Consider the following 56,611-nt stretch of genomic DNA (forward strand, 5'->3'; position numbering starts at 1 on the left):
AGAGATGGTGCATCCGGGAGGATTCGAACCTCCGACCGCTCGGTTCGTAGCCGAGTACTCTATCCAGCTGAGCTACGGATGCATCGGGAAACTTACTTTACTGCAGATTTTGATACCGCGGGAAAGCCGTATCAAGTAAGAGATGGTGCATCCGGGAGGATTCGAACCTCCGACCGCTCGGTTCGTAGCCGAGTACTCTATCCAGCTGAGCTACGGATGCAAATGGCGGTGAGGCGGGGATTCGAACCCCGGATGCAGCTTTTGACCGCATACTCCCTTAGCAGGGGAGCGCCTTCAGCCTCTCGGCCACCTCACCACACGCCTCTTACGAGTGCTTCGAAGAACTTGTTCTGCTCATCGTCGCTGCGTGGCGCACATATTACTTTCTGGGACTTATAAGTCAAACAATTTTTCCAGAGCTTTTATCGTTTGCACACTTCACGCTCAATTAGTCTGTAAAAAAGCCAAAAAGAGTGTTTTATCAACAGATAATTTGATGACACGCTGGCCGCCAAAAGCGCACCATATCAACAATGAGGTTGAAAAAAGTCATGAAGGGACAACGCGGGCGAGCGAGAAGAGAGGCTGCGTCTCACCCGAAAAGTGAGACGCGAAAACCTTAGTAACTGGACTGCTGGGATTTTTCAGCCTGGATACGCTGGTAGATCTCTTCACGATGGACAGAAACTTCTTTCGGGGCGTTCACGCCAATACGCACCTGGTTGCCCTTCACCCCTAAAACTGTCACGGTGACCTCATCGCCAATCATGAGGGTCTCACCAACTCGACGAGTCAGAATCAGCATTCTTTGCTCCTTGAAAGATTAAAAGAGTCGGGTCTCTCTGTATCCCGGCATTATCCATCATATAACGCCAAAAAGTAAGCGATGACAAACACCTTAGGTGTAAGCAGTCATGGCATTACATTCTGTTAAACCTAAGTTTAGCCGATATACAAAACTTCAACCTGACTTTATCGTTGTCGATAGCGTTGACGTAAACGCCGCAGCACGGGCTGCGGCGCCAACGAACGCTTATAATTATTGCAATTTTGCGCTGACCCAGCCTTGTACACTGGCTAACGCTGCAGGCAGAGCTGCCGCATCCGTACCACCGGCTTGCGCCATGTCCGGACGACCGCCACCCTTACCGCCCACCTGCTGAGCGACCATACCAATCAATTCCCCTGCTTTAACCCGGTCAGTCACATCCTTCGACACGCCCGCAATCAGAGAAACCTTACCTTCAACAACCGTTGCCAGTACGATAACGGTAGACCCCAGTTGATTTTTCAGATCATCAACCATGGTTCGCAGCATTTTCGGCTCAATACCAGCAAGCTCGCTAACCAGGAGCTTCACGCCGTTGAGATCGACCGCTTTACTGGAAAGATTTGCACTCTCCTGCGCTGCGGCCTGGTCCTTCAACTGCTGCAACTCTTTTTCCAGCTGACGTGTACGTTCCAGCACGGCACGCACTTTGTCGCCCAGATTCTGGCTGTCGCCCTTCAGCAGATGCGCAATATCGTTTAAGCGATCGCTTTGCGCATGAACGGTGGCCATAGCGCCTTCACCGGTTACCGCCTCAATACGACGAATGCCCGCTGCGGTGCCGGACTCAGAGATAATACGGAACAGACCGATATCACCGGTACGACTGGCGTGAGTACCGCCGCACAGTTCGGTAGAAAAATCGCCCATGCTCAGAACGCGTACACGTTCGTCGTATTTCTCGCCAAACAGCGCCATAGCCCCTTTCGCCTTCGCCGCTTCGAGATCCATGATGTTCGTTTCAATCGGCAGGTTGCGACGGATTTGCGCATTCACCAAATCTTCAACCTGACGAATCTCCGACGGCTTCATCGCTTCATTGTGCGAGAAGTCGAAGCGCAGCACTTTATCGCTAACCAGCGAACCTTTCTGCGCAACGTGTGTCCCAAGCACCTGGCGCAACGCCGCGTGCATCAGGTGCGTGGCGGAGTGGTTCAGACGGATACGTGCACGGCGCGCTTCATCTACGTCAGCCTGTACCGCATCGCCCACTTTCAGAGCGCCCGCAGACAATTTGCCGAGGTGACCAATCGCCTGACCATATTTTTGCGTGTCGTCCACAGCGAAAGTAAATCCAGCGCCTTTCAGCTCGCCTTTATCGCCAACCTGACCGCCTGATTCCGCATAGAATGGGGTCTGATCCAGCACGACAACTGCTTCCTGTCCCGCGTTAATCGCTTCAACCGCTTTACCATCGACAAACAGCGCGGTCACTTTGCCGTTCAGTTCCAGATGGTCATAACCTTTAAATTCAGAAGCGCTATCAACGCGGATCATCGCGTTGTAGTCCGCGCCAAAACCGCTAGCTTCGCGCGCGCGACGGCGTTGCTCTTCCATAGCGGCTTCAAAACCGGCTTCATCGACTTTGATGTTGCGCTCACGGCAGACGTCCGCCGTTAGATCGACCGGGAAACCATAAGTATCATACAGACGGAAAGCGGTTTCGCCGTCCAGGGTGTCGCCCTGCAATTTCGCCAGTTCTTCATCCAGCAGCGCCAGACCGCGCTCCAGCGTACGGGCGAACTGCTCTTCTTCCGTTTTCAGAACCTGCTCGACCTGCGCCTGCTGACGTTTCAACTCTTCGCCTGCGGAGCCCATTACCTCAATCAGCGGCCCAACCAGCTTGTAGAAGAAGGTCTCTTTCGCGCCCAGCATGTTGCCGTGACGCACCGCGCGACGAATAATGCGACGCAGCACATAGCCACGGTTTTCATTCGACGGCAGCACGCCATCGGCAACCAGGAATGCGCAAGAACGGATGTGGTCGGCGATAACGCGCAGCGATTTATTACCCAGATCGGTGGCGCCGGTGACTTTCGCTACCGCTTCAATCAACGTGCGGAACAGGTCGATGTCATAGTTAGAGTTAACGTGTTGCAGTACCGCGGCAATACGCTCCAGCCCCATACCGGTATCTACAGACGGCTTCGGCAATGGTTCCATAGCCCCGTCAGCCTGACGGTTGAACTGCATAAAGACGATGTTCCAGATCTCAATATAGCGATCGCCGTCTTCTTCCGGGCTTCCCGGAGGGCCGCCCCAGATGTGGTCGCCATGATCATAGAAGATTTCGGTGCACGGACCGCAGGGACCGGTATCGCCCATCTGCCAGAAGTTATCCGATGCGTATGGCGCGCCTTTATTGTCGCCGATACGGATGATACGCTCGCGCGGGATGCCGACTTCTTTTTCCCAGATCTCATAGGCTTCGTCGTCGGTTTCATAAACGGTGACCCATAAACGCTCTTTTGGCAGAGCAAACCAGTTTTCACCGGTCAGTAATTCCCATGCGAACTGAATGGCGTCGTGTTTGAAGTAATCGCCGAAGCTGAAGTTGCCCAGCATTTCGAAGAAAGTATGGTGACGTGCAGTGTATCCGACGTTTTCCAGATCGTTGTGTTTCCCCCCCGCGCGTACGCAACGCTGGGAAGTGGTTGCACGGGAATAATTACGTTTATCGAGCCCAAGGAAAACATCCTTGAACTGGTTCATCCCGGCATTGGTAAACAACAGAGTGGGGTCATTGTTAGGCACCAGGGAACTGCTGGCAACTACCTGATGCCCTTTACTATGGAAAAAGTCGAGAAACGCCTGACGGATCTCAGCGGTGCTCTTGCTCATAATTATCCTGAAATCAAGCTACACTTCATCCTTCAGGCCGCCTCTGCGTTGGCTGCGAGTTTCCCGGTCACGCGTTCCCGAGGCTCACTTGCCGCTTTGATGCGGCTTGAATGATTTTGTGTATTTAAGGAATATTCGTCGCAGACGCTGTTCGCCGTTAAGCAACCCGCGTCCAGACGGAAAAAGTGGGAATAAGATAAGTTTTCTTTACCGGGAAGTAAAATCCCGTATGCGCTCAATCTGCAAAATTTCGCCATATTTGCTGGATATCGTCCATCAGATACCCGCGATAGAGCAAAAAGCGCTGTACCTTAACCTTTTCTGAAAAGTTTGAAGGAAGCGGCTCGCCATATTTGCGAACGGCCTGTTCACGTGCCATTTCACTCCAGTCAATTTCACATTCTCGCATCGCTTTTTCAGTCGATTCACGGGAAATGCCTTTCTGATTCAACTCCTGGCGAATACGCGCCGGGCCATAGCCTTTGCGGCTACGACTGGCGATAAAGCGCATCACGAAGCGCTCGTCATCAAGATAGTGATGTTCGTGGCACCAGGCGATCACGCGTTCATAATCGTCTGCCGTCGCATCAATCTCTTCCGGCCCATTTTTGCCCATCACCGGCGCGGAGAGTTTACGCCGTAATTCCTGCTCGCTGTGATCGCGGACAGCAAGAATACGTACCGCACGATCAAGGAGACGAGCATAAGCGGGACGGCGCGATGTGGGTTCACTCATAAAAAACCTTAACAGGGAGAAATGCCAAAAGGGCCGCATAAATGCAGCCCTTGATGGTAATTTAACGTTTTGCTGAATGGCGGCTTCGTTTTGTCCGACCCACCATCACCTGATGATTAAAAATCTTCGTTGGTTTCTGCAACGCCTTCGCTATCGTCAACGGCGAAATCAGGCGTGGTATTCTGATTACTCAACAGTAATTCACGTACCCTTTTCTCGATCTCTTTCGCTGTCGCCGGGTTCTCTTTCAGCCAGGTAGTCGCGTTCGCTTTACCCTGGCCAATCTTCTCGCCGTTGTAGCTGTACCATGCGCCCGCTTTCTCGATCAGCTTCTCTTTCACGCCCAGGTCAACCAGTTCGCCATAGAAGTTGATGCCTTCACCGTAGAGGATCTGGAACTCGGCCTGCTTAAACGGCGCGGCGATTTTGTTTTTCACCACTTTCACACGCGTTTCGCTACCCACGACATTATCGCCCTCTTTCACCGCGCCAATACGACGGATATCAAGACGAACAGAGGCGTAGAATTTCAGCGCGTTACCGCCGGTGGTGGTTTCCGGGTTACCGAACATCACGCCAATCTTCATACGGATCTGGTTGATGAAAATCAACAGCGTGTTGGACTGTTTCAGGTTCCCCGCCAGCTTACGCATCGCCTGGCTCATCATACGCGCCGCGAGGCCCATGTGAGAGTCGCCGATTTCGCCTTCGATTTCCGCTTTCGGCGTTAGCGCCGCTACGGAGTCGACCACAATGACGTCCACCGCGCCTGAACGCGCCAGCGCGTCACAGATTTCCAGCGCCTGCTCGCCGGTATCCGGCTGAGAACAGAGCAGGTTATCGATATCGACGCCCAGCTTGCGTGCGTAAACGGGGTCAAGCGCGTGTTCCGCATCGATAAACGCACAGGTTTTACCTTCACGCTGCGCAGCGGCAATCACCTGCAGCGTCAGGGTCGTTTTACCGGAAGATTCCGGCCCGTAAATTTCGACGATACGCCCCATCGGCAGACCGCCCGCACCGAGTGCGATGTCCAGTGAAAGCGAACCGGTGGAGATAGTTTCCACATCCATAGAACGGTCTTCACCCAGACGCATGATGGAGCCTTTACCAAATTGCTTTTCAATTTGGCCCAGTGCTGCCGCCAACGCTTTCTGTTTGTTTTCGTCGATAGCCATTATTACTCCTGTCATGCAACTTGGTATTGAACCGGATAGTGAATTCGTACTGTTGAAGCAATTATACTGTATGCTCATACAGTATCAAGTGTTTTGTAGAAATTGTTGCCACAGGGTTTGTAGCGCGTACGTCGTCGCCTGTCGACGCACCGATTTACGGTCGCCGCTGAAGCATTCCCGACGCGTAATCCCTTCTCCGCTGACGCTGGCGAAAGCAAACCACACCGTACCAACCGGCTTTTCTTCACTGCCGCCATCCGGCCCGGCAATCCCGCTAATAGCGACAGCAAAATCGGCGCGAGCGGCCTTCAGCGCCCCGATCGCCATTTCGACCACTACGGGTTCGCTGACCGCGCCATGCTGCGCCAGAGTCTCTTCACGCACGCCAATCATCTGCGCTTTGGCTTCATTACTATAGGTGACAAAGCCGCGTTCAAACCAGGCGGAGCTTCCGGCGATGTCGGTAATGGCTTTCGCCAGCCAGCCGCCGGTACAGGACTCTGCTGTCGTTACGGTCGCCCCGCGCGCTTTTAACGCCAGCCCGACCTGCTCGCTAAGCCGCATCAGTTCACTGTCAGTCATCATGACCTCTGTCAGTTAGAAATCCTGCCGCACAAGATAGCACTTTCTCACCAGAGATGGGGACGAGCAGTCGATTTTACGAGTCGGATTCCGAAAAAATGCCAGCAGGTTATTTATGCAGAATGAAATGAGGTAGCACATGACTAAATAGCAGTACCATGTCGCTAAATTTACACGCACGGAGAGAAAGCAAGGATGTCACTCAAAAAAACGGAAAGCACACAGCACAAACTGAAACAAACCTGTCAACTACGGCTGTGGTTAATTGTGGGTGGAGTATGTTCATTAGGAATGGGAGTACTGAATATATTGTCGTCAGGCTATTTTGAACCGTATGATGGCGGTCAAATTATCTTAGGCCTGGGATGTCTGGGATATAGTCTGGCACTATCAAAGAAGATATCCCACTTGCAGGCAGAGAATCAGCCCAAAAAGCCATAATAATAGCGGAGGGGGTGCTCCCCTCCCTAAGCGTAAATTAGCGCACCCGCGCCAGCGCTACCGCCTGGCCCAGTTGCCAAACCGCCATCGCATAATGCGTGCTGTGGTTATATCGGGTAATGGTGTAGAAGTTCGGCAGGCCGTACCAGTACTGGTAGCCCGTACCGATATCCAGACGAAGCAGGCTGGCTTCCTGATGATTGCCCAACGATTGCTGCGGCGTTAAGCCTGCGGCGGCAAGCTGAGAGAGGCTATATTTTGTTTTGAAACCATTCGCCAGCCCAGGCGCCTGACCATTCGCTGGCACCGCAACCGTATCGCCTTTCACCCAACCATGCGCCTTGAAGTAGTTCGCCACACAGCCGATGGCATCTACCGGATCCCACAAGTTAATGTGCTCATCGCCATTGAAATCGACCGCATATTCTTTATAGGAAGATGGCATAAACTGGCCGTAGCCCATCGCGCCGGCAAAGGAACCTTTCAGATTGAGCGGATCGTCTTGCTCATCGCGCGCCATGAGCAGGAAGGTTTCCAGCTCGCCGGAGAAATATTCCGCCCGGCGCGGATAGTTAAATGACAGCGTCGCCAGCGCGTCCAGAATCCGCGTTTTCCCCATGATACGTCCCCAGCGGGTTTCCACGCCGATAATCCCCACGATGATTTCCGGCGGTACGCCGTATACCTGCCAGGCGCGGTTCAGCGCGTCTTCATACTGATTCCAGAACGCGACGCCGTTTTGCACGTTATCCGGCGTAATAAATTGTTTGCGGTAGCGCAGCCAGGCGCCATTTGGTCCGGCGGGCGGCTGAGTGGTCGGCGCTTGTCTGTCCATCAGACGCAGGACGTAATCCAGTCTTTTAGACTGCGAGAGGATCTCCTGCAGCTGCTGACGGTCGAAACCGTGTTTACTGACCATTTTATCAATGAACTGCTGCGCATTAGGGTTGTTGGCGAAGTCGCCGCCCATTTGCATGACGTTATGCTGCGGCTCAAGCAGGAAGCCGCCGGAAGACGTGCCCGTCGTCGCTTGAGTCTCGGAAGATTTTGGCGTGCTGCTACAGGCAGCAAGCAATACGCAAAGTGGAAGTAACGCTACATAACGACGCTTGAACATGAGAGATCCATTAAACAAATTCAGCCAGGGAGAAGTATGGTAAAGCATCCCCCGCCGCACAAGGAAGCGGCACAAGAGAATAAATCACCTTTCTCCTCTTTTCAGTTTGTATCCGCTCCCCCACCCCGCAATCTTTCAACTTAAAATATTTTTCTTTTATTTTGCGATCACAATAACACTTTTGAATCTTTCAACATGATTACAATGAACAGGAAATTAGCAAGAAAACTAAAAACCCTACAGGAGAGAACAATGATCGAAACCATTACACATGGTGCGGAGTGGTTCATCGGGTTATTCCAGAAAGGCGGAGAGGTGTTTACCGGTATGGTGACAGGTATTCTTCCGCTACTGATAAGCCTGCTGGTTATCATGAATGCGCTCATCAATTTTATCGGCCAGCAGCGTATTGAGCGTTTTGCCCAACGTTGTGCCGGAAATCCGCTATCTCGTTACCTGCTTTTACCGTGTATCGGGACATTTGTTTTTTGTAATCCGATGACCCTGAGTTTGGGACGCTTTATGCCGGAGAAGTACAAGCCGAGCTATTACGCGGCGGCCTCCTATAGCTGTCACTCCATGAACGGTCTGTTTCCGCATATCAATCCCGGCGAACTGTTTGTTTATCTGGGTATCGCCAGCGGACTCACCACGTTAGGGCTTCCTCTCGGCCCGCTTGCGGTGAGCTATCTGCTGGTAGGTCTGGTGACGAACTTCTTCCGCGGTTGGGTCACCGATCTCACCACCGCTATTTTTGAGAAAAAAATGGGGATTCAACTTGAGCAGAAAGTTCATCTGACAGGAGCGGTATCATGACACGGGTTCGTATTGAGAAAGGCGCCGGCGGCTGGGGCGGCCCGCTTGAACTGGACGTTACGCCAGGCAAAAAGATCGTCTATATCACAGCCGGTACGCGCCCGGCGATCGTCGACAAACTGGCGCAACTAACAGGCTGGCAAGCGGTGGACGGCTTTAAAGAAGGCGAACCGCCGGAAGCGGAAATCGGCGCGGCCATTATCGACTGCGGCGGTACGCTGCGCTGCGGTATCTATCCGAAACGCCGGATTCCAACCATTAATATTCACTCGACGGGTAAGTCCGGCCCACTGGCGCAGTATATTGTTGAGGATATTTATGTCTCCGGCGTAAAAGAAGAAAACATTACTCTTGTCGGCGAAACGCCTGCCAGTCCCCAGCCTGCCAAAACGACATTAGGACGTGACTACGACACCAGCAAAAAAATCACCGAGCAGAGCGACGGGCTGCTGGCAAAAGTCGGTATGGGAATGGGCTCCGCCGTGGCGGTACTGTTCCAGTCCGGTCGCGACACCATTGATACGGTCCTGAAAACAATCCTGCCGTTTATGGCGTTCGTTTCGGCGCTGATCGGCATCATTATGGCCTCAGGTCTTGGCGACTGGATCGCCCACGGCCTGGCGCCATTAGCCAGCCATCCCCTGGGGCTGGTGACGCTGGCATTGATCTGCTCTTTCCCGCTGCTGTCGCCCTTTCTCGGCCCTGGCGCGGTTATCGCTCAGGTCATTGGCGTCCTGATCGGCGTTCAAATAGGCCTGGGCAATATCCCCCCGCATCTGGCGCTTCCCGCCCTGTTCGCGATTAACGCGCAGGCGGCCTGCGACTTTATCCCGGTCGGCCTGTCACTGGCGGAAGCGAAACAAGACACCGTTCGCGTCGGCGTACCTTCTGTGCTGGTCGGACGCTTCCTGACTGGCGCGCCCACGGTACTTATCGCCTGGTTTGTTTCCGGCTTTATCTATCAATAAGAGGTTCAGACATGAGCGTGATTTATCAAACCACCATCACCCGTATCGGCCAGAGCGCGAAGGAGGCGCTCGGCGAACAGATGCTGATTACGTTTCGGGAAGGCGCGCCGGCGGATATCGAAGAATTTTGCTTCATCCATTGTCATGGCGAACTGACCGGCGCGCTGCAGCCTGGCGCGCGGTGTGAATTGGGCCAACATTGCTATCCGGTCACGGCGGTCGGCAGCGTAGCCGAGCAAAACCTGCGTGAACTGGGGCATATCACTTTGCGCTTCGATGGTCTGCGCGAAGCAGAATTTCCCGGCACCGTACACGTTGCGGGGCCTGTACCGGACGATATCGCGCCGGGCTGTATTTTGACGTTTGTCGCTTAAGGAGAAAAAACATGAATCAAGTTGCCGTTGTCATTGGCGGAGGCCAGACCCTGGGGGCATTCCTTTGCCGTGGGCTTGCAGAAGAAGGATACCGCGTGGCGGTCGTTGATATTCAAAGCGATAAAGCCGCGAATGTCGCCCAGGAAATTAACGCCGATTTTGGCGAAGGTATGGCGTACGGTTTTGGCGCCGACGCTACCAGCGAGCAGAGCGTGCTGGCGCTGTCCCGCGGCGTAGACGAGATTTTCGGGCGCGTCGATCTGCTGGTTTACAGCGCGGGTATCGCCAAAGCGGCGTTTATCAGCGATTTCCAGTTGGGCGATTTTGACCGCTCGCTACAGGTGAATCTGGTGGGCTATTTCCTCTGCGCCCGTGAGTTTTCCCGCCTGATGATCCGCGACGGCATTCAGGGGCGCATTATTCAGATTAACTCTAAATCCGGCAAAGTGGGCAGTAAACACAACTCCGGCTACAGCGCGGCGAAATTCGGCGGCGTGGGGTTAACCCAGTCTCTGGCGCTGGATCTGGCGGAATACGGCATTACCGTACACTCGTTGATGCTCGGCAACCTGTTGAAATCGCCAATGTTCCAGTCACTGCTGCCGCAATACGCCACTAAACTGGGCATTAAGCCCGATGAGGTGGAACAGTATTACATTGATAAAGTACCGCTCAAACGCGGGTGTGATTATCAGGATGTGCTGAACATGCTGTTATTTTATGCCAGCCCGAAAGCGTCTTATTGCACCGGGCAGTCGATCAACGTAACCGGCGGTCAAGTGATGTTCTGACCGTGAATTGCCGGATGGCGCCGTAGGCCGGATAAGACGGTTACGCCGCCATCAGGCAAAACAACAGGAGCACATTATGGTTTCCACTCTGATTACCGTCGCCGTTATCGCCTGGTGTGCGCAACTAGCGCTGGGCGGCTGGCAGATTTCCCGCTTTAATCGGGCTTTCGATAAACTTAGCCAACAGGGGCGGGTCGGCGTCGGGCGCTCCGGCGGGCGTTTTAAGCCCCGGGTGGTGGTTGCCGTGGCGCTGGATGAACAGCAGCGGGTGACGGACACTTTATTGATGAAAGGCCTTACGGTATTCGCCAGACCGGTTAAAATTGCCGCAATGCAAGGAAAACATTTGCATGAATTACAGCCTGATGTGATCTTTCCCCATGATTCGCTCGCGCAGAATGCACTATCATTGGCGCTTAAACTGAAACATGGGTAATTTCGTTGTGAATGCGTATAGCTTGCGAAATTATCATTTTGCAACCAATACCCTAAATAATTCGAGTTGCAGGAAGGCGGCGACGCAGCGAATCCCAGGAGCGTACATCAGTATGTGACCGGGGTGAGCGAGGAAAGCCAACGCACATGCAGCGTGAAGTATGACGGGTAAATACATAAGTCAGGGTAATCACGCCTATGAAACCTCGTCAGCGTCAGGCCGCGATTCTGGAGCACCTGCAAAAACAGGGAAAATGCTCGGTTGAAGAACTGGCCCAGTACTTTGACACGACAGGCACCACTATCCGTAAAGATCTGGTCATTCTGGAAAATGCCGGAACCGTCATCCGCACCTATGGCGGCGTGGTGTTGAATAAAGAAGAGTCCGATCCGCCTATTGATCACAAAACGCTTATCAACACCCACAAAAAAGCGCTGATAGCCGCAGCCGCTGTGAAATATATCCATGATGGCGATTCCATTATTCTGGACGCCGGAAGTACCGTGTTACAGATGGTGCCGTTGCTTTCGCGTTTTAGCAACATCACAGTGATGACCAACAGCCTCCATATTGTTAACGCGCTATCGGAACTGGACAACGAACAAACTATCCTGATGCCCGGCGGCACCTTCCGTAAAAAATCGGCGTCGTTTCACGGTCAACTGGCGGAAAACGCCTTTGAGCAATTCAGCTTTGATAAACTATTCATGGGAACTGACGGTATTGACCTGAATGTCGGTGTGACCACGTTCAATGAGGTTTACACCGTCAGTAACGCAATGTGCAATGCAGCACGCGAGGTGATTCTGATGGCGGACTCCTCAAAATTTGGTCGTAAAAGCCCCAATGTGGTGTGCAGTCTGGAAACCGTCGACAAACTGATCACGGACGCGGGGATCGATCCGGCATTTCGTCAGGCGCTGGAAGCAAAAGGAATTGAAGTAATCATAACCGGAGAAAGCAATGAGTGATGCACTACTAAACGCGGGCCGTCAGACCTTAATGCTGGAGCTACAGGAAGCCAGCCGTCTGCCGGAGCGTCTGGGCGATGATTTTGTCCGCGCCGCCAATATCATTATTCACTGTGAAGGCAAAGTGATCGTTTCCGGCATTGGCAAGTCAGGTCATATTGGTAAAAAAATCGCCGCGACGCTTGCCAGTACCGGTACTCCCGCTTTTTTTGTTCATCCGGCGGAAGCACTGCATGGCGATCTGGGGATGATTGAAAGCCGCGACGTGATGTTATTTATCTCCTATTCCGGCGGCGCAAAAGAACTCGACCTCATCATCCCGCGTCTGGAAGATAAATCCGTCGCGCTGCTGGCGATGACCAGTAAACCTCACTCTCCGCTGGGGCGAGCGGCAAAAGCCGTTCTGGATATTTCCGTCGAGCGTGAAGCCTGTCCGATGCATCTGGCGCCGACATCCAGTACCGTCAATACGCTGATGATGGGCGATGCGCTGGCGATGGCGGTCATGCAGGCGCGCGGTTTTAACGAAGAAGATTTCGCCCGTTCGCATCCGGCTGGCGCACTGGGCGCGCGTTTGCTCAATAATGTGCATCACCTGATGCGCCAGGGCGATGCAATACCGCAGGTAATGCTCGCCACCAGCGTGATGGATGCCATGCTGGAACTTAGCCGTACCGGGCTGGGGCTGGTGGCGGTTTGCGATGAGCAACATGTTGTGAAAGGCGTCTTTACCGACGGCGACCTGCGTCGCTGGCTGGTGGGCGGCGGCGCGCTCACCACGCCGGTAAGCGAAGCCATGACGCCCAACGGTATTACGCTCCAGGCGCAAAGCCGCGCCATTGACGCCAAAGAGCTCCTGATGAAACGCAAAATTACCGCCGCGCCGGTGGTCGATGAAAACGGCAAACTCACCGGCGCCATTAACCTGCAGGATTTCTACCAGGCGGGGATTATCTAATCCTTCAGTCCCAGACGCTTCGCCAGCCGATGCAGGTTGGCGACGTCGGTTTCCAGCGCCCGCGCACTGGCCGCCCAGTTGTGATTATTTTGCGCCAGCGCCTGGCGAATCATCTCTCGCTGGAAGTTCTCCGTCGATTCGCGCAAATTGCGGCAGGCCGGCAGCGCCAGAAAGCTTTCCGCAGACGGCGCGGGTAAAACGTCCTCTGACAAGGCAAAATGCTGCTCCTCCAGTACCACCTCATCCCCTGCCCGGGTCGCTCTCGCCAGTACAACCGCACGGTGAATGGCATGTTCCAGCTCCCGGACGTTGCCCGGCCAGCCATAGTTGAGCAAATGGCGGCGCGCGCCGGGACTCAGTACCACGCGGGACAGCCCCAGCCGCAGTCGGCACTGCTCGCAAAAATAGCCCGCCAGCAACACCACATCATCGCCGCGCTCGCGCAGCGGCGGCACAAAGAGCGGGAAAACGCTCAGGCGATGGAACAGGTCGGCGCGAAAACGCCCCGCCAGCACCTCTTCACGCAGGTCACGGTTGGTCGCCGCCAACACCCGCACATCCACGCGCAGGCTACGATCGTCGCCGACGCGCTGAATATCGCCATACTGCAACACGCGAAGTAGCTTGGCCTGTAGCGCCAGCGACAGTTCGCCAATCTCATCCAGAAACAGCGTACCGTTGTCGGCCATTTCAAACTTACCGCTACGATTACTGATAGCCCCGGTAAAAGCCCCTTTTACATGACCAAACAACTCGCTCTCCGCCACGTTTTCCGGCAGCGCGGCACAGTTGAGATAGACCAGCGGATTGACCGCTCTGGGGGATCCCTGGTGAATGGCTTTCGCCACCAGCTCTTTACCAGTCCCCGTTTCACCGCCGATCAGCACGTTAAGATCGGAGCCCGCCACAATCTCGATCTCTTTTTTCAACTGCGTCATCGCCGGCGACAGGCCGATCATGTGCGTCTCTTTTATCGGTTCAAACACGCCTGACGACCCCGGCAGCATGTTCTGGCTTTCCAGTTGTTCAATTAACAGCGCATTGCTCAATGCCCCGGCGGCCAGCGCGGCGACAAGCCGCAACTCTTCATCGCTAAATACCTCGAACTGCTCCGGCGTCATAGCATCAAGGGTCAGCGCACCGATGAGGTTCTGCCCGGCAAACAGCGGCAGACCAACACAAGCGTGGACTTTCAGGCTTTCCTGTCCGGGAATTAACCCGTCATACGGATCGGGTAAATCGCTATCAGCCGGAAAACGCACCACGTCCCCCGCGCGGGCGATGGCTTCCAGGCGCGGATGCCCTTCCAGGGTAAAACGTCTGCCGAGAACGTCCTGCGCCAGGCCATCAATCGCCAGTGGAATAAATTGTCGTGATTCATAGCGCAGCAGCGCCGAGGCGTCGCACGCCAGCACCTGACGCAGCGTAGTAATCAGCCGCTGAAAACGATCCTGATGCCCAATGCCGCGTTGTAACTCAATGGCGATGCCCGCCAATACCTCCACGGAAAAACTCATGGTTACCTCATTGTCATTTTGACAACCTATAGTGTCATATTGACAGCATCATTTATAGTCTTTTTGACTATATCAAAAATACAAAATTATTATAATTTCATATAAATCAATCAGATGAAAAGTTGGCACACTACCTGCAATAAGCAAAACAACTTTTTGTAAACGTTGAATGAATTGAGGTGGTTATGTCTATTCTGGTTAAAGATAATATTCATTGGGTTGGCCAGCGCGACTGGGAAGTACGTGATTTTCACGGCACTGAATACAAAACGCTGCGCGGCAGCAGCTATAACAGCTATCTCATTCGTGAAGAAAAGAATGTGCTGATCGATACCGTCGATCATAAGTTTAGCCGTGAGTTTGTGCAAAACCTGCGCAGTGAAATCGACCTCGCGGATATCGACTACATCATCATTAACCATGCCGAGGAAGACCATGCAGGCGCGCTGACCGAACTGATGGCGCAGATCCCGGACACGCCTATCTACTGTACCGCCAACGCCATTGACTCTATCAACGGCCATCACCATCACCCGGAATGGAATTTTAAGGTGGTGAAAACCGGCGATACGCTGGATATCGGCAACGGCAAGCAGTTGATCTTCGTGGAAACGCCGATGCTGCACTGGCCGGACAGCATGATGACCTATATGACCGGCGACGCGGTGTTATTCAGCAACGACGCCTTTGGTCAGCACTACTGCGACGAGCGCCTGTTCAATGATGAAGTGGACCAAACTGAACTGTTTGAACAATGCCAGCGCTACTACGCCAATATCCTGACGCCGTTCAGCCGTCTGGTAACGCCAAAAATTACCGAAATCCTCGGCTTCAACCTGCCGGTGGATATGATTGCCACCTCACACGGCGTGGTATGGCGCGACAACCCAACGCAAATCGTGGAACTGTATCTGAAATGGGCGGCAGATTATCAGGAAGACCGTATCACTATTTTCTACGATACCATGTCGAACAATACTCGCATGATGGCGGATGCCATCGCGCAGGGTATCAACGAAGTGGACCCCAACGTGGCGGTCAAAATCTTTAACGTCGCCCGCAGCGATAAAAATGAAATATTGACCAACGTCTTCCGTTCGAAAGGCGTGCTGGTCGGCACTTCTACCATGAACAACGTGATGATGCCGAAAATCGCTGGTCTGGTGGAAGAGATGACCGGCCTGCGCTTTCGCAACAAACGCGCCAGCGCCTTCGGTTCTCATGGCTGGAGCGGCGGCGCGGTGGATCGACTGTCCACGCGCTTACAGGATGCCGGTTTTGAAATGTCCCTGAGTCTGAAAGCGAAATGGCGTCCGGATCTGGATGCGCTGGAGCTGTGCCGTCAGCACGGTCGCGACATCGCGCGTCAGTGGGCGCTTGCTCCGCTGCCGGAAACCACACAGAAAACCGCGCCAGCCGAAGAAATCACAACCTGCGCCGCCGCAGACCTCGGCCCCAAAATGCAATGCAGCGTATGCCAGTGGATTTACGACCCTGCGCTGGGCGAGCCGTTGCAGGATGTCGCGCCGGGTACGCCGTGGAGCGACGTGCCGGATAACTTCCTGTGCCCGGAATGTTCATTAGGTAAAGACGTGTTCGACGTACTGGCGACGGAGGCAAAATGAGTCGGGGGATCATCATTATTGGGTCGGGCTTCGCCGCCCGCCAGCTCGTCAAAAATATCCGTAAACAAGATGCGCATGTGCCGTTAACTCTGATTGCGGCGGACAGCATGGATGAGTACAACAAGCCCGATCTCAGCCACGTTATCAGCCAGTCGCAGCGCGCCGATGATCTCACCCGCCAGTTAGCGGGGGAATTTGCTGAACAGTTTAATCTGCGACTGTTCCCGCATACCTGGGTTGCTGACATTGATGCCGATGCCCATGTGGTGAAAAGTCAGGATAAGCAGTGGCAGTACGACAAGCTGGTACTGGCGACCGGGGCGACAGCCTTTGTACCGCCGATTACAGGACGTGAGTTAATGCTTACTTTGAATAGCCAGCAGGAGTACCGCGCCTGTGAGACACAACTGCGCGACGCGCAGCGAGTGCTGATTGTCGGCGGCGGTCTCATTGGCAGTGAATTAGCGATGGATTTCTGCCGCGCCGGGAAAACGGTAACGCTGATGGATAACGCCGCCAGCCTTCTCGCCTCACTGATGCCACCGGAAGTGAGCAGTCGCTTACAGCATCACCTGACCGATATGGGGGTGCATCTGCTGCTGAAATCGCAGTTGCAAAAACTGGAGAAAACCGAAGCCGGTATCCGCGCTACGCTGGTAAGCCAGCATAGTATTGAGGTCGATGCGGTGATTGCCGCCACCGGCTTACGCCCGGAAACCGCTCTGGCGCGCCGCGCCGGGGTAGTCGTCAACCGCGGCGTCTGCGTGGATAGCTATCTACAGACCAGTCACCCGGATATTTATGCGATCGGCGACTGCGCGGAGATCAATGGTCAGGTACTGCCCTTCCTGCAACCGATCCAGTTAAGCGCGATGTACCTGGCGAAAAATCTGCTTGGCGGCAACGCGCCGCTGAAGCTACCGGCGATGCTGGTCAAAGTCAAAACGCCGGAACTGCCGCTGCATCTGGCGGGAGAAACTCAGCGCCGTGATTTAAGCTGGCAGATTACCGCAGAATCTAACGGTATGATTGCCAAAGGCATGAGCGGAGAAGGCCAACTACGCGCCTTTGTGGTGAGTGAAGACCGCATGAAAGAGGCCTTTGCACTGCTGAAAACGTTGTCCGTATAAGCCTGTGATGCCGGATGGCGCCGCTTCGCGTCTTATCCGGCCTACGAGTGAGCATCTGGGCCGGATAAGGCGCAGCCGCCATCCGGCGCCCTACACTTCACTTAACGCTCGCGCTGCGGCAATCACGCCCTGTCCAAACGACAGCCCGCCGTCGCCCGCTGGTAACCGCTGCGGAAATAACAATTTAAAATCAGAAAGATAAAAGGCAAGACGCGCGCGAAGTAAGCGGTTGTGTATCACCCCGCCGCTGAAGACCAGAGTGATTATCCCCCGCGCCGTAGCCTGCTGGCGCATTAGCGTGGCAAACCCGCACGCCAGCGCATCATGAAAAGCCCAGGCGCGTTGCGCGGGCGTGGCCTGCCAGTTCAACCATTGCCGCCAGAAAACAGCGACGTCCAGTTGAGCGCCGTTAAGCGGCATCGTTACCGGATGCTCAACGTTAGCGCATTGAGAGGCCAGCGCCTCCAGCGCGCAGGCGGCCTCGCCCTCATAGCTAAGCGATGCTGGCGCGCAGCGAAGCGCGGCAGCCACCGCGTCAAACAACCGCCCGCAGGAAGAGGCCAACGGGGAATTGACGCCGCGCTCAATGGCACGCGCCAGGACATTCCAGTTTTGCTGTTGCAGCCCCGCTGTCTCCGGATAATCCTGCCAGTCCGGCACAAAGCGCAGGCACTGCGCCAACAGATTACGCCACGGATGTTTGGCAGCCAGATCGCCTCCCGGCAGCGCCACGGCGGGTAAACCGCCTAAATGTTCGCACTCGCGATAATTGACCCGCAGACATTCTCCGCCCCATAGCGCGCCATTCTCACCCATGCCGATACCGTCTACCGTCAGGGCAATCACCTCTCCGCCGTCCAGCGGCCAACCATGCTCGGCCAGGCAAGCCGCCGCATGGGCATGATGGTGTAACACCGTCTCTGTCGGCAGACGCATCTCACTGGCCCACTGACTGGAAACATAGCCCGGATGCGCATCACAGACGATACGCTCTGGGGTAAAATCGTAGATTGACTGGATCAAACGCAATGCCTCGCGCCACTGCGCCTGGATACCGTCATCGCTGAGATCGCCCAAATGCTGGCTGACAACCGCCTGTTCGCCGCGTACCAGACAGAACGTGTTTTTCAGATCCGCGCCCAGACAAAGTATCGGTGGCACATCGCGAAATCCGGGCGGCAACGCAATCGCGTCCGGCACGTATCCCCGCGAACGACGCAGCATTTCGCCGCTGTCGCGTATGACAGAGTCGTCCATGCGCTGAACAATGTCGCGATTGTGCAACAGAAAACCATCGGCAATATCGTGTAAATCGTCCAGCGCCTGTTCGTTGGTGATGGCGGGCGGTTTGCCGCTCAGGTTGCCGGATGTCATCACCAGCGGGTAATTGAGCGCCTGCAACAAGAGATGTTGCAATGGATTGGCTGGCAGCATCACACCCACTTCCGTAAGTCCTGGCGCGATGCCCTCACTCATCGAAGGTACATACTGCTTATCCACCAGTACAATCGGGGCCGCTGGCGTGGTCAGCAGCGAACGCGCCGCGGTCGGCAGCGTTTGCGCCGTGGGCAACATCACCGCCAATGGTTTCGCCGGACGATGTTTACGCGCCCGCAGCATCGCCACTGCGTTAGCGTTGCGCGCATCGCAGGCCAGATGAAAACCACCCAGCCCTTTAACGGCAATAATGCCTCCGGCGTTCAGTTGGGCGACCGCCGCCTGCAAAGCCGCCTCTTTTTCCGCTCGTTCATGTTGGCTCCGCCACTCAAGATGCGGCCCGCATGACGGACAGGCAACGGGCTGGGCATGAAAACGGCGATCGTACGGATCGCGGTATTCGCTGTCGCATTCCGGACACAAGGGAAACGCCGCCATCACCGTAAATGGCCGGTCATAGGGCATAGCGCGAATAATGGTGAAGCGTGGTCCACAGTGGGTGCAATTGATGAAAGGATAACGGTAGCGCCGCTCGCCTGGGGTATTCATCTCGGCAAGACATGCCGGGCAGGTCGCCGCATCCGGCACGATTTGCGTGTTCATCGAACCGCCTGCGCTCTGACGAATGGTGAAATCCGTCGGTGCGCGCTCCCATACCAACGACGCGTGTTCAACGCTGTCAATGCGCGCCAGCGGCGGGCAATCCTGATAGAGCGCGGCAATAAATTGCGACGGATCTTCCAGCAGCCGAACGACGACGCCGTCGCCGTCATTACACACGTCGCCGTGTAATCGCAACTGCTGCGCCAGCTGCCAGACAAAAGGACGAAAACCGACGCCCTGTACTTTGCCCCGAATGCGTAGCTGTACGCCGGAAGGTGTGTCTATCGCCATCTTATTTTCCCGCCATCATCGAACCCGGATGCCTGATGGCGCGACGCTTATCAGGCCTACAACCGCACGGACCGTAGACCGGATAAGGCATTGATGCCGCCATCCGGCAATGCTTTGTGGTGTATTCTACGCGCAATCGCAGAAATCAGAAAAGCAGCGATGCCGTTGAATCCAGCGCCGCACGACGGCGTTTTTCCGCGCTTAGCTGTTCGAGCTTATTGCGGTCCACGCAGATGAGGGCGTGCGTTGGGCAAGCGGCCATACAGGCCGGACCGGCTTCACGGTGGTGACACAGATCGCACTTGTTGGCTTCGGCTTTTTCGGCACGCACGTTCAGCCCCGCGCCGCTATTGCGAATCACCGGACGTACCACCACTTCCATGGCGCCGTAAGGACATGCCACTACGCAAGTTTTACAGCCAATGCAGCGTTCCTGCATCACATGAACAAAGCCTTTGTCACGGCTGATGGCGCCATTCGGGCAAACGTTGGCGCACGGCGCGTCTTCACACTGGCGACACAGCGTTGCCGTGGAAACATTCACGCCTTTGATGACATGGATACGAGGTAAAAAGGTTTCAGGGGTCAGCGATGCGCAATCCTGATTTTCCTGATGGGATACGACGCAAGCCACTTCACAGGTACGGCAACCAATGCACTTACTCGCGTCTGCAATGATGAAACGGTTCATCAAATTCTCCAGCAATAACAGATGATGTGCCGATATATACACGAATCGTGCCAATTTTTATTTCATTGTTATTTAAGAATATTATTTCTATTTTCGTGAGCATTTACGTGTCATCGTCACAAGTGTCGATGACACGAAATGTCGCCAGTGGTGGTCAAGATTTGCAGTGATAGCCAGCCAACTCTGCACCGCAACTGGCATCAATCCTGATTAACGCCTGGCAATACGTTACCGCGTATTAAACAGCGCTGCGTAAGGGAAAGATCGTCCGTTTGCGGATTCCTTCCGGCAATAGGTTTGATAATTAATTTACGGCCAGGATAGTGATTAAAACGGGTCAGCGCCGGATAACTCAACCGGCCAAACCAGCCGTGTACGCGCTGCCAGCGGGCGTCCTTCACCTGATATAAATTGGTTATCCAGTAGCCTGAGTCAAACTGCATATCCAACAGTTGCGTGCGCCCATTGCCCTGTAAATCAAGCAAATCATCGACGCCAGTATCGGTGGCGGTATAAAACCCCCACGGTTCAAAGACGCAGGGGCGGCCATTCTTGAGAAAGGTGAAAATGATGTATTGCGCGCTCGGCGCCAGGCCCAACCCAGGATTACCCAACCAGATAACCAGATCCTGAATGCCGTTACGATCGAGGTCAGCGCGATAAAATTGCGCATTACCCGCCAAATTAATCAGCATTCCCACCGGGACAACCCACGAATTACCGGCTCTGTCTTTTCCGCTAATCCGCCATTCGTTATCTTTTTTCGGCTCCGGCAGTAGCGTCACGCCACTGACTCCGACCTGGCGAAAATACCAGGTCTGGTCGGGCGATACAGAATAAGGCAGGGTCAACAGCGGCTTCAGCGCACGCTTTTGCGCATATTCACCGTCGCTCATCGGCAGGTAACCGACAAAACCGGTGGCCAGTGCGCGCGCGGCGATGCAGAAAAATAGCAGTCCGCACCATACGATAATCTTCACGTTCTTCTTACCGCCTATGCCGGGTAACACAAATTCTCCCTAAATATGTACGCATTTTACGCCTCCGGCGCTTCCAGCGCGGCAAATCCGCCGTTTCCCTGCCAGCCGTCCAGGCGCTGATAGACGATATTTACCGCGTCCTTAATCGGTTGAGTCATCGGATAATAAAACCCGATGATATCCGGCTGGATACCAACAAAAATCACCTCGCCGACATCCTCTTTGAGCTGATCGATAAGGTAGTTCAGCGGCATATTGTGGGTGGTCATCATAAACATTTCGGCGATATCATCCGGATCGATAATGCGGATCTCGCCCGGATTAAGCCCCATATCGGTGGCGTCGACAATCAACAGACGCTGCGGGCGCAGTTCGCGAATCGCCACAATGTCGTTTTCCGGCGCGCTGCCGCCGTCGATGACAACCCAGTTGCCCTTCGGCTGCGCCGCGCACATTTCCGCCAGTAACGGGCCTGCGCCGTCGTCGCCCATCATGCTGTTGCCGACACAGAGTAAAACGTCAGTCACGAAGCCTCCTCACCATCAGGTAGATGGCGCTTTCCTGATGAATGTCATGCAGCATACTGAGCATCAGTTTGCTCCATTCTTGCTGCTGCGGGGTCTGCGCGGCGCGCGCCTCATCAAACGCGCGCGCCAGCATTTGCACATGGTTGAAATCGATGACGATCTCGCCATACTTCGGCACGCCTTCCATTTTACGCCGGGCATCGCTACCGGCTTCCAGGGTGGCGATCCACGCCAGATACTCATCCCATGGGCAGGTGAGCGCGGCCTCCAGACAATCGATAACCCCCAGGTGGTGACCAATCGCCAGGCTGTAATAGACAACCTGCTGCGCCTCGGCAGGCGTCGCATCGTTCTCATCAATAAACTTACGGCTCAGTTGACTGAACACCACCTGTTCGCTCATCGGATACGCGCCTCTTCAACAACATGATTGAGATGGGTGACAATTTCGGTTAAACGCGGATCGTTTTCCGCTTCCAGCCAACGCGCCACTTGCTGCTCGCCCTGCCCCAACTGTGTCAGGTAATCATCGGCGATCTGACGACCATAGCGATAACCCGCCAGCCGGCGCGCCGCGCGATCCACCTTCACGCGCAGCGGCTGCACCATATCCGGATGCAGGATCTCTGCGGGCTGCTCGTCCAGCTCACCCGGCGCGCGGGCGTGGATTTTCTGCTCCAGCAGGCCAAGCGCCATCGCAAAGCCATACAGCGTCGCCGCAGGCGTTGGCGGGCAGCCTGGAATATACACATCCACCGGGACGATTTTGTCGGTACCACCCCACACGCAGTAGAGATCGTGGAAGATGCCGCCGCTGTTGCCGCAGGCGCCGTAAGAGATACAAATTTTCGGGTCCGGCGCCGACTGCCAGGCGCGCAGCGCCGGAGAGCGCATGGCGCGGGTCACCGCGCCGGTAAACAGCAGAATATCGGCATGACGCGGCGACGGTACCACTTTGATGCCGAAACGCTCGGCATCAAACAGCGGCGAAAGCGTCGCAAAGATTTCGATTTCACAGCCGTTACAGCCGCCGCAGTCCACGCGGTAAACGTATGCCGAACGCTTAATATTTTTCAGTAGAGACGCCTTCATGCTGGCGATGGATTCATCCACCGTCATCGGTACCGGAATGCCGTTGGCGTCACGCGGGCCTAATAAATTGCTCATTAGCTGACCTCTTTCATATGGCGAGTCAGTTCAATACGGTCGGACGGCACCAGGCATTTCTGACGCTTACAGTCCGGGCAGGTCTCAAAGCTTTCGCGGTGGTTTTCCGCGCGGCTGTCGCCGTTGTGCGCAAGCAGCGCAATGGCATAGTCGATCTCTTTCTGTACGGCGAAAGGACGATTACACACGCGACAGTTGCACAGCGCGAAGCGGGACTGTTGCAGGAAGTCTTCTTTCTTCCACACTGCCAGTTCGTATTCTTGCGACAGTTTGATCGCCGCCGTCGGGCAAACTTCTTCGCAGCGACCGCAGAAGATGCAGCGGCCAAGATTGAACTGCCACGCCAGCTCATTAGTCGCAAGATCGGTTTCCACCGTCAGCGCGTTCGACGGGCAGGCATTAACACAGGCGGCGCAACCGATGCACTGCTGCGGATTATGTTCCGGCTTGCCGCGGAAGTTTTTATCAACCGCAATCGGCTCCAGCGGATAAGACGAGGTCGCCGTGCCGGTTTTGATAACTTTTTTGATAAAGGTAAACATGGCGATTCCTTATTTCAGCGGCGAGTTTTTACGCTCAATGCTGTAGCGCTCAAGTTCTTTGTACGGCACGACTTTGCTCTTCTTCTTACGCACATCGACCACGGTCATCCGGTCGGTACAGGAGTAGCACGGGTCGAGGCTGCCGATAATCAGCGGCGCATCGGAGACGGTGTTGCCGCGCAGCATATAGCGCAGCGTCGGCCAGTTGGCGTAGGTCGCCGCACGACAGCGCCAGCGGTAAAGCTTTTGGTTGTCGCCGGTCATGCTCCAGTGGATATCATCGCCACGCGGCGCTTCGGCAAAGCCGAGCGCAAAACGGTGCGGAATATAGGTAAAGCCTTCCACCATCAGCGGGCCGCCCGGCAGATTATCCAGACCGAAATCGATCATATTCAGCGAGGTGTAAACTTCGTTGATACGAACTTTCAGACGAGAAATCACATCGCAGCCCTGCTCGCTATGTACTTCCATCGGCAGCAGACCGTAACCGACAAACGGGTGGTCGGCGCGGGTGTCGCGGGCGTGACCGCTGGCGCGCACCATCGGGCCGACATTACTGAAGTCGCGGGCAATTTCCGGGTCCAGACGGCCGATACCCACGGTACGCTGTTCCATATTCGGCGTGCTCAGCAGCATGTCCACCAGCTCCTGCACGTCACGACGCATCTGCTGCGCCAGTTGACGGGTCTGGATCATGTCCTCTTTGAGCAGATCGCGGCGAATCCCGCCGATCAGGTTCAGACCGTAAGTTTTGCGCGCCCCGGTAAGGATCTCCGCCATCTTCATGGAGGTTTCACGCACGCGGAAGAACTGCATAAAGCCGGAGTCAAAGCCGGTAAAGTGGCAGGCGAGGCCTAGGTTCAGCAGGTGCGAGTGCAGGCGTTCCACTTCCAGCAGAATGGCGCGGATCATCTGCGCACGCTCCGGCACCTGAATGCCCATCGCGTTTTCCACGGAAGTGGTGTAGGCAGTGCTGTGCGCGAAACCGCAGATACCACACACGCGATCCGACAGGAAGGTGACTTCGTTATAACCCATGCGGGTTTCCGCCAGTTTTTCCATACCACGGTGGACGTAGAACAGGCGGTAGTCGGCGTCGATAATGTTTTCGCCATCGACGAACAGACGGAAGTGGCCCGGTTCATCGGAAGTAACATGCAGCGGGCCAATCGGCACCACGTTATTTTTCTTGTCACCCAGCTCGTTAACGAACTCGTAGGTTTCCGCATCGGTGGTCGGCGCCGGGCGCTGACGATAATCCATACTGTCTTTACGCAGCGGATAGAGTTCATCCGGCCAGTCGTCCGGCAGCACCAGACGGCGCTCGTCCGGCAGACCGACCGGGATTAAACCGTACATGTCGCGTACTTCGCGCTCACCCCACACGGCAGCCGGCACGCGCGGCGTAACGGATGGGAATTCCAGCTTATGGGCATCCACTTCAACGCGAACGGTAATCCAGCACTTCGTGCCCTGCTCCATCGACAGTACGTAATAAACGGCATAGTGGCCGCACAACTGGCGTTCGTCATTACCGAACAGCACCGACAGCCACCCACCCTGCTGGTAGTAAAGAAACTCCACCACTTCCGGCAGATAGTTTACTTTCACCGTAATAGTCAGCTGATCTTTGGTCTGCCAGGCTTCGTCCAGCACGACGCCCGGAAACGCCTGGTGCAGCGCCGCAAGGTATTGTTGACCTAATTTTTCTTCAGACATGCTCAAACTCTCTTAAATCACGCCGCCAGCAAGGAGACGAAGGCTAAAAACGCAAACCCAAAACCGGCCCAGGTCACGCGTGAAGTGGCGCAAAAACGCAGTCGCGCCATGCTGTTTTCAAACAGGGCGATCACCAGTACGCCGACAATCAGCTTGACGACGGCAATCACCAGCGCCAGCAACAGTCCGCCTGCGCTGAAGGTTTCCATCTGTCCCCACGGCAAAAACACGCCGACGAACATTTGCAGCACCACCAGTTGCTTAAGGCTGATGCCCCATTTCAGCACCGCAAAGCCGCTACCGCTGTATTCGGTCAACGGCCCTTCCTGCAACTCCTGCTCCGCTTCCGCCAGGTCGAACGGCAGCTTGCCCATTTCGATAAAGGTGGCGAAGGCGCAGGCGCACAGCGCCAGAATCAGCGGAATACTGCGCGCGACAGGCCAGTGATAAATGGTATCGGCGATATTGCTGATATGAGTTGAACCCGCCACCTGCGCGGCGACCCACAGACCCAGCAGCAGAATCGGCTCCACCAGCACGCCGAGCATCGCTTCACGGCTGGCGCCGATCGCGGTGAACGGACTGCCGGTATCCAGGCCTGCAATAGAGAAGAAGAAGCGCGCGATGGCGAACAGGTAAATCAGGGTGATTAAATCACCCAGTTGCGGCAACGGAGATCCAACGGTGACGACCGGCAGCGCGGTGGCGATAGTCAGCATCACGCCGACCATCACAAACGGCGTCAGGCGAAAAACCCAGCCGGAATCCGCGGGCGCAATACTCTGACGACCGAGCAGTTTGATAATGTCGCGGTACTCCTGCAACACGCCCGGCCCACGGCGATTGTGTAGACGGGCGCGCGCCACGCGAGTAATACCGGACAGCAATGGCGCAACGGCAAATAGCACCAGCGCCTGAATTAACGGATAAAACACACTCATTTTCAGGCTCCTCGTGAAACCACAATCACCACCAGCACCGCCAGCTCAATCAGCGCCAGACGACGGAACAGCACCGCGGCCGCCGCGTTCTGCCAGCCCGGAATCAACGATACCGGGTTGAGCCATTTACGCAGTTTGAGTACCGGGGCAAAGGCCTCTTTCACCGGCATGGCGAAACCGTGCGCGGTAATCACCATCGACTGCTCATGGTCGTAGCCGCACACCCAGGCCGCGCCGCGAGAACGCGACGGCAGACGGTTGCCTTTGAACATCGCCATAATGATGAACGGCAGTAGCGGACAGGCGACCAACAGCAGCGTGATCATCGGCTGCGATACGGTGGTGTGCGCGGTTTCCAGCGGCAACGGTACCGCAGTGGAAATCATCGGCAGCAGCCACGGCGCGGCAACCCCGCCCAGTACGCAGCAAATCGCCAATGCCACCACGCTGACGCCCATCAGGATCGGCGCGCAGCTGGCATTTTCAGCTTCCTTCGTGCGCGGCGCGCCAAGGAACGTCACGCCATACACTTTCGCCATACACATCACCGCCAGCGCGCCGGTAATCGCCAGGCCAACCGCCAGCAGCGGTCCTAACAGACGACCAACAAATGCGCCGCTGTTGCCCAGTTTGAAGAAGGACTGGTAAATCACCCACTCGCCGGCAAAGCCGTTCAGCGGCGGCAGCGCAGCCATCGCCATCAGACCGACCAGCATGGCGATAGAAATAACCGGCATCCGTTTACCAATACCGCCCAGTTTTTCGATATCGCGATGACCGGTACGGAACCAGATGCTGCCCGCGCCCAGAAACAGCACGCTTTTGAACAGGCTATGGTTCAGCAGGTGATAGAGCCCGCCGGTCAGACCCAGCGCGATCAGTACCGGCTGATTGAGAGCAATCCCGGTAACGCCTGCGCCCAGACCGAGCAAAATGATGCCGATATTTTCCAGCGTGTGATAGGCCAGCAGGCGCTGAATGTTATGCTCCATCAGCGCGTACAGACCGCCGACAAAGGCGGTGATCATCCCAAGCACCAACAGCGCCACGCCCCACCACAGCGGCGCATTGCCGCCAAGCAGAGATAGCGTGAGAATGCCCAGCAGCCCGATTTTCATCACCACGGTCGAGAACAGCGCGGCGGCGGGAGCGCTGGCGTTGGCGTGCGCCTGCGGCACCCAACCGTGTAGCGGGATAATCCCGGCCAGCAGACCAAAGCCGATAACGCCGAGCAGCCAGATATCGGAGCCCAGCGGCAGTTGCTGAGCACGTTGATCCAGCAGCCCCAGATCCAGCGTGCCGTAGCGCTGCCACACCAACCAGCAGGCGATTGCCAGCAGCAGCGTACCGAGACGGCCCAGCGCAAACCACAGTTTGCCCTCTTTGCTACCGCCGGTGAGGAACACGGCGCAGAGCGCCATGATTTCCGCCATCACCACCATCGTCCCCAGATTACTGGCGACCACGGCGCAGACGGCTGCCGCCATCAGCAGGTTGATCAATAGTCCGTTGGCTTTTACCTGTGGATGGCGATGCCAGTCGATATTGAACAGGCTGACGAACAGACCGCACAGCCCCAGCGTAATCAGCCAGATAGCATTCAGCGGCGTTATTTGCAGCATGTGACCGGTAAACGGCATCACGCCGCTCACCGTAACGGCGCTGGTCAGTGCGGTGAACCCCGCGCCAGCCGTACACAGGCTGCCGACCGCGCCGCCGATACCGGCAATCCAGCCGCTCAGCGCTTTATGAAACGAAAACAGAAACGCCAGAACGGCGGCGGCGGCAAACCACGCGACGCCGCTAGTAATCAGTGAAAGTGAACTCATTATGCATCCCCACTCTGAGCCTGCTGAAACAAGGTGAGATCGCCAAAATCGGTATTAAACGTCAGCTCACGTTTACGTTTGCTGGCGCGGGCGATATCCGTGTTCTCCACCAGGTGTAGCGCTTTAGTCGGGCACATCCGCACACAGGCCGGGCCTTGCTCGTCAAAGCTGCACAGGTCGCATTTCACCGCGATAGCGCGTACGCCCGGCACCCAGTCGAGCAACGTACTGACGCGCGCAGGCGCTGGCGGCGCGGGCGGCGCTTTCGGCGTATTGGCGTTCGCTGGAATATGCAGCGGACGGCTGCCGGAAAACTCAATAGCGCCAAACGGACAGGCAATACCACACAGTTTGCAGCTCACGCACAGGCTTTCATTAAGCTGGACAGCGCCGTCAACGCGATTAATCGCGTTAACCGGGCATACCGTGGCGCATGGCGCATCTTCACAGTGGTGACAAAGCTGCGGCGCAGATTCTTTTTCATTCAGCATCACTTTCAGGCGCGGCATTGACTGCAGGCCATGCTGGCGATGCGTCTCTGAACAGGCGGCCTCACAGGTGTGGCAGCCGATACAGAGAGTGGAGTCAGCAATTACAAAACGATTCACCAGGCATTCCTCAGGTGATTGTCATTTTTGACGAAAACATGCCGTTGAAATGTCATTTTCGACACTTATCGACACGCCCATCCCCAAAACATTCATGACGTGGCGCAACGCCACATCGCGAATCAAAGCGGGCAACGCCTCAGGCTTATACCGCCGGGCTGTTTCCCTTTACCAATTGACGCAAATTAACCGGCGAGTTGGTTTCTACAGCGGTATAGAGGCTGTCGTAAACGCTGGCGATTTTTTCCAGATAGTGCTCCAGCACCTGCTCGCGATCGCGGTTGTTAACCCGTTCGTCAACCTTGCCGTCGATATCGAGCTGCGCCTGTGCAATCAATTGTTTATCTTCGCCATCTTTGGTTTCAACGTAGTACTCAATGGTGTGGCTGTTAAAACCATCCGCCAACGCGACGTAAATACGAAAGTGCTCAAACAGGACAAAGCAAAGATCCCTTTCCGGCGCGCAGCTCATTGCGTGATGCAGGCGCGCTTTCGAGAGGGTGATCCCCTGAACCAGCGAGTTGCAGTAAATATGCCACTGGTCCTGTAGGCGACGATGCCGTTGCGCGATGTAATCGGCCTTTTCGCTTATTTCCCAAATAGTCATGTCAGGTTACCCGTTTAACAGAGATGCCTGCGTTAAGCATTTTCCATGCCAATTTTTAACTTATTGTTTTTAATGGCAGACGAGCGCAGTTACTGCCGTTTCGACGCGGTGACGACATGTCATTTCGTCATCGTCGACATTAACCTGCCAGGGGATAAAAATATTGGCATAAATATTGCTTTACAGGGGCAACCACTACGGGAGGCGATATGCACGAAATCACCCTCTGCCAACGGGCACTGGAATTGATTGAACAACAGGCTTCAGCATACGGTGCAAAACGTGTGACAGCCGTCTGGATCAAAATTGGCGCATTTTCTTGCGTGGAAACCAGCGCTCTTTCCTTTTGTTTTGATCTGGTATGCCGCGGCACGATAGCAGAAGGTTGTAAACTGCACCTCGAAGAACAGGAAGCCGAATGCTGGTGTGAGCATTGTCAACAATATGTCACGTTGTTAACCCACCGTGTACGTCGTTGTCCGCAATGTCATAGCGATACACTGCGAATTGTGGCCGATGACGGCTTACAAATTCGGCGCATAGAGATTGATGAAACTGAAGATTAATGCCGGATAGACGCTCGCGTCGCCATCCGGCAGAAAGCCTGTAACAAGAAAAAGATCAGGAGTAAGCGATGTGTACGACTTGCGGTTGCGCTGAAGGCAACCTTTATATAGAAGGCGATGAACATAATCCGCACTCAGCGTTTCGTAGCGCGCCCTTTGCCCCAGCGGCTCGCCCGGCGCTGAATATTACCGGCATTAAAACGCCTGACTTTGCCCCAAGTCAGACCGCAGAAGGCGATCTGCATTACGGCCACGGCGAAGCCGGAACCCACGCGCCTGGTATGAGTCAGCGGCGGATGCTGGAGGTTGAAATCGACGTGCTGGACAAAAATAATCGTCTGGCTGAGCGCAACCGCGCCCGTTTCGCCGCCCGCCAGCAACTGGTGCTCAACCTGGTGTCCAGCCCCGGGTCCGGTAAAACCACCCTGCTGACCGAAACGCTGATGAAATTGAAAGACCGTGTACCGTGCGCGGTGATTGAAGGCGACCAGCAGACAGTGAACGACGCCGCCCGCATCCGCGCTACCGGCACGCCCGCCATTCAGGTCAACACCGGTAAAGGCTGCCATCTTGACGCGCAAATGATCGCCGACGCCGCGCCGCGCCTGCCGCTGGATGACCGCGGTATTCTGTTTATCGAAAACGTCGGTAATCTTGTCTGCCCGGCCAGCTTCGATCTGGGCGAAAAGCATAAAGTCGCAGTGCTTTCCGTGACCGAAGGTGAAGATAAGCCGCTGAAATATCCCCATATGTTTGCCGCTGCGTCGCTCATGCTGCTCAATAAAGTCGATCTGCTGCCCTACCTCAATTTTGACGTTGAGAAGTGCATCGCCAGCGCGCGTGAAGTGAACCCGGAGATTGAAATTATCCTGATTTCCGCCACCAGCGGCGAAGGCATGGATCAGTGGCTGGCCTGGCTGGAGGCGCAGCGATGTGCATAGGCGTGCCGGGTCAAATCCGCGCCATTGACGGCAATCAGGCAAAAGTTGACGTCTGCGGCATTCAGCGCGACGTCGATCTCACATTAGTCGGCAGTTGTGATGAAAACGGTCAGCCGCGTCTGGGTCAGTGGGTGCTGGTTCATGTCGGATTCGCCATGAGCGTCATTAACGAAGCGGAAGCGCGCGACACGCTCGACGCGCTACAAAATATGTTTGATGTTGAGCCGGACGTCGGCGCACTGCTGTATGGTGAGGAGAGATAATGCGTTTTGTTGACGAGTACCGTGCGCCGGAACAGGTAATGCAGCTCATTGAACACCTGCGTGAACGCGCCGCCCTTCTTCCTTACACTGCCGAACGTCCGTTGCGCATTATGGAAGTCTGCGGGGGTCATACCCACGCAATTTTTAAATTTGGTCTCGATCAGTTACTGCCCGAAAACGTGGAATTTATTCACGGCCCCGGTTGTCCGGTCTGCGTGCTGCCGATGGGACGCATCGACAGTTGCGTGGAAATCGCCAGCCATCCGGAGGTGATTTTCTGCACCTTTGGCGATGCCATGCGCGTGCCGGGGAAACAGGGTTCTCTGTTGCAGGCTAAAGCGCGCGGCGCGGATGTCCGTATTGTTTACTCTCCGATGGACGCGCTGAAGCTGGCGCAGGATAACCCGACCCGCAAAGTGGTATTTTTCGGGCTGGGCTTTGAAACCACCATGCCGACCACCGCCATCACGCTACAGCAGGCAAAACAGCGTGACGTGCGAAACTTCTACTTTTTCTGCCAGCACATTACGCTGATCCCGACGCTGCGTAGCCTACTGGAGCAGCCGGACAACGGCATTGACGCCTTTCTTGCGCCAGGCCACGTCAGCATGGTCATCGGCACCGAGGCGTACCAGTTTATCGCCGCCGATTTTAATCGCCCGCTGGTGGTGGCTGGATTCGAACCGCTTGATCTACTGCAAGGCGTGGTCATGCTGGTTGAGCAGAAAATAGCGGCCCTAAGCCAGGTTGAAAACCAATACCGTCGCGTGGTGCCGGATGCCGGAAACATGCTGGCGCAGCAGGCCATCGCCGATGTGTTCTGCGTTAATGGCGATAGCGAGTGGCGCGGTCTGGGCGTGATTGAATCCTCCGGCGTCCACCTGACGCCAGAGTATCAGCGCTTTGACGCCGAAGCGCATTTCCGCCCAGCGCCACAACAGGTCTATGACGATCCGCGCGCCCGCTGCGGCGAAGTGCTGACCGGCAGATGCAAGCCGCATCAGTGCCCGCTATTTGGTAAAACATGTAATCCAGAGACCGCGTTCGGCGCGCTGATGGTCTCTTCCGAAGGCGCATGCGCCGCCTGGTATCAGTATCGTCAGCAGGAGTGTGAAGTTTGAACAATATACAACTCGCCCACGGCAGCGGCGGCCAGGCTATGCAACAGTTGATTAATAGCCTGTTTATGGAGGCCTTTGCCAACCCGTGGCTGGCGGAACAAGAAGATCAGGCGCGTCTGGAGCTGGCGCAGCTGACGGCGGAGGGCGACCGTCTGGCGTTTTCTACCGATAGCTATGTGATCGATCCGCTCTTTTTCCCCGGCGGCAATATCGGCAAACTGGCGATTTGCGGTACGGCGAACGACGTTGCGGTGAGCGGCGCGATCCCCCGCTATCTCTCCTGCGGCTTTATCCTTGAAGAAGGGCTGCCGATGGAGACGTTAAAAAGCGTGGTCAATAGCATGGCGGCGACCGCGCGGGAAGCGGGTATCGCCATTGTAACCGGCGACACCAAAGTTGTGCAGCGCGGCGCGGCGGATAAATTGTTTATCAACACTGCCGGCATGGGGGCGATTCCCGCCGATCTTCGCTGGGGCGCGCAAACGCTGAGCGTTGGCGATGTGCTGTTAGTCAGCGGTACGCTTGGCGATCACGGCGCCACTATCCTCAACCTGCGTGAGCAACTGGGACTGGATGGCGAGCTGGCGAGCGACTGCGCAGTATTAACGCCGCTAATTCAGACGCTGCGTCATATTGACGGAGTGAAGGCATTGCGTGACGCCACGCGCGGCGGCGTGAATGCGGTCGCCCATGAGTTTGCGGCGTCCTGCGGTTACGGTATTGAATTGTCCGAATCCGCACTGCCGCTCAAACCTGCCGTGCGCGGCGTCTGCGAGCTGTTGGGGCTGGATGCCCTGAACTTTGCCAACGAAGGAAAACTGGTGATTGCCGTTGAACGGCAGGCCGCAGATCGGGCGTTGGCGGCATTACGCGCGCATCCGCTGGGACGTGATGCGGCGCTGATTGGCGAAGTCGTGGAACGCAAAGGCGTTCGCTTAGCCGGACTCTATGGCGTGAAGCGAACCCTTGATTTGCCACACGCCGAACCATTACCTCGTATATGCTAGCAGCCTGTTGGCAGCATACTGTAGGCCGGATAAGACGCATTTGCGTCGACATCCGGCATTAACGCTGCATTAACGCCTGATGGCGCTTTGCTTATCAGGCCTACGGAGTGTGTGACCAGCGAGTTTGCGGTCAGCCATCCGGCAATAACTTACGACTTATACCTATAATTCATTTACCGTTTTCGCACCGTTTTGCGGTATTTTCCTGGAAAAGCAACATGTCGTATACACCCATGAGCGATCTTGGACAGCAAGGCTTGTTCGATATCACTCGTACCTTATTGCAGCAGCCCGATTTGGCGTCGCTCAGTGAAGCGCTTTCGCAACTGGTAAAGCGTTCAGCGCTCGCCGACAGCGCCGGCATTGTGCTATGGCAGGCGCAGTCGCAACGCGCACAATATTATGCGACGCGAGAAAATGGCCGTCCTGTTGAATATGAAGATGAAACCGTACTGGCGCACGGCCCGGTACGTCGCATCCTTTCTCGCCCCGATGCATTGCACTGTAATTTCCATGAGTTTACCGAAACCTGGCCGCAGCTTGCCGCGAGCGGCCTCTACCCTGAATTTGGTCATTACTGTCTGCTTCCTTTAGCCGCGGAGGGCCGTATTTTCGGCGGCTGCGAATTCATCCGTCAGGAAGATCGCCCCTGGAGTGAAAAGGAATATGACCGTCTGCATACGTTTACCCAAATTGTCGGCGTGGTCGCCGAGCAAATTCAAAACCGGGTAAACAATAATGTCGATTATGATCTGTTGTGCCGCGAACGCGATAACTTCCGTATTCTGGTTGCGATCACCAACGCCGTCCTGTCGCGTCTGGATATTGATGAGCTGGTAAGCGAAGTCGCAAAAGAGATCCACCACTATTTCAATATCGACGCAATCAGCATCGTGTTGCGCAGCCATCGCAAAAATAAGCTGAATATCTACTCCACCCACTACCTTGATGAGCATCATCCGGCGCACGAACAGAGCGAAGTCGACGAAGCCGGCACGCTCACGGAGCGCGTCTTTAAAAGTAAAGAGATGCTGCTTATCAACCTCAACGAACGCGATCCGCTTGCTCCCTACGAACGCATGCTGTTCGATACCTGGGGCAATCAGATCCAGACGCTTTGCCTGCTGCCGTTGATGTCCGGCAAGACGATGCTTGGCGTGCTCAAACTGGCCCAGTGCGAAGAAAAAGTGTTTACCACCGCCAACCTCAAGCTGCTGCGTCAGATTGCCGAACGGGTAGCCATTGCCGTGGATAATGCGCTGGCCTATCAGGAAATCCACCGTCTGAAGGAACGCCTGGTCGACGAAAATCTGGCGCTCACGGAGCAGCTTAATAACGTCGACAGCGAGTTTGGCGAGATCATCGGACGCAGCGAAGCGATGTACAACGTGCTAAAGCAGGTTGAGATGGTGGCGCAGAGCGACAGTACCGTACTGATTCTGGGCGAAACGGGAACCGGTAAAGAGTTGATTGCCCGCGCCATTCACAACCTGAGCGGACGTAGCGGGCGCAGGATGGTAAAGATGAACTGCGCCGCGATGCCGGCGGGGCTGCTGGAAAGCGATTTGTTTGGTCATGAGCGCGGCGCGTTTACCGGCGCCAGCGCGCAGCGGATTGGCCGTTTCGAGCTGGCGGATAAAAGCTCGCTGTTTCTGGATGAAGTGGGCGACATGCCGCTGGAGCTACAGCCTAAGCTGCTGCGCGTCCTTCAGGAGCAAGAGTTTGAACGTCTCGGCAGCAATAAACTGATCCAGACCGACGTGCGGCTGATCGCCGCGACTAACCGCGATCTGAAAAAAATGGTCGCCGATCGCGAATTCCGTAACGATCTCTACTATCGGCTGAATGTTTTTCCGATCCAGCTTCCTCCGTTACGCGAACGTCCGGAAGATATACCACTACTGGTCAAAGCATTCACCTTCAAAATCGCCCGCCGAATGGGGCGTAATATCGACAGCATTCCCGCCGAAACGCTGCGCACGCTCAGCAGCATGGAATGGCCGGGGAACGTTCGCGAGCTGGAGAATGTCGTCGAGCGCGCCGTGCTGCTGACGCGCGGCAATGTGCTACAACTGTCGCTGCCGGATATTACCGCCGTAACGCCCGATACCTCGCCTGTTGCGACTGAAAGCGCCAAAGAAGGCGAAGATGAATATCAGCTTATTATACGCGTGCTGAAAGAGACCAATGGCGTAGTGGCTGGACCAAAAGGCGCGGCGCAGCGTCTGGGGCTTAAACGAACCACCCTGCTGTCGCGTATGAAGCGATTGGGTATTGATAAAGACGCGTTAGCGTAACGGGTTGCCGGATCTGATCCGGCCTGGAGATGATGCGCGCCGTAGGCCTGGCGCTTCCCCTTCACTTCTTGCGCTGATATTTTTCCGGCAATTCCGGAACGGGGCGCTTATCGTCGATAAGGTGCCGCACGGTCAGGACAGGGTGTCGCCAAAGCATTCGCGGACCTGCCCAACGCATAATCTGCTTCATCTCCTCGCGTTTAGCCGGCTGATAGCAGTGCACCGGGCACTGCTTACAGGCGGGTTTTTCCTCGCCAAATACGCATTTATCAAGACGTTTTTGCGCGTAGGCGTACAGCGCCTCGTAATGCCCCTGCACCGCTGACGCCTGTGGGCACTGGCTTTCATACAGCGCGATCATTTTTTTGATCGTCAGTTTTTCACGAGCGATACGTTTACCAGGCATCGTGCTCTCTCCGAACATTAAGGTGTATTTATTTTACACCTTATCCCTCTTTAGCACTATCACTGCATATCGTCGCCATTTCGCAAATAAGAATTATTTTCATTTATTCATGCCTTGTGCTATATAACATAGCAAAGGCTATATTCGATGATTAATTAACCACATTGTTGCGAGGGATACTATGACGAATCTACATCGTCTGAAAACACTCCTGATTGCCGGTATTGTCGCGATACTCGCGCTATCGCCAGCCTATGCAAAAGAGAAATTTAAAGTCATCACCACGTTTACCGTTATTGCCGACATGGCGAAAAACGTGGCGGGCGACGCAGCGGAAGTCAGCTCGATTACCAAGCCCGGCGCTGAAATCCATGAGTATCAGCCAACGCCCGGCGATATTAAACGAGCGCAGGGGGCGCAGCTTATCCTCGCGAATGGTCTGAACCTGGAGCGATGGTTCGCCCGCTTTTATCAGCACCTTTCCGGCGTGCCGGAAGTCGTCGTCTCCACCGGTGTCAAACCGATGGGCATTACCGAAGGCCCGTATAACGGTAAACCGAACCCGCACGCCTGGATGTCGGCAGAAAACGCGCTGATTTATGTCGATAACATTCGCGACGCCCTGGTGAAGTACGATCCGGATAATGCGCAGATCTATAAGCAAAATGCCGAACGCTATAAAGCGAAAATTCGCCAGATGGCCGATCCGTTGCGTGCCGAACTGGAAAAAATTCCCGCCGATCAGCGCTGGCTGGTCACCAGTGAAGGCGCGTTCTCTTACCTGGCGCGCGATAACGACATGAAAGAGCTTTATCTCTGGCCAATTAACGCCGATCAACAGGGTACGCCAAAACAGGTGCGTAAAGTGATTGATACCATTAAAAAGCACCATATTCCCGCCATCTTTAGCGAGAGTACGGTTTCCGATAAACCGGCCCGCCAGGTCGCGCGTGAATCCGGCGCGCATTATGGCGGCGTGCTGTATGTCGATTCTCTGAGCGCCGCTGACGGCCCTGTGCCAACCTATCTGGATCTACTGCGCGTCACGACCGAAACCATCGTCAACGGCATTAACGACGGACTGAGGAGTCAACAATGAGTCAATCTGCGATTACCGTTGATCAAGTCACGGTGACGTATCGCAACGGTCATACCGCCCTACGGGACGCCACTTTTCAGGTGCCTGGCGGTTCAATCGCCGCGCTGGTAGGCGTAAATGGTTCCGGTAAGTCTACGTTATTTAAAGCGTTAATGGGCTTTGTGCATCTTGCGCAGGGCGATATCACTATCCTGCAACAGTCAGTCAACAAGGCGCTGAAAAAAAACCTCATTGCTTATGTTCCGCAATCGGAAGAAGTGGACTGGTCATTTCCTGTGCTGGTAGAAGATGTGGTGATGATGGGACGCTACGGCCATATGGGCTGGCTACGCCGTCCCACAGCGCATGATCACGCCTGTGTTGACGCCGCGCTGGCGCGGGTGGATATGCAAGAATATCGTCACAGGCAGATTGGCGAGCTGTCCGGCGGGCAGAAAAAACGTGTGTTTCTTGCCAGGGCCATCGCTCAGGATGGACAGGTAATCCTGCTGGATGAACCTTTTACCGGCGTGGATGTAAAAACCGAAGCGCGAATCATCGATCTACTGCGAGAACTGCGCGATGAAGGCCGCACGATGCTGGTCTCAACGCATAATCTCGGCTCCGTCACCGAGTTTTGCGACTATACGGTAATGATTAAAGGAACCGTACTAGCCAGCGGCCCTACCGAAACCACGTTTACCGCCGCGAATCTGGAACAGGCGTTTAGCGGCGTTCTACGTCATATCGCGCTAAGCGGAGGTGAAGAGCACATCATCACCGATGACGAGCGCCCCTTTATTTCCCGGCGCGTGGCCAGCGGAGGAAAATCGTCATGAACTGGCTTGTTGAGCCGTTTGGCTACCAGTATATGCTCAACGCGATGTGGGTCTCCGCGATGGTGGGCGGTCTGTGCGCGTTTCTCTCCTGCTATTTGATGCTCAAAGGCTGGTCGCTCATTGGCGATGCGCTATCTCACTCTATTGTGCCTGGCGTCGCTGGCGCCTGGATGTTAGGGCTGCCCTTCTCGCTCGGCGCGTTTCTTTCCGGCGGACTGGCGGCAGGCAGTATGCTCTTTCTTAACCAACGCTCACGCCTGAAAGAAGACGCGATTATCGGGCTTATCTTCTCCTCTTTTTTTGGCGTCGGCCTTTTTATGGTGTCGCTCAATCCGATGTCGGTGAATATCCAGACGATTATTCTCGGCAACGTGCTGGCGATCGCGCCAGCGGATATTGCGCAACTGGCGATTATCGGCGCAGTCTCGCTGACGATTCTGCTGTTAAAGTGGAAAGATCTGATGGTCGTCTTTTTCGATGAGACCCATGCGCGTTCTATCGGGCTTAATCCGGGTCGACTAAAGCTGTTGTTTTTCACTCTATTGTCCGTCTCTACCGTGGCGGCCCTGCAAACCGTTGGGGCGTTCCTGGTGATCTGTCTCGTCGTCACGCCGGGCGCGACGGCCTGGTTACTCACCGACCGTTTTCCACGTCTGCTCATGATTGCCGTCGTGATTGGTAGCCTGACCAGTTTTCTGGGCGCATGGCTTAGCTACTGGCTGGATGGCGCCACGGGTGGAATTATTGTCGTCATGCAAACCTTACTGTTCATCACAGCCTTTATTTTCGCCCCGAAACACGGTCTGTTAGCCAACCGTCGACGCGCCCGCCTGCAGAAGGAGCCGACATGTTCTTAACAACGTTACTGGAACCCTTTCAGTTTGATTTTATGGTGAACGCCCTTATGGTTTCGGTCATTGTGGCGATTCCCTGCGCCTTACTGTCCGTGTTTTTAGTGTTAAAAGGCTGGGCGTTAATGGGCGACGCAATGAGTCATGCGGTATTCCCCGGGGTCGTGCTGGCATATATTGTGGGGATCCCCCTGGCGATTGGCGCTTTCATTGCCGGATTATTTTGCGCTATCGCGACCGGTTATCTGGACGATAACAGCCGCATCAAGCGTGATACGGTGATGGGCATCGTCTTTTCCGGGATGTTTGGCGCAGGTCTGGTGCTCTATGTTTCTATTCAATCGGAAGTGCATCTGGATCACATCCTGTTTGGGGATATGCTGGGCGTATCGCTGGGGGATATCGTACAAACGTCAGTTATTGCACTGGGTATTGCGTTAATCATTGGGCTGAAATGGAAAGATCTCCTGCTACACGCTTTTGACCCGCACCAGGCGAAAGCCAGCGGGCTGAATACGACACTACTGCATTATGGCCTGCTATGTATGATTGCGCTGACTATCGTCGCCACGCTGAAATCGGTGGGCATTATTCTGTCGATTTCATTGCTTATCGCCCCCGGCGCAATTGCCATTTTGCTGACGCGACGCTTTGCGCGCGCGCTAGGATTAGCGGTGAGTCTGTCAGTTATTACCGCTTTTGCGGGCGTTTATCTGTCTTTTTATCTTGATAGCGCGCCAGCGCCGACCATCGTGGTATTATTTGCCATCGTGTTTATTGCGGTATTTATTTACGCAACATGGCGTGACAGGCGTAATGAAATCGTACCAGAGGCGCAAGGTTAACACTTTTTTGCCTGCTATTCAGGAAACATACGGTCATAATATAGAGTAGTCTTATGGCGCTGGAAGGCTTTCCTCTGGCAGGCAACCTTATAATTTCATTACGGTTTAAGTAAAGACTTATATTCAGCTATCCTTTTTTTATGAGCGGATATAGAGAGTTTTTTATCGTTTAGCATAACGGCATTGTTATCGAATCGCTCATAAAGCGTTTCATTCTTTTTGTTTACTATACTGCTTCCCGCCGCCGGATTGGCCTCCACATATTCATTTAATCGTTGTACGCCTTGAGTATGTTTGTAAAAACTCACCGGCAGATAGCGGTCTGCTTTATCGGACGGGAGAAAAGGTTCTTCACCACACAGACGTTCACAAATATTATCTTCATGAATTTTTACTAAGTTCATAAATTCAAGCTGAAGTTTTTTTGCGAGCGCCAGGCTAAAAATACCGCATTCAGAAGAGCTTCGTTGAATGTCCAGCTCGACCATAGCAAAATAACAATCAGGCAGTTGTTCACGTTCAAGAGCTGCTTTGGTCCTCAACGCCAGTAAAGCAGGTCCAAAAGCGCTACACGCTGCTGGTTCGAACAAAATCACCGATGTTTTTCCGTCCATAACTCTAAAATCGACGACTGAAATATGGATACCTGAACTTCCCATATTTACGAGAAATCGGGCAGATTCAACGCCTTCCATTCTGGTCTCCTTTATAGAGGAAACAAGCTCATGGACTGACATAACAAATTTAAGATTTAACTCTGGATACTTCTTATTGGCCTGTGCAACAAGAAAAGGCATCATTTCGAGATCGGTTTCCTCGTAACTGATATGAATCCAGCTGCCATCTATAATTTCACTTTCCAGACGCTCAACAATACAGGTCAATGCTTCGGTGTTTAGCTCCCCGCTGACGTCAGGCTGAGGCGATAAACTCGCCCCCATATTACGAGCCGTAGGACTTAGCATACTTTTCCCTCCACATGATAGCTCCTGCACCGAAAATATCATCTTTAACTTTTCAGATTCAATATATTGCCCGCAAAAATATGCCTCAATGATTGAGCCAGGCAACCAATCACCTCCAGATGATTATATATACGAATTACTACTCAAAAAATCTTTTTTATAATAAAAGCTCAACACATGGTCATAAATGATAAAAAATATTTTAATTCATTCCTACCGCAATCGGTAACGCGCAATTATCGTCAGGTACACCAGGGTTATGTGCAAAAGCAGTGCGCTGTAAATGCGCGTCAAGTTTCAGTCCCCGGAACAGCGATAGCGGTGAAGAGTCCATCCCCAAACGATACATAACCTTCTTACGATAAATACTGACGGTTTTTGTTCCCAGACCAAATTTTTTCGCCAGTTCAATTGCCGGATGTCCGGAGGATAATAATATCAGCAGCGCATATTTCGCCTGAGTGACGCCGGGAGGTAGATTCCACCAGGCGTATTGATTGATATTAAACAATACCTCTTCCGGCGTCTCGCCGGCATTAAAAGCATACGTAGCAGCCACGGTTTTCTTTTGTGGCCTGTGGCAGAAACGCAGCCAGGCTTCCGGAAGACGGAGCTTCTCTCGATCCGAGCGGATAGCGCAGGATAGTTCGTCTTTTAAAACATAATCCATAACGCCAAAATATTGCAGCACACAGCGATCGATATAATACAAGCGATCTGCCACAACCAAAACTTTACGGTTCTGCAACCGCGTCTGCAACGCATGAAAAAGATAAACATGCTCATGCGGGTTCAAAGCTAAAATCAGCCCGGCGTCCGGCATATCGGATAGAGAATGCAAAAGTGCGGTTAATGAGTTACACGTTTTAACGCACTTTTCCGGATATTTTTGCTTAAAAATAGACTGAAGGGCATAACAATTAGTCCAGTTAATACCGTATATAATTACATTTCTCATTTATTTATCCTTTTTTGAAAACTGACCACAGCTTCGGTAATGATTTTTCTTCCTGGGCGACTACTGCGCAAGTAGATAACGCCTTCTTACTACAAAGGTAATAAGACCAGATACGTTATTACATGCGCAATGTCGTTACCGAAATGAATTCCTTTTACAAATCTGATAATGATTAAATTTGCTGTTTTACTTTACTGTAATCTCTTAGAGTACAACGATTGCCCGACGCCTGGTGGCCATGTATGTCTGACAATGAACGCTTTCGATTCCCTTTCATTAACTATATATCACTGGTGTAGCGATACTGAAATATACACTACGATTAAAAAAATATTTGGTATCTGTAACGCAAACAGATAGTAACGTTTAAAATAATTTCACAAATCAATGGTTCATCGTACGCATAAAGCTAAGCGGTGTAATCTTAAAATGCCGTTTAAAAATAGCGATAAAATAAGAAGGCGTATCATAGCCACACATCGTCGCGACTTGTGAAATATTCCCAGCCCCCATACGTAATAATTTTATAGCCTGATTCATACGAGCATCCAGGTATATTTTGCTAAAACTCACCTCTTCAGCGGCCAGTTTTCGCTTCAGACTTGATACGCTCATAAACAGCTTTCCTGCCACCTCAGCCTGTGACCATTTGCGGGTGAGATCGCTGATAATAATGTTATAAACTTTCTCTTTTGTCGTAATTTTTATTGCTCGCTCAAGGAAATCAAACCCACCGGGCTTACGTACAAATGCCGATATAAGATACATCAATGAGAAATATGAATAATCATGATCATCAATACTCACATTACTACAAACCCGTGGACATGCCACACCATGCAAAATAGAGTCAAAAGTATCACTCATCCCTGGCAACAAGTCCGCATGAAAAAAATACTTTGGTTTCGTTTTTAATGATAGCTCTCGATCATTATAGTTTCTTGTACTGTAAAAAACTTTGTAGAATTTTTGCATTAAGTCATAGGAAACTTCCAGTGAAGAAAAATCAATATGCCCTTCTATTTCGCTCATACTAAGAGTGATTGTTTGATCTTTTTCCAATAAAAATAAACACGGCGCAGATTGTTCGATGAACTCCCCAAATTCGTTTTCAATTCGCAAACTGCCTTTATTAAGTTTAAATAATAAGCAGTTTGCGACATAATAGTCTCTTACGTCAGCTAATCCATTTATTAATGGAAATTTGTTCGGCTGTTGAAGGTGATTATTGCTAATGGCCTCAACTGATTTATTCATTGAAGGCAATACCATATTTTATCCTGTGTGCTATAAGGAACTCAAAATCGTTATATTCTTATAAACAAATAATTAAAACTCACAGAGATGATTTAAATCCGATTTTTTTATTATTATAGCCAATAATTACATTCCAACGCGCGTTCATTTCGTCACAAAAAGATACTCTTACAAACTTTATGCACAATTTTGTAATGGAAGCTTACAATATTAATATAATCATTTCAGAATAAAACGCCTGGTAGATACCTTAATAATCCATATACATCAATAAGATAGATACACTGGAATGGTGCATTTTCTGCATTATTTGCTAATATATACACCATACCTTATCACAAATCGCCAGCAATGGGGGGTTCACCAGTCAATTGCCTCTTTGTTTTCCCCGCCCGATAAAATGATCTCCTGCATCCAGGAGGTCATTTGTGACTGTGCATTCATTGTACCAACTAATACCCCGTTTAAAGCCTCATATAAATGAGTGCCCGGTTCAACTTTTGCTAACATGTTTTGTAGCATAGCCGTTTGCTGCTCAAAAGAAACAAAAGCCGAATCACCACTGTTAGGATCTTTGAAGGCATTCATCTCTTGATAAATGCTATCTTTAAGCGTTTCAGAAGAGGCTGACTCAGGAAGCGCCAAAAGTCGTTGGTAGAATGCATCATAAAGATCAACGTCGCCGCCATTGCTTAAAGGCGCGCTATCCACATTATTCAGCATAGCGGCCCTGGCACTCAACGAAACCACACCCGTCACTTCAGTATCCGCTGTCGGGACCAAATAAGAAGTCGGAATCGTACCCGGTATCACCTTATAGCCTCCATTTTACAATGCTTGCGTTTTTGTCTTCCATTCATCAATAAGTGCGTTAATGGCGTTATCAGAAATCGTCCGGCAGTCTTGTGGAAGTTCATCAAGATGATGCTTAATGACGCCTACTGCCGTTTCAACAAATTGTTCAGGTGAAAATTCTGCGATCTGATCGCCGCAACTCATGATAAAGCGCTGTTCCTGATGATATTTAAGATTAAAAGTGCCTGGCCAGTTCTCCATAAGCAACACCATCAGTTTTTGGTGATCTTTTTTCGCGTTAACTGGTAGTGTTAAAAAAAGTTGCCCCTCAGGCTTATCGAAATCCCTTAGCCACTCATCCAGGACGGTTAAAAGCGTTTCGGGATGGTCGACCGCAGCTGAAAATAACTCGCGGGCATAAATCTGTATTTTTTCCATCCACTTCCAGGCCATTGTCTGATTATCAGTAAGATAAGCGGCGACCTGCTGTAACGCGTCTATCATTCCCTGCTCGTAACCTTCCTGATAGGCGTACATCCGCAAGGTCTTTGCCTCTTCTTCCGCCTCTCGCAAAATACGCTTAGCCCGTTGATGCGCCTGCTGTTCTAATCTTTCAATAGAGAAATAACGTTCCAGCGTTTTACGCTTTATCAGTATCCCCTCAACAGGCGAAAGCGGGGACGGAATTGGGATATTTTTGAGCATATTGTAAGGCCAGTAGCAAAATTGACATTTCTACAGCATCCTGCTTCGATGCCTCCTCAATAAATGGAGGAAAAAGCAAAGGAAAACGCTGTGCTAAAGATTCAGGTAAAAATTCATTCAGGGCATTTAACTGTGCATACCCGACGCTAAGTAAAAACCGGTGATTCGGCGCCTTATTGCAGACAGATAAACTTGTTCCCTGATGCATTGCCAAAAATGCTTGCGCCCAATCCGGCAGGCCAAGCAAGGCTCCCTGCCTTGCCAGATCGGCTCTCAGTTTATGGCAACCGAGTAAATACGCTACTTGCGGCAGTCGGCGCCACTGACGCAGCCACAGCTGCGTCAGTGAGTTTTGAATACACTCCTTTTCTCCGTTCTTAAGCCGCCATGCCGCCAGTATTAACTCATTTGCCGCCGCCCTGGCGGCGGGTCTGACAATCATTTCCGGCGCTATCTGCAACCGCTGAGGATGGATATACGATAACGGATCAAAAATGATTCTTTGCCAGATAATGGGTAATGGCTGCCTATTCATTTGACGATTTCGCCTTATCATCAGCCGTTATGCCTTTCTTATTGTGGGCATAATGGTTTTTGTAATACCAGACGCCAAAGCCTGCTGACATCACGGATAACAAAATAATCAACACAATCCAACTGGTTGCAAAAGAATTACGTTTTACTGGTGTGCCGGGAGCCTGTAATTGGGCATCAGAACGTTCTGACAACACAACAGAAATGTTGTCATAATCCACATCGGCAAAACTATTCTTTAAGAAACGCTTGATATCGCTGATCTGATGCGCAAGCGGCGAACCTCGTTCATATACGGCTAATGCCGACAGATGAACAGGTTTTGGCGGGCGGCCATTTTCACCAGCATCAATATCATAACTAATATGGACCCTGGCGGAGAGCACGCCCTCCATCGTCTGTAATGACTGTTCCAGTCGCTGTTCAATAGCCGAATATAACCTGGCCTTTTCAGCTCGCGGAGAGGATACCAGCGAATCCGCCGGGAACATCTGCGCTATTTCCACCCGTGGCCGGGGAGGAAGCTGATAAGTTTTAATCCAGTACACCGCAGCGGTAAAATCAGGCTCAGCAACGGTAATGCTATAGCCCAATTTTCCGCTATCAATTTTATTCGCCTCTATATTGTGCATTTGCAGAACGGCAATGACCTCATTAGCCTGTTCCTGGTCCAGTCCTTTTAAAAGATCCTTATCCTTACAGCCGGCAAGGGTCATTACCAGCAGAAAGGTATATAGATATCGACGAATCATGAGCGTAATAGCGTTTCAACAGCCCCGACTCCTTTACGAGTAAGGGTACTTACCATAGAAACATACAGGTTATAATCTGAAATCATCTCTTGCGAAATAGCCAGCTCTTTAGGATCCGTCACCAGATTAGGGTCCTCAATCCTGTTGGTAATCGTCTGTTTATCCACAGCCGTGGCAATCGCCGAACCAGAAAAAGCCTGGAGTAGCCGGTCATCCAGCGAGACAATGTCCGTCTCCATAGACCTGATATTGACCGCCTGCCCTATAACGGCATTCTCAGGGACAATAGTTGCAATCGACATAATCCACCTTATAACTGATTAACGGAAGTTCTGAATAATGGCAGCATCAATATCCTTAAAGACTTTTACCGTGTTCGATTGCGCGTTACGGTACAAGTTATATTCCGAAAGCTTACTCTGATACGCCGCCAGTAGCGCCGGATCGGAGGGTTTTGCTGCTAATTTATCCAGCGCATCTGTTACCTGCGTTTGTAGATCCTGAACGCCCGTATCAAATTTTGCTGAGACGTCATCCAGATAGCCTGACCAAGGTGTTGCCATAATGACTTCCTTATTTGCGTTAAATTAAAGTGGGCTTGGGAAATACCAATGGCCTGGGCTCATTTTGATATAACCTTCCGCCCCGTACTGAAATGAGCGCCCCTTGAGCCAGTCATCTTTTAATTCGATCGCAAACTGCACATAGCGTCCTCCCCATGTGCGGTAATAGCTATCGACAAATTGACGGGCTCTGAGTATTTCTACATCATCGAGCGCCCCCTGAATAACAAACGTTACGCCCCCTTTATGATTCCTGCGGGAATAAGGTAACGCCTGCTGTTTTAGCCCCGCTTCCGCCTGGCCTGCTGCGGTAACATCGTCCATCAACGTGATGTTAACCGAATCCGCGTAAGGCATTAGCGCTCTCAGCTTTTGACTTAACACCTCGAGCTCTTTCTTGCTCATCGTGTTTCGCTGGCGGCTTAGCCAGAAAACGGGTTTACGCGGCTCATCGAAATGAAGCCGATAATAAGCCAGCTGCGGATAATAGGTATCCAGCCAGGTAGAGATACGCTTATTTTCTTCGTTTTCGTTAATCACTCGCGCATTTTTATCATAATCGCCCCTCGCTAAAACCTGACGAGCCCACAGCGTATCTCTTTCATTTTGCGCAGCGACATAGAGCATTTTGTCCCGGCCTGGCAACACCTGAAAACGCTCCTTCTCCTGCCCCAATAACGAATCGAGCTCTGCGGCCTGCCGCTGCGGCGAGTTAAGTATCCATAACGTCCCCACCGTCCCAATTCCCAATATAAAAAACCCGGCCAGTGCTGCTACAATTCCGTTTTTAAAACGCGGCTCGTTCTTTTTTGCAGACGTTTCTAACTTCTCAGGCTGCTCGGGCACCCACGGCTCGCTTTCCGGGCGAATCAGGATAAGCAATTCACCGACCTGTATTGGCGTATTTAATTGCACCGAACGAGATTCAGAATTTCCTTCTTTCAGCTCATGGAGTATAATTTCGGTCGCATCCGTATCCACCTGGATTTCAAAATTTACTCCGCCATGGTCCAGCGGGATAAAAAAGCTATCGGCAGGTATATCAGGGAGTTGGCCTGAAGCAGTGAGCGCATCACTCTGACCTACCACAAAGAGTGTTCGGCCTGTCAGCAATGGAAACTCACAGCCGTTCAGTGAGCTGTTAAGTAATCGAACTATGTATGGCCCTGGGCTTGTTATCGTCTTCTCTTTTGATGTTTCCATATATACTGTTAGCGATGTCTGTCGTTCTCGATAGCAGCAGATTACCGCACAGGACACAGGGATTCCTGATGAAAATAGAATGAAAAGTGAGAAATAAAATCAATTTATTCTGTATAATGCGTCTCAACACATATTAAAAGAACCATCATCCCCATTGGGGCTTAAACTACTGTAGATAAATTACCCAAATTTGGGTTCTTTTGGTGTAACAATCAGACCATTGCCAACACACGCTAATAAAGAGCATTTACAACTCAGATTTTTTCAGTAGGATACCAGTAAGGAACATTAAAATAACATCAACAAAGGGATAATATGGAAAATGTAACCTTTGTAAGTAATAGTCATCAGCGTCCTGCCGCAGATAACTTACAGAAATTAAAATCACTTTTGACAAATACCCGGCAGCAAATTAAAAGTCAGACTCAGCAGGTTACCATCAAAAATCTTTATGTAAGCAGTTTCACTTTAGTTTGCTTTCGGAGCGGTAAACTGACGATTAGCAATAATCACGATACGATTTACTGTGACGAACCTGGGATGTTGGTGCTCAAAAAAGAGCAGGTAGTTAACGTGACGCTTGAAGAGGTCAATGGCCACATGGATTTCGATATACTCGAGATACCGACGCAACGACTTGGCGCTCTCTATGCACTTATCCCAAACGAGCAGCAAACCAAAATGGCGGTACCCACAGAGAAAGCGCAGAAAATCTTCTATACGCCTGACTTTCCTGCCAGAAGAGAGGTATTTGAACATCTGAAAACGGCGTTCTCCTGTACGAAGGATACAAGCAAAGGTTGCAGTAACTGTAACAACAAGAGTTGTATTGAAAATGAAGAGTTAATTCCTTATTTTCTGCTGTTCCTGCTTACTGCTTTTCTCCGACTCCCGGAGAGTTATGAGATCATCCTTAGCTCGGCTCAGATAACGTTAAAGGAGCGCGTTTACAACATTATATCTTCGTCACCCAGTAGACAGTGGAAGCTTACGGATGTTGCCGATCATATATTTATGAGTACGTCAACGCTCAAACGGAAACTTGCAGAAGAAGGTACCAGCTTTAGCGACATCTACTTATCGGCAAGAATGAATCAGGCAGCAAAACTTTTACGCATAGGCAACCATAATGTTAATGCTGTAGCATTAAAATGTGGTTATGACAGCACGTCCTACTTCATTCAATGTTTCAAAAAATATTTTAAAACTACGCCATCGACATTCATAAAAATGGCGAACCATTAACATTTTTTGTATCTGTCACTCAAGTAAAGATTTTTATTAAAATTGTAATAATTTAAAATTCAGACTGCGCATTAACACGCTATATCAGGATGGGAGGCTATTTAATATCATTGTTCTGTCCGGAAGACAGCTTATACTGATATCTCTGGTAATTTAAAGTAAGGCTGATTATATAACACGATTTTTGTGAACTTGTCATCGCTATGATGACGGGTAAACCGATATTGCCTTATTCACAGCGTAAGAATTCGTCCAGATGACACTATCTCCTTCCGGCTTTAACCCTGTGGATTAAGGCCGGCATTTTATTCATATTTATACATCATCCGTTCCCTCTGAGAACTATTTGCCTGAACGGTCTACACCGAAACAGTCACGCTTGTTAGCTTCTGCCTGGCATACCTCTTCTCTTCCTCCTGATATCGATATAATGCCTGGGGGCCAGCCTGAGGATGATACTGCTCATAACCCCCCTGCCTTTTTGGCGCTATAGCTGAAAGGAGTAAAGAAAAGACGATATCATTATTTTGCAAAAAAATATAAAAATAAGCGCACCATTAAAAACAGTCTTTCATTTATATTTTGACACCTAAGACAAATTACACTCTTAAACTTTCAACGAATGGTCATTTAGTGGAAATCTTCGAGAAAAATGGTTCTGATGGTGTAATTATCAGACCATTAACCATGAAGATATAATAAGCAGCATTTACACCCCCAAAAAATGCAGTAAGATAGCTACAAAACTAATCTCTATTGCAATGAGGCCAAGTTAAATATGTAAATATTTAGATGCCCGCGCTGACTCTCTGCTCCAGGATATACGACAGCGTCCATTCGATAATCACGGTTAGTTATAACAATATTATTACCAACATGTCATTTATTTAAAGCACAGGCATAAGCTAAATAATCAAATGTTAAAAATATATAAACCCGAGCCCGTACAATATGACATTAAGCTCATAATAAAAGCTCAACCTGACCGTTAGTACTAACAGCAGAATTACTGAAACAGTAGATTCTATCCTAACGACTTGTATTAGCTATTATAACTTTTCACCCTGTAAGAGAATACACTATTATCATGCCACATTTTAATCCTGTTCCTGTATCGAATAAAAAATTCGTCTTTGATGATTTCATACTCAACATGGACGGCTCCCTGCTACGCTCAGAAAAGAAAGTCAATATTCCGCCAAAAGAATATGCCGTTCTGGTCATCCTGCTCGAAGCCGCCGGCGAGATTGTGAGTAAAAACACCTTACTGGACCAGGTATGGGGCGACGCGGAAGTTAACGAAGAATCTCTTACCCGCTGTATTTATGCCTTACGACGTATTCTGTCGGAAGATAAAGAGCATCGTTACATTGAAACACTGTACGGACAGGGCTATCGGTTTAATCGTCCGGTCGTAGTGGTGTCTCCGCCAGCGCCGCAACCTACAACTCATACATTGGCGATACTTCCTTTTCAGATGCAGGATCAGGTTCAATCCGAGAGTCTGCATTACTCTATCGTGAAGGGATTATCGCAGTATGCGCCCTTTGGCCTGAGCGTGCTGCCGGTGACCATTACGAAGAACTGCCGTAGTGTTAAGGATATTCTCGAGCTCATGGATCAATTACGCCCCGATTATTATATCTCCGGGCAGATGATACCCGATGGTAATGATAACATTGTACAGATCGAGATAGTTCGGGTTAAAGGTTATCACCTGCTGCACCAGGAAAGCATTAAGTTGATAGAACACCAACCCGCTTCTCTCTTGCAAAACAAAATTGCGAATCTTTTGCTCAGATGTATTCCCGGACTTCGCTGGGACACAAAGCAGATTAGCGAGCTAAATTCGATTGACAGTACTATGGTTTACTTACGCGGTAAGCATGAGTTAAATCAATACACCCCCTATAGCTTACAGCAAGCGCTTAAATTGCTGACTCAATGCGTTAACATGTCGCCAAACAGCATTGCGCCTTACTGTGCGCTGGCAGAATGCTACCTCAGCATGGCGCAAATGGGGATTTTTGATAAACAAAATGCCATGATCAAAGCTAAAGAACATGCGATTAAGGCGACAGAGCTGGACCACAATAATCCACAAGCTTTAGGATTACTGGGGCTAATTAATACGATTCATTCAGAATACATCGTCGGGAGTTTGCTATTCAAACAAGCTAACTTACTTTCGCCCATCTCTGCAGATATTAAATATTATTATGGCTGGAATCTTTTCATGGCTGGTCAGTTGGAGGAGGCCTTACAAACGATTAACGAGTGTTTAAAATTGGATCCAACGCGCGCAGCCGCAGGGATCACTAAGCTGTGGATTACCTATTATCATACCGGTATTGATGATGCTATACGTTTAGGCGATGAATTACGCTCACAACACCTGCAGGATAATCCAATATTATTAAGTATGCAGGTTATGTTTCTTTCGCTTAAAGGTAAACATGAACTGGCACGAAAATTAACTAAAGAAATATCCACGCAGGAAATAACAGGACTTATTGCTGTTAATCTTCTTTATGCTGAATACTGTCAGAATAGCGAGCGTGCCTTACCGACGATAAGAGAGTTTCTGGAAAGCGAACAGCGTATTGATAATAATCCGGGATTATTACCGTTAGTGCTGGTTGCCCACGGCGAAGCTATTGCCGAGAAAATGTGGAATAAATTTAAAAACGAAGACAATATTTGGTTCAAAAGATGGAAACAGGATCCCCGCTTGATTAAATTACGGTAAAATCTGAGAGAGGAGATATGCATTATTTTTTTATCATCGTAATCTGGTTGCTTAGCATAAATACAGCATGGGCTGATTGCTGGCTTCAGGCTGAAAAAATGTTCAATATTGAATCCGAACTACTTTACGCTATCGCCCAGCAGGAATCGGCGATGAAACCAGGCGCCATTGGTCATAACCGAGATGGTTCAACCGATCTTGGCCTGATGCAAATTAACAGCTTCCATATGAAAAGGCTGAAAAAAATGGGGATTAGTGAAAAACAGTTGTTACAGGACCCCTGCATTTCTGTCATTGTGGGCGCATCCATTTTATCAGATATGATGAAAATCTACGGTTATAGCTGGGAGGCCGTTGGCGCTTATAATGCGGGGACGTCACCGAAACGATCGGATATAAGGAAACGTTATGCTAAGAAAATTTGGGAGAATTACAGAAGATTAAAAGGGATGCCAGCAGAAGAGAAAAACAAAAAACTTTCTATCGCGGTAAACAAATAATTATACAGAAATAGCTTACTTTCAGATAGTTCTAAAAGTAAGCTATGTTTTTATCAGCTTGCCGTCGTCATAAGCAACTGGGCTTGCATTGCTTTTAGTTGTACAAACTGTGAGGCGTCTTCCAGCATTCTATTGTTCCGTGAATTCCGGAAATCTGCACGTACCTGCTCCAGATTACTATGAGGATTATCCTTAAGTACAAGGGCCGCCGCCATCGTTCCGGTTCTCCCCACTCCGCCCAGACAATGAATCATCGGTAAATGCTTATCTGATGAACTACGCCCCGGCGCGCCATTTTGGTTACTATTTTTCACCCTATCCGCCAGGTATTCTAACTGATCCGTAGACGGTAATGGCTGGTGATCTGGCCAATTTTTCACATGCAATACCGGGATTGTATACCGCTTTTCCCCGCAGGACAGTTGCATATTGTATTGGTCTATCGCTTCTCCCTGACTGGCTGAGCTCACTTTTTGGCTGTTGGTATGCACCTCGCCAAAGGTGTAGCTCCCTCTGAAATAGGGTGGTAATTGTTTTGCCTGCATCTGATCTTCCGACGTTAACACCACCAGGCACGAGCATTCTTTTTCAAGAAGCATTTTCATATGCGCTTCCAGCGCATCCGGCGTATTTTTTGGGTACGAACCGGCTAATGCCACAGGCTTACCGTCAAAAGTTAACGTATTCACTGGCACAGGCATTCCATCGCTCAGTTTCACCTGGGTTTGCTGATTAATTGGAATGCTGCTGACCGCAAACCGTGCCAGGCCCAGTGTCGGTCCGCTCATCGTCTGTGGCATTGGCGCGCCGGCTTTTATTTTCTCAAGTTCAGCTGTAACGTTTTTCAGTTCTTTAGCAATAACGTGAATTTTTTTTACAGCCTGGGTTAATTCATGGGTAGAGGCTTTATCAATCCACCTCTCAACCACTCCCCCACAGGTTCCCCATTGTGAGAACCTGTCTGCTCCTATCTGAATATTTGTTAACGTTGTAACATAATCATTAAGTTGTTTAGCCTCTGGAATTTTATTTAAATTCTGTAAATTCGTCATTAATGAACGCAGCGGGCCGTTACCTGAAGCCATCTCCTGGAAGTTTTCTCGCAGGCTATTTCCATCCATTTGTTCCAGTTGCGGTAATGTTCTTTTAAGTCCCTTTAGCGCGATATCGAGTAAAGGTTGCTTACTTTCTGCTCCAACATCGTTATTTTTTTCTGCCACTTTTGTATCGCCGCCTTTTATGACTAAAGCGGCATTCCTGACACCAACATTATCCTTGCTATTAATAAGGTTTATAAACCCTTCGTCAGCAGCTTTTACACACTCCGTGATCTGCACTGCTAAACGTTGGGTAAGGGGTTTGTTCATATTTATACGGGACATTAACAGTGCGTCATTAACCGCTGTTTCCCCATATTTTTCCGTTAGTGCATGGAGAAATGTCTGTAAAATCTTTTGGTCCTGTACTCTGATATTTTCCGTATGTTTTTGCACCACTTCAGTGTTTTTAAATAACGGCATTTTTCCAAGCCAGGTTAATACTTTTGACGAAAATTTTTCAGGCGCAACATATGCCTTATCAGTATTTTCCTTAGCAATATAAAGTCGGGCATCATTCGACACACCAACTTTTGAAAACGAAGACAACGTTAAATTATTCAATTTTCTCTCCTCATACTTTAGCATATTCCTGCAGTATGTTTTTGAGCGCTTCCTGCTGATTCACAAATGACTCAAGCTGCGATATAATATGGTAAGTATTTGTCAGATCGGTAATTGCATGTATAAACAACAACGTCTCTGCAGCATCAATATACGCTAACGTACCTTCATTATTCGCAGCCAGTTCACCATTAATCACCATAATCTGCCGCCAGATAGAATCGCCACAAACAGGCGATAACGGTATAATCATACCGTTCAATAACCAGATATCATCTTTAGCTTCAATAGACGTAAAAATATCGCTATCGAGTAGTAATAAGCACTGATTGTTGTCGTCAAAAGTGAGCGGTAAACCCAATTTCTCACCAATATTAGCGATAATATCCTGGTGTGCTTGCAATTTACTTTCCTCTTGAATTATATCTTTTATAAGATTGCTTCTTCAAATTTAATCTGGTTACATGATGTTTTGATGCATTTTCGCGCCCATCGCCGGGCGCAATATTTCTCTCCTTTAATCCAGTAGAATAGCCATTCACTACGCATCGGAACACATATCAGCAGCTCCTTCGGATCATTTTCAACATGACGTAACTTGCCTTTAATAACAAAACGCGGACTGTCAGCAATATCATCATATATTGCAGCCATACCTGAACCGGGTACTACATGTGTGATGATTTTCATAACAATTAATCTTGTTCAATTGTTGTCGAGCGAGAGAAAAATACTACACCCTGGACTCAAGACTTTTTTTAACAACACGGCATATATCCGCAAAGGTCGTCATATCAGGAAGATCGTTTTCATTGCAACTAATGTCAAACTCCTCACTAAGACCAAATACAATATCAATTAAATCCAATGAGTCAGCGTAAAGATCCTCAACCAGATGGGTCTGACCATTGATACTATCAACATCAACGGCAATACAAGAGGTGATCACTTTTTTGACTCTTGCTTCAATATCCATATTCATCGCATCTTTCCCGGTTAATTAACGCTGCATGTGCAAGCCATCAACGGTAGTAATAACCCGATCCACGCCAGGTTTATTCAGGTATGACTCGTAAGCCGGGCCAGCTCGCCAGCTACCGTCTCCGATAAGGCCGTCCAGCACATTACTTAACACATAGTCAGTTTCCCCTTTTAGCCTGGTCAGCCCCGCCTCTCTGGCAAACTGCAGTGCAATCTCAGCCAGTTTTTCTTTTTGTGGATGATGAGTAATGACCTCTTTAAGCGTATCCATTTTCGCTTTCAATTCTGGGTGCTTGTCAATATCGCTACATTGCGCTTTCAACGCTGCACTCTTTATCGTGTCATTGGGTAATATTTCCGCACGCAAGCCGTCAAACGCTCTGCGTACAGGGAACGGTGTGGAGGTATCCGGCTCCAGGGCTTTACGTATCACACCCAAAAACGCCTCACGGGCGTTGAAATGCATTGAATGCATATTCGTAACGCTCGGTACTGTTGAGAGGAAACTATTTTGCTTAAACTTCAAACCAGAAAATGGGCCAGTCTTATCTGTCTGGCTATTATCATTATCGGTCGTACCGGCTTTATTACCTGTAATTACCGTCGAGTCTGATTGTAAGGTATCGATTTTAACATTCTCGACGCCAGCCAATTGACTGGCAAGCGGCTTCACATTCACAATCTCTGCCGTCTGGCTTTGCTGTTTATTATCGTCAACGCCGTGCACCGTGGCCTGTACCGGCTTGCCGATACTGCTCTTGCTGGTTATGCCATCGACTTCATCAAAAGAGGGTGTTTCACCCGTAGTGCCCTTTTCTGACGTGACCACCTTTCCATCTTTACTTTCAGATGAAGCGTTGGTCACAGCCTCTGCCGTCGCATGAGCCGTGACGTCAATTTTACCCGCGATGCCATGGTCAATTGCCCCTGTGCTGGCGCTGTGTGCCGTCTCCGTTTGATGCGTAGTCGAATCCACACGCGAATGACTATGACTTACGTTGCTGCTGTTAGTCGAATGGTGTGACTCGCCATGGCGTTGGCTGTTATCAATAAATGTTCGGCTATTATCAATCGTCTTCCGGCTATTATCATGGTTGCTATTATCGATATGGCGCTGGCTATTATCGACATGGCTTCGGCTATTGTTAATATGCTTACTGTTATCCACGCTATGGCTACTGCTATCAATATTAATATTGATATTAATACCCGTAGGTTCTGCTTTTTTCCCACCATCAGGTACTGGTCCAGCCGCAGGTTCCGGAATTTTAGGGTCAGGCAGTTTATCTGCAGGAATTTGTGCAAAAACATTACGTAGCAGCAGGGGTATCAACGTTTGCGTTTCAAGGTGCCGGGCTTCCCGTCCTACGCTGGTACCCTGCTCTTGCGTTAATTTTTGGTGGCACATATCAAGCGCCTCAACCGCCTTCGCCGCCGCTTTGTCAACAAGCTGCGTAAGACTGCTGCGGGTTAACGGATCCAACGTACAGCCAAAGTTATGTTCAATGCAGCTGGCAATATAGGGCATCACCTCCTGCATAACAAGATTCGTCGATAATTTACTTAATTCACCGCCAGTGTTATTTTTGATGATATCTAACAGCTGCTTTTCCAGGTTTTCCAGCTTCGCTTCCGCTTTCTTTGTTTCTGGCATCCATGGTCCAAAAGCTGACTTTTCTTTCAGGCCATCTTTTATGATTTGCGCGGTATACTCTGCCCCCACCTTCATCAGTAGCGTCTTCGCCTCAGGAGAATCACTGGTGGCGTTGAGCGCTGAACGAAAGAGCCCGGCAAACTCCATTATCGCTTTCTTACCGGCGACATTATTTGAATTGGTAAAAACTTCTTTTAACGCCTCAGCGTCTTTCCCGCATTTAAACAACGCATCCAGACTCGCCTGTTTGATCAGCGCGGGAAAATCTTCCAGTTGCGGGCCTCTAATTTCCCCTGACAGCGTCGCTGTGGCACTTTCTCTGACTGCGGAAAGATTCGCCGCAAGATTCGTGGCCTGCGTTTTGATCTCGGTCTGCATACCTGGCATTATGACGGGGGGCTGAGTCCTTACACTTGTAACCATTATTAATATCCTCTTCTGTTATCCTTGCAGGAAGCTTTTGGCGGTTTCCAGGCTGCTACTTATCGTACTGCTCAGCACTTTTACCAGGTTGTCGTACAATGAATTGGCATTGCTATATTTTTGCGTCAGCGTCTGTAATGTGGTTTTCAAATTTTCTTCCTGCGCTTTAAAACCCGACTGCCAGGCTTGATATTTGGCGT

General features: G+C 51.5%; 59 protein-coding genes and 3 tRNA genes (1 of these 62 cut by a window edge). 23 read left to right on the forward strand and 39 right to left on the reverse strand.

The genetic code is table 11. From position 1 onward, the window contains the following. Window positions 1-5: 5 nt before the first annotated feature. From ACLJQJ_RS10715 to pncC, 8 genes are all read right to left on the reverse strand, one after another. Window positions 6-82 (reverse strand) — tRNA-Arg (locus tag ACLJQJ_RS10715). A gap of 61 nt (window positions 83-143) precedes the next feature. Beyond that, a tRNA-Arg gene (locus ACLJQJ_RS10720) sits at window positions 144-220 on the reverse strand. Between the two features lie 3 nt (window positions 221-223). Next, window positions 224-316 (reverse strand) — tRNA-Ser (locus ACLJQJ_RS10725). 303 nt (window positions 317-619) lie between these two features. Beyond that, entirely contained in the window at window positions 620-805 is a 186-nt protein-coding gene (gene csrA / locus ACLJQJ_RS10730) for a carbon storage regulator CsrA (RefSeq protein WP_000906486.1), read from the reverse strand. A gap of 234 nt (window positions 806-1,039) precedes the next feature. Next, on the reverse strand, window positions 1,040-3,670 hold the full coding sequence (gene alaS / locus ACLJQJ_RS10735) for an alanine--tRNA ligase (RefSeq protein ID WP_045901634.1): 2,631 nt from the start codon (window positions 3,668-3,670) through the stop codon (window positions 1,040-1,042). A 235-nt stretch (window positions 3,671-3,905) separates the two neighbouring features. Further along, window positions 3,906-4,406 carry a recombination regulator RecX gene (recX, locus tag ACLJQJ_RS10740; RefSeq protein ID WP_001294863.1) on the reverse strand — a complete coding sequence of 167 codons (501 nt, stop codon included), beginning with the start codon at window positions 4,404-4,406 and terminating at the stop codon, window positions 3,906-3,908. Between the two features lie 116 nt (window positions 4,407-4,522). Next, window positions 4,523-5,584 (reverse strand): recombinase RecA, encoded by a 1,062-nt coding sequence (recA, locus tag ACLJQJ_RS10745; RefSeq protein WP_000963151.1) that lies wholly within the window; start codon window positions 5,582-5,584, stop codon window positions 4,523-4,525. 84 nt (window positions 5,585-5,668) lie between these two features. Next, a complete protein-coding gene (pncC, locus tag ACLJQJ_RS10750) occupies window positions 5,669-6,166 on the reverse strand; it encodes a nicotinamide-nucleotide amidase (RefSeq protein ID WP_063809079.1) in 498 nt (165 codons plus the stop codon). A gap of 195 nt (window positions 6,167-6,361) precedes the next feature. On the opposite strand from pncC, the gene ACLJQJ_RS10755 reads away from it, so the two are divergent. Next, window positions 6,362-6,607 carry a hypothetical protein gene (locus tag ACLJQJ_RS10755; protein WP_001519391.1) on the forward strand — a complete coding sequence of 82 codons (246 nt, stop codon included), beginning with the start codon at window positions 6,362-6,364 and terminating at the stop codon, window positions 6,605-6,607. 37 nt (window positions 6,608-6,644) lie between these two features. On the opposite strand, the gene mltB is transcribed toward ACLJQJ_RS10755, so the two are convergent. After that, a complete protein-coding gene (mltB, locus tag ACLJQJ_RS10760) occupies window positions 6,645-7,724 on the reverse strand; it encodes a lytic murein transglycosylase B (RefSeq protein WP_063809065.1) in 1,080 nt (359 codons plus the stop codon). 252 nt (window positions 7,725-7,976) lie between these two features. Here mltB and srlA point away from each other — a divergent pair, with 252 nt between their 5' ends. The 7 genes from srlA to gutQ all read left to right on the forward strand — a co-directional run bounded on the left by srlA (window position 7,977) and on the right by gutQ (window position 13,038). Continuing rightward, window positions 7,977-8,540 carry a PTS glucitol/sorbitol transporter subunit IIC gene (gene srlA / locus ACLJQJ_RS10765; protein ID WP_000573333.1) on the forward strand — a complete coding sequence of 188 codons (564 nt, stop codon included), beginning with the start codon at window positions 7,977-7,979 and terminating at the stop codon, window positions 8,538-8,540. Next, a complete protein-coding gene (locus tag ACLJQJ_RS10770) occupies window positions 8,537-9,508 on the forward strand; it encodes a PTS glucitol/sorbitol transporter subunit IIB (RefSeq protein ID WP_000199039.1) in 972 nt (323 codons plus the stop codon). The genes srlA and ACLJQJ_RS10770 overlap by 4 nt, the downstream gene beginning before the upstream one ends. An 11-nt stretch (window positions 9,509-9,519) precedes the next feature. Continuing rightward, window positions 9,520-9,882: a PTS glucitol/sorbitol transporter subunit IIA gene (srlB, locus tag ACLJQJ_RS10775; RefSeq protein ID WP_000111553.1), complete on the forward strand. Its 363-nt coding sequence runs from the start codon at window positions 9,520-9,522 to the stop codon at window positions 9,880-9,882. 11 nt (window positions 9,883-9,893) lie between these two features. Continuing rightward, window positions 9,894-10,673: a sorbitol-6-phosphate dehydrogenase gene (gene srlD, locus ACLJQJ_RS10780; protein ID WP_001077372.1), complete on the forward strand. Its 780-nt coding sequence runs from the start codon at window positions 9,894-9,896 to the stop codon at window positions 10,671-10,673. A gap of 76 nt (window positions 10,674-10,749) precedes the next feature. Continuing rightward, entirely contained in the window at window positions 10,750-11,109 is a 360-nt protein-coding gene (gene gutM, locus ACLJQJ_RS10785) for a transcriptional regulator GutM (protein ID WP_000255198.1), read from the forward strand. Between the two features lie 197 nt (window positions 11,110-11,306). Next, window positions 11,307-12,080 (forward strand): glucitol operon DNA-binding transcriptional repressor SrlR, encoded by a 774-nt coding sequence (srlR, locus tag ACLJQJ_RS10790; RefSeq protein WP_000804536.1) that lies wholly within the window; start codon window positions 11,307-11,309, stop codon window positions 12,078-12,080. Further along, entirely contained in the window at window positions 12,073-13,038 is a 966-nt protein-coding gene (gene gutQ / locus ACLJQJ_RS10795; RefSeq protein WP_063809066.1) for an arabinose-5-phosphate isomerase GutQ, read from the forward strand. The genes srlR and gutQ overlap by 8 nt, the downstream gene beginning before the upstream one ends. On the opposite strand, the gene norR is transcribed toward gutQ, so the two are convergent. Then, window positions 13,035-14,555, reverse strand: coding sequence for a nitric oxide reductase transcriptional regulator NorR (gene norR / locus ACLJQJ_RS10800; protein ID WP_063809067.1), 1,521 nt, complete (start codon window positions 14,553-14,555; stop codon window positions 13,035-13,037). The genes gutQ and norR overlap by 4 nt on opposite strands. A 185-nt stretch (window positions 14,556-14,740) precedes the next feature. Between norR and norV the strand changes: the two genes are divergently transcribed. Together norV and norW are read left to right on the forward strand one after the other, a co-directional pair. Then, complete coding sequence (norV, locus tag ACLJQJ_RS10805; protein WP_010835026.1) at window positions 14,741-16,180, forward strand: anaerobic nitric oxide reductase flavorubredoxin; 1,440 nt, start codon at window positions 14,741-14,743, stop codon at window positions 16,178-16,180. Beyond that, a complete protein-coding gene (gene norW / locus ACLJQJ_RS10810) occupies window positions 16,177-17,310 on the forward strand; it encodes an NADH:flavorubredoxin reductase NorW (protein WP_063809068.1) in 1,134 nt (377 codons plus the stop codon). The genes norV and norW overlap by 4 nt, the downstream gene beginning before the upstream one ends. A gap of 90 nt (window positions 17,311-17,400) precedes the next feature. Here norW and hypF read toward each other — a convergent pair whose 3' ends face one another. The 12 genes from hypF to hycA all read right to left on the reverse strand — a co-directional run bounded on the left by hypF (window position 17,401) and on the right by hycA (window position 29,252). Then, window positions 17,401-19,641 (reverse strand): carbamoyltransferase HypF, encoded by a 2,241-nt coding sequence (gene hypF, locus ACLJQJ_RS10815; protein ID WP_063809069.1) that lies wholly within the window; start codon window positions 19,639-19,641, stop codon window positions 17,401-17,403. A gap of 145 nt (window positions 19,642-19,786) precedes the next feature. Next, entirely contained in the window at window positions 19,787-20,332 is a 546-nt protein-coding gene (hydN, locus tag ACLJQJ_RS10820) for an electron transport protein HydN (RefSeq protein ID WP_001078788.1), read from the reverse strand. Between the two features lie 200 nt (window positions 20,333-20,532). Then, on the reverse strand, window positions 20,533-21,342 hold the full coding sequence (locus ACLJQJ_RS10825) for a hypothetical protein (protein ID WP_023165883.1): 810 nt from the start codon (window positions 21,340-21,342) through the stop codon (window positions 20,533-20,535). A gap of 26 nt (window positions 21,343-21,368) precedes the next feature. Continuing rightward, entirely contained in the window at window positions 21,369-21,839 is a 471-nt protein-coding gene (gene hycI / locus ACLJQJ_RS10830; RefSeq protein WP_000132982.1) for a hydrogenase maturation peptidase HycI, read from the reverse strand. Then, complete coding sequence (locus tag ACLJQJ_RS10835) at window positions 21,832-22,242, reverse strand: formate hydrogenlyase maturation HycH family protein (protein WP_000003725.1); 411 nt, start codon at window positions 22,240-22,242, stop codon at window positions 21,832-21,834. Before ACLJQJ_RS10835 ends, hycI begins: the two co-directional genes overlap by 8 nt. Further along, window positions 22,239-23,006 carry a formate hydrogenlyase subunit HycG gene (gene hycG, locus ACLJQJ_RS10840; protein ID WP_000067422.1) on the reverse strand — a complete coding sequence of 256 codons (768 nt, stop codon included), beginning with the start codon at window positions 23,004-23,006 and terminating at the stop codon, window positions 22,239-22,241. The genes ACLJQJ_RS10835 and hycG overlap by 4 nt, the downstream gene beginning before the upstream one ends. Then, window positions 23,006-23,548, reverse strand: coding sequence for a formate hydrogenlyase subunit HycF (gene hycF / locus ACLJQJ_RS10845; RefSeq protein WP_000493767.1), 543 nt, complete (start codon window positions 23,546-23,548; stop codon window positions 23,006-23,008). Before hycF ends, hycG begins: the two co-directional genes overlap by 1 nt. A 9-nt stretch (window positions 23,549-23,557) precedes the next feature. Continuing rightward, complete coding sequence (gene hycE, locus ACLJQJ_RS10850) at window positions 23,558-25,267, reverse strand: formate hydrogenlyase subunit HycE (RefSeq protein WP_045342119.1); 1,710 nt, start codon at window positions 25,265-25,267, stop codon at window positions 23,558-23,560. Between the two features lie 17 nt (window positions 25,268-25,284). After that, complete coding sequence (locus ACLJQJ_RS10855) at window positions 25,285-26,208, reverse strand: respiratory chain complex I subunit 1 family protein (protein ID WP_000110563.1); 924 nt, start codon at window positions 26,206-26,208, stop codon at window positions 25,285-25,287. A 2-nt stretch (window positions 26,209-26,210) separates the two neighbouring features. Further along, the gene (gene hycC / locus ACLJQJ_RS10860; protein ID WP_000097040.1) at window positions 26,211-28,037 is read right to left on the reverse strand and encodes a formate hydrogenlyase subunit 3; all 1,827 of its coding nucleotides are present in this window, start codon (window positions 28,035-28,037) and stop codon (window positions 26,211-26,213) included. Next, window positions 28,037-28,645 carry a formate hydrogenlyase subunit HycB gene (gene hycB / locus ACLJQJ_RS10865; RefSeq protein WP_001079164.1) on the reverse strand — a complete coding sequence of 203 codons (609 nt, stop codon included), beginning with the start codon at window positions 28,643-28,645 and terminating at the stop codon, window positions 28,037-28,039. Before hycB ends, hycC begins: the two co-directional genes overlap by 1 nt. A gap of 145 nt (window positions 28,646-28,790) precedes the next feature. Next, entirely contained in the window at window positions 28,791-29,252 is a 462-nt protein-coding gene (gene hycA, locus ACLJQJ_RS10870) for a formate hydrogenlyase regulator HycA (RefSeq protein WP_000158075.1), read from the reverse strand. Between the two features lie 209 nt (window positions 29,253-29,461). Here hycA and hypA point away from each other — a divergent pair, with 209 nt between their 5' ends. From hypA to flhA, 6 genes are all read left to right on the forward strand, one after another. Continuing rightward, the gene (gene hypA, locus ACLJQJ_RS10875) at window positions 29,462-29,818 is read left to right on the forward strand and encodes a hydrogenase maturation nickel metallochaperone HypA (RefSeq protein ID WP_000544461.1); all 357 of its coding nucleotides are present in this window, start codon (window positions 29,462-29,464) and stop codon (window positions 29,816-29,818) included. A gap of 68 nt (window positions 29,819-29,886) precedes the next feature. Beyond that, a complete protein-coding gene (gene hypB, locus ACLJQJ_RS10880; RefSeq protein WP_000337640.1) occupies window positions 29,887-30,759 on the forward strand; it encodes a hydrogenase nickel incorporation protein HypB in 873 nt (290 codons plus the stop codon). Next, a complete protein-coding gene (gene hypC / locus ACLJQJ_RS10885; protein ID WP_000334871.1) occupies window positions 30,750-31,022 on the forward strand; it encodes a hydrogenase 3 maturation protein HypC in 273 nt (90 codons plus the stop codon). Before hypB ends, hypC begins: the two co-directional genes overlap by 10 nt. After that, window positions 31,022-32,143 carry a hydrogenase formation protein HypD gene (gene hypD, locus ACLJQJ_RS10890; protein ID WP_001212962.1) on the forward strand — a complete coding sequence of 374 codons (1,122 nt, stop codon included), beginning with the start codon at window positions 31,022-31,024 and terminating at the stop codon, window positions 32,141-32,143. The genes hypC and hypD overlap by 1 nt, the downstream gene beginning before the upstream one ends. Further along, complete coding sequence (gene hypE / locus ACLJQJ_RS10895) at window positions 32,140-33,150, forward strand: hydrogenase expression/formation protein HypE (protein WP_042948888.1); 1,011 nt, start codon at window positions 32,140-32,142, stop codon at window positions 33,148-33,150. Before hypD ends, hypE begins: the two co-directional genes overlap by 4 nt. Window positions 33,151-33,368: 218 nt before the next feature. Beyond that, a complete protein-coding gene (flhA, locus tag ACLJQJ_RS10900) occupies window positions 33,369-35,447 on the forward strand; it encodes a formate hydrogenlyase transcriptional activator FlhA (protein WP_000122692.1) in 2,079 nt (692 codons plus the stop codon). 61 nt (window positions 35,448-35,508) lie between these two features. Here flhA and ACLJQJ_RS10905 read toward each other — a convergent pair whose 3' ends face one another. Further along, complete coding sequence (locus ACLJQJ_RS10905; protein ID WP_063809070.1) at window positions 35,509-35,853, reverse strand: nitrous oxide-stimulated promoter family protein; 345 nt, start codon at window positions 35,851-35,853, stop codon at window positions 35,509-35,511. 181 nt (window positions 35,854-36,034) lie between these two features. On the opposite strand from ACLJQJ_RS10905, the gene sitA reads away from it, so the two are divergent. From sitA to sitD, 4 genes are read left to right on the forward strand one after another with little or no spacing between them, the layout of a single operon-like run. Continuing rightward, window positions 36,035-36,952 carry an iron/manganese ABC transporter substrate-binding protein SitA gene (gene sitA / locus ACLJQJ_RS10910; RefSeq protein ID WP_000182930.1) on the forward strand — a complete coding sequence of 306 codons (918 nt, stop codon included), beginning with the start codon at window positions 36,035-36,037 and terminating at the stop codon, window positions 36,950-36,952. Next, a complete protein-coding gene (gene sitB, locus ACLJQJ_RS10915; RefSeq protein ID WP_000083153.1) occupies window positions 36,949-37,770 on the forward strand; it encodes an iron/manganese ABC transporter ATP-binding protein SitB in 822 nt (273 codons plus the stop codon). The genes sitA and sitB overlap by 4 nt, the downstream gene beginning before the upstream one ends. Beyond that, complete coding sequence (gene sitC / locus ACLJQJ_RS10920) at window positions 37,767-38,627, forward strand: iron/manganese ABC transporter permease subunit SitC (RefSeq protein WP_001104336.1); 861 nt, start codon at window positions 37,767-37,769, stop codon at window positions 38,625-38,627. Before sitB ends, sitC begins: the two co-directional genes overlap by 4 nt. Then, window positions 38,618-39,466: an iron/manganese ABC transporter permease subunit SitD gene (gene sitD / locus ACLJQJ_RS10925; protein ID WP_000480209.1), complete on the forward strand. Its 849-nt coding sequence runs from the start codon at window positions 38,618-38,620 to the stop codon at window positions 39,464-39,466. The genes sitC and sitD overlap by 10 nt, the downstream gene beginning before the upstream one ends. 98 nt (window positions 39,467-39,564) lie before the next feature. Here sitD and avrA read toward each other — a convergent pair whose 3' ends face one another. The 10 genes from avrA to prgH form a co-directional block, all read right to left on the reverse strand. Next, complete coding sequence (gene avrA / locus ACLJQJ_RS10930) at window positions 39,565-40,473, reverse strand: type III secretion system YopJ family effector AvrA (RefSeq protein ID WP_021000700.1); 909 nt, start codon at window positions 40,471-40,473, stop codon at window positions 39,565-39,567. A gap of 160 nt (window positions 40,474-40,633) precedes the next feature. Then, window positions 40,634-41,389, reverse strand: coding sequence for a transcriptional regulator SprB (gene sprB, locus ACLJQJ_RS10935; RefSeq protein WP_017441148.1), 756 nt, complete (start codon window positions 41,387-41,389; stop codon window positions 40,634-40,636). Between the two features lie 384 nt (window positions 41,390-41,773). Then, entirely contained in the window at window positions 41,774-42,661 is an 888-nt protein-coding gene (gene hilC / locus ACLJQJ_RS10940) for an invasion transcriptional regulator HilC (RefSeq protein WP_000243998.1), read from the reverse strand. A gap of 345 nt (window positions 42,662-43,006) precedes the next feature. Further along, entirely contained in the window at window positions 43,007-43,459 is a 453-nt protein-coding gene (locus ACLJQJ_RS10945; protein WP_063809071.1) for a type III secretion system effector protein OrgC, read from the reverse strand. Between the two features lie 15 nt (window positions 43,460-43,474). After that, window positions 43,475-44,146 (reverse strand): type III secretion system linker protein OrgB, encoded by a 672-nt coding sequence (orgB, locus tag ACLJQJ_RS10950; RefSeq protein ID WP_000916655.1) that lies wholly within the window; start codon window positions 44,144-44,146, stop codon window positions 43,475-43,477. Then, entirely contained in the window at window positions 44,103-44,702 is a 600-nt protein-coding gene (gene orgA, locus ACLJQJ_RS10955; protein WP_001591231.1) for an oxygen-regulated invasion protein OrgA, read from the reverse strand. The genes orgB and orgA overlap by 44 nt, the downstream gene beginning before the upstream one ends. Next, window positions 44,674-45,432, reverse strand: coding sequence for a type III secretion system inner membrane ring lipoprotein PrgK (prgK, locus tag ACLJQJ_RS10960; RefSeq protein ID WP_063809072.1), 759 nt, complete (start codon window positions 45,430-45,432; stop codon window positions 44,674-44,676). Before prgK ends, orgA begins: the two co-directional genes overlap by 29 nt. Beyond that, window positions 45,429-45,734 (reverse strand): type III secretion system inner rod protein PrgJ, encoded by a 306-nt coding sequence (gene prgJ / locus ACLJQJ_RS10965; RefSeq protein WP_000020431.1) that lies wholly within the window; start codon window positions 45,732-45,734, stop codon window positions 45,429-45,431. The genes prgK and prgJ overlap by 4 nt, the downstream gene beginning before the upstream one ends. Before the next feature lie 18 nt (window positions 45,735-45,752). Continuing rightward, complete coding sequence (prgI, locus tag ACLJQJ_RS10970) at window positions 45,753-45,995, reverse strand: type III secretion system needle filament protein PrgI (RefSeq protein WP_000235229.1); 243 nt, start codon at window positions 45,993-45,995, stop codon at window positions 45,753-45,755. A 24-nt stretch (window positions 45,996-46,019) separates the two neighbouring features. Beyond that, window positions 46,020-47,198, reverse strand: a complete 1,179-nt coding sequence (gene prgH, locus ACLJQJ_RS10975) for a type III secretion system inner membrane ring protein PrgH (RefSeq protein WP_000450196.1) — start codon at window positions 47,196-47,198, stop codon at window positions 46,020-46,022. 315 nt (window positions 47,199-47,513) lie between these two features. Between prgH and hilD the strand changes: the two genes are divergently transcribed. The 3 genes from hilD (at window position 47,514) to iagB (ending at window position 51,692) form a co-directional block, all read left to right on the forward strand. Then, window positions 47,514-48,443, forward strand: coding sequence for a transcriptional regulator HilD (gene hilD / locus ACLJQJ_RS10980; protein WP_000432699.1), 930 nt, complete (start codon window positions 47,514-47,516; stop codon window positions 48,441-48,443). 1,087 nt (window positions 48,444-49,530) lie between these two features. Beyond that, on the forward strand, window positions 49,531-51,192 hold the full coding sequence (gene hilA, locus ACLJQJ_RS10985) for a transcriptional regulator HilA (RefSeq protein WP_001120085.1): 1,662 nt from the start codon (window positions 49,531-49,533) through the stop codon (window positions 51,190-51,192). 17 nt (window positions 51,193-51,209) lie between these two features. Further along, the gene (gene iagB, locus ACLJQJ_RS10990) at window positions 51,210-51,692 is read left to right on the forward strand and encodes an SPI-1 type III secretion system invasion protein IagB (protein WP_063809073.1); all 483 of its coding nucleotides are present in this window, start codon (window positions 51,210-51,212) and stop codon (window positions 51,690-51,692) included. A 53-nt stretch (window positions 51,693-51,745) separates the two neighbouring features. On the opposite strand, the gene sptP is transcribed toward iagB, so the two are convergent. The 6 genes in view from sptP to sipD are tightly spaced (at most 43 nt apart) and all read right to left on the reverse strand, a layout consistent with a single transcriptional unit that may run on beyond the window. Then, window positions 51,746-53,377: an SPI-1 type III secretion system effector GTPase-activating protein SptP gene (gene sptP, locus ACLJQJ_RS10995; protein ID WP_063809074.1), complete on the reverse strand. Its 1,632-nt coding sequence runs from the start codon at window positions 53,375-53,377 to the stop codon at window positions 51,746-51,748. After that, on the reverse strand, window positions 53,364-53,756 hold the full coding sequence (sicP, locus tag ACLJQJ_RS11000) for a chaperone SicP (protein WP_001147851.1): 393 nt from the start codon (window positions 53,754-53,756) through the stop codon (window positions 53,364-53,366). Before sicP ends, sptP begins: the two co-directional genes overlap by 14 nt. Before the next feature lie 26 nt (window positions 53,757-53,782). Next, the gene (locus ACLJQJ_RS11005) at window positions 53,783-54,043 is read right to left on the reverse strand and encodes a hypothetical protein (protein WP_000692249.1); all 261 of its coding nucleotides are present in this window, start codon (window positions 54,041-54,043) and stop codon (window positions 53,783-53,785) included. Between the two features lie 43 nt (window positions 54,044-54,086). Further along, window positions 54,087-54,335 (reverse strand): acyl carrier protein, encoded by a 249-nt coding sequence (locus ACLJQJ_RS11010; RefSeq protein WP_001055579.1) that lies wholly within the window; start codon window positions 54,333-54,335, stop codon window positions 54,087-54,089. A gap of 18 nt (window positions 54,336-54,353) precedes the next feature. Continuing rightward, on the reverse strand, window positions 54,354-56,411 hold the full coding sequence (gene sipA / locus ACLJQJ_RS11015; RefSeq protein WP_063809075.1) for an SPI-1 type III secretion system effector SipA: 2,058 nt from the start codon (window positions 56,409-56,411) through the stop codon (window positions 54,354-54,356). An 18-nt stretch (window positions 56,412-56,429) separates the two neighbouring features. Beyond that, window positions 56,430-56,611: the 3' portion of an SPI-1 type III secretion system needle tip complex protein SipD gene (gene sipD / locus ACLJQJ_RS11020; protein ID WP_023202619.1), read on the reverse strand. Its footprint extends 850 nt past the window's final position; only the last 182 of its 1,032 coding nucleotides appear in the window; its start codon lies beyond the right edge, outside the window — the gene reads right to left on this strand; it ends in the stop codon at window positions 56,430-56,432.

It is taken from the genome of Salmonella sp. SAL04202 (genome assembly GCF_046550775.1).
GTDB lineage: Bacteria > Pseudomonadota > Gammaproteobacteria > Enterobacterales > Enterobacteriaceae > Salmonella > Salmonella enterica.

Excerpts from the sequence above, each read along its gene's own strand:
- csrA (WP_000906486.1), bottom strand. The coding sequence starts at position 805 with ATGCTGATTCTGACTCGTCGAGTTGGTGAGACCCTCATGATTGGCGAT.
- alaS (WP_045901634.1), bottom strand. The coding sequence starts at position 3,670 with ATGAGCAAGAGCACCGCTGAGATCCGTCAGGCGTTTCTCGACTTTTTC.
- recX (WP_001294863.1), bottom strand. The coding sequence starts at position 4,406 with ATGAGTGAACCCACATCGCGCCGTCCCGCTTATGCTCGTCTCCTTGAT.
- recA (WP_000963151.1), bottom strand. The coding sequence starts at position 5,584 with ATGGCTATCGACGAAAACAAACAGAAAGCGTTGGCGGCAGCACTGGGC.
- pncC (WP_063809079.1), bottom strand. The coding sequence starts at position 6,166 with ATGACTGACAGTGAACTGATGCGGCTTAGCGAGCAGGTCGGGCTGGCG.
- ACLJQJ_RS10755 (WP_001519391.1), top strand. The coding sequence starts at position 6,362 with ATGTCACTCAAAAAAACGGAAAGCACACAGCACAAACTGAAACAAACC.
- mltB (WP_063809065.1), bottom strand. The coding sequence starts at position 7,724 with ATGTTCAAGCGTCGTTATGTAGCGTTACTTCCACTTTGCGTATTGCTT.
- srlA (WP_000573333.1), top strand. The coding sequence starts at position 7,977 with ATGATCGAAACCATTACACATGGTGCGGAGTGGTTCATCGGGTTATTC.
- ACLJQJ_RS10770 (WP_000199039.1), top strand. The coding sequence starts at position 8,537 with ATGACACGGGTTCGTATTGAGAAAGGCGCCGGCGGCTGGGGCGGCCCG.
- srlB (WP_000111553.1), top strand. The coding sequence starts at position 9,520 with ATGAGCGTGATTTATCAAACCACCATCACCCGTATCGGCCAGAGCGCG.
- srlD (WP_001077372.1), top strand. The coding sequence starts at position 9,894 with ATGAATCAAGTTGCCGTTGTCATTGGCGGAGGCCAGACCCTGGGGGCA.
- gutM (WP_000255198.1), top strand. The coding sequence starts at position 10,750 with ATGGTTTCCACTCTGATTACCGTCGCCGTTATCGCCTGGTGTGCGCAA.
- srlR (WP_000804536.1), top strand. The coding sequence starts at position 11,307 with ATGAAACCTCGTCAGCGTCAGGCCGCGATTCTGGAGCACCTGCAAAAA.
- gutQ (WP_063809066.1), top strand. The coding sequence starts at position 12,073 with ATGAGTGATGCACTACTAAACGCGGGCCGTCAGACCTTAATGCTGGAG.
- norR (WP_063809067.1), bottom strand. The coding sequence starts at position 14,555 with ATGAGTTTTTCCGTGGAGGTATTGGCGGGCATCGCCATTGAGTTACAA.
- norV (WP_010835026.1), top strand. The coding sequence starts at position 14,741 with ATGTCTATTCTGGTTAAAGATAATATTCATTGGGTTGGCCAGCGCGAC.
- norW (WP_063809068.1), top strand. The coding sequence starts at position 16,177 with ATGAGTCGGGGGATCATCATTATTGGGTCGGGCTTCGCCGCCCGCCAG.
- hypF (WP_063809069.1), bottom strand. The coding sequence starts at position 19,641 with ATGGCGATAGACACACCTTCCGGCGTACAGCTACGCATTCGGGGCAAA.
- hydN (WP_001078788.1), bottom strand. The coding sequence starts at position 20,332 with ATGAACCGTTTCATCATTGCAGACGCGAGTAAGTGCATTGGTTGCCGT.
- ACLJQJ_RS10835 (WP_000003725.1), bottom strand. The coding sequence starts at position 22,242 with ATGAGCGAACAGGTGGTGTTCAGTCAACTGAGCCGTAAGTTTATTGAT.
- hycG (WP_000067422.1), bottom strand. The coding sequence starts at position 23,006 with ATGAGCAATTTATTAGGCCCGCGTGACGCCAACGGCATTCCGGTACCG.
- hycF (WP_000493767.1), bottom strand. The coding sequence starts at position 23,548 with ATGTTTACCTTTATCAAAAAAGTTATCAAAACCGGCACGGCGACCTCG.
- hycE (WP_045342119.1), bottom strand. The coding sequence starts at position 25,267 with ATGTCTGAAGAAAAATTAGGTCAACAATACCTTGCGGCGCTGCACCAG.
- ACLJQJ_RS10855 (WP_000110563.1), bottom strand. The coding sequence starts at position 26,208 with ATGAGTGTGTTTTATCCGTTAATTCAGGCGCTGGTGCTATTTGCCGTT.
- hycC (WP_000097040.1), bottom strand. The coding sequence starts at position 28,037 with ATGAGTTCACTTTCACTGATTACTAGCGGCGTCGCGTGGTTTGCCGCC.
- hycA (WP_000158075.1), bottom strand. The coding sequence starts at position 29,252 with ATGACTATTTGGGAAATAAGCGAAAAGGCCGATTACATCGCGCAACGG.
- hypA (WP_000544461.1), top strand. The coding sequence starts at position 29,462 with ATGCACGAAATCACCCTCTGCCAACGGGCACTGGAATTGATTGAACAA.
- hypB (WP_000337640.1), top strand. The coding sequence starts at position 29,887 with ATGTGTACGACTTGCGGTTGCGCTGAAGGCAACCTTTATATAGAAGGC.
- hypC (WP_000334871.1), top strand. The coding sequence starts at position 30,750 with ATGTGCATAGGCGTGCCGGGTCAAATCCGCGCCATTGACGGCAATCAG.
- hypD (WP_001212962.1), top strand. The coding sequence starts at position 31,022 with ATGCGTTTTGTTGACGAGTACCGTGCGCCGGAACAGGTAATGCAGCTC.
- flhA (WP_000122692.1), top strand. The coding sequence starts at position 33,369 with ATGTCGTATACACCCATGAGCGATCTTGGACAGCAAGGCTTGTTCGAT.
- ACLJQJ_RS10905 (WP_063809070.1), bottom strand. The coding sequence starts at position 35,853 with ATGCCTGGTAAACGTATCGCTCGTGAAAAACTGACGATCAAAAAAATG.
- sitA (WP_000182930.1), top strand. The coding sequence starts at position 36,035 with ATGACGAATCTACATCGTCTGAAAACACTCCTGATTGCCGGTATTGTC.
- sitB (WP_000083153.1), top strand. The coding sequence starts at position 36,949 with ATGAGTCAATCTGCGATTACCGTTGATCAAGTCACGGTGACGTATCGC.
- sitC (WP_001104336.1), top strand. The coding sequence starts at position 37,767 with ATGAACTGGCTTGTTGAGCCGTTTGGCTACCAGTATATGCTCAACGCG.
- sitD (WP_000480209.1), top strand. The coding sequence starts at position 38,618 with ATGTTCTTAACAACGTTACTGGAACCCTTTCAGTTTGATTTTATGGTG.
- avrA (WP_021000700.1), bottom strand. The coding sequence starts at position 40,473 with ATGATATTTTCGGTGCAGGAGCTATCATGTGGAGGGAAAAGTATGCTA.
- sprB (WP_017441148.1), bottom strand. The coding sequence starts at position 41,389 with ATGAGAAATGTAATTATATACGGTATTAACTGGACTAATTGTTATGCC.
- hilC (WP_000243998.1), bottom strand. The coding sequence starts at position 42,661 with ATGGTATTGCCTTCAATGAATAAATCAGTTGAGGCCATTAGCAATAAT.
- orgB (WP_000916655.1), bottom strand. The coding sequence starts at position 44,146 with ATGCTCAAAAATATCCCAATTCCGTCCCCGCTTTCGCCTGTTGAGGGG.
- orgA (WP_001591231.1), bottom strand. The coding sequence starts at position 44,702 with ATGATAAGGCGAAATCGTCAAATGAATAGGCAGCCATTACCCATTATC.
- prgK (WP_063809072.1), bottom strand. The coding sequence starts at position 45,432 with ATGATTCGTCGATATCTATATACCTTTCTGCTGGTAATGACCCTTGCC.
- prgJ (WP_000020431.1), bottom strand. The coding sequence starts at position 45,734 with ATGTCGATTGCAACTATTGTCCCTGAGAATGCCGTTATAGGGCAGGCG.
- prgI (WP_000235229.1), bottom strand. The coding sequence starts at position 45,995 with ATGGCAACACCTTGGTCAGGCTATCTGGATGACGTCTCAGCAAAATTT.
- prgH (WP_000450196.1), bottom strand. The coding sequence starts at position 47,198 with ATGGAAACATCAAAAGAGAAGACGATAACAAGCCCAGGGCCATACATA.
- hilD (WP_000432699.1), top strand. The coding sequence starts at position 47,514 with ATGGAAAATGTAACCTTTGTAAGTAATAGTCATCAGCGTCCTGCCGCA.
- hilA (WP_001120085.1), top strand. The coding sequence starts at position 49,531 with ATGCCACATTTTAATCCTGTTCCTGTATCGAATAAAAAATTCGTCTTT.
- iagB (WP_063809073.1), top strand. The coding sequence starts at position 51,210 with ATGCATTATTTTTTTATCATCGTAATCTGGTTGCTTAGCATAAATACA.
- sptP (WP_063809074.1), bottom strand. The coding sequence starts at position 53,377 with ATGCTAAAGTATGAGGAGAGAAAATTGAATAATTTAACGTTGTCTTCG.
- ACLJQJ_RS11005 (WP_000692249.1), bottom strand. The coding sequence starts at position 54,043 with ATGAAAATCATCACACATGTAGTACCCGGTTCAGGTATGGCTGCAATA.
- ACLJQJ_RS11010 (WP_001055579.1), bottom strand. The coding sequence starts at position 54,335 with ATGAATATGGATATTGAAGCAAGAGTCAAAAAAGTGATCACCTCTTGT.
- sipA (WP_063809075.1), bottom strand. The coding sequence starts at position 56,411 with ATGGTTACAAGTGTAAGGACTCAGCCCCCCGTCATAATGCCAGGTATG.